We start from the raw sequence: 57,671 nt of genomic DNA, 5'->3' as shown, positions 1-57,671 counted from the left end.
TTCGCGCATGTGGCCGATAATCTTGAGGCCGAGTTCCTGGGAAGCTTCGGATTCGCCGTGGTGCTTGCCCGTAAGCATCACCAAGGTTTCTGCAAGGCCGATAAAGCCAATGGAGAGTGTTCCGTGCTTGATGACTTCAGCCACAGTGTCTTCCCAGCCGAGCTTGTCGGAATCAATCCACACGCCCTGTCCCATGAGGAACGGGAAGTTTTTGACCTTGCGGCGGCTCTGCACAGCAAAGCGTTCCATGAGCTGGTCGCTCACGAGTTGCATCATGCGGTCGAGTTCCTTGAAGAACAGGTCCACGGACTTCATCTTGATAGCAATACGCGGGAGGTTAATCGAGGTAAAGCTCAAGTTGCCACGGCCGTAAGAGATTTCGCGGCTCGGGTCGTAATGGTTGCCAATCACGCGGGTACGGCAGCCCATGTACGAAATTTCGGTTTCCGGATGGCCCGGCTTGTAGTACTGCAGGTTGTACGGTGCGTCCTGGAAGCTGAAGTTCGGGAACAGTCGCTTGGCGCTCACGCGACAGGCGAGCTTGAACAAGTCGTAGTTCGGTTCGCCCGGATTGAGGTTGATGCCGTCCTTGACGCGGAAAATCTGGATCGGGAAGATAGCCGTTTCGCCACCGCCGAGGCCTTCTTCGGTCGTGAGGAGCAAGTTCTTCATGACCATGCGGGCTTCCGGTTCCGTGCACATACCATAGTTGATGCTGGAGAACGGAGTCTGGGCACCGGCGCGGCTGTGCATGGAGTTCAAGTTGTGGACAAATGCTTCCATGGCCTGGAACGTAGCCTTGTCGGTTTCCTCGTAGGCCATCTTTTCGGCAAACTTCTGGGCATTTTTCACCGTTTCGGCGTCAAAAGTCTTGGAAAGCTCGTGGACTTCGGTTTCCTGGAACTTTTCGTTCGGCACAAGCGTTGCGACCATGCCCATTTCAGCCATTTCGCCGTGGAGCTTTTTGACCACCGGCTGGATTTCTTCTTCGGCCTTGCCCGTCAAGAGCATGAGAGCCTTGACCATGTTCGAAAGGTAAGCCTTGCGGTACGTGATGCGCACACCGTTTGCCATGGCGTAATCGAAGTTCGGCACGGACTGTCCACCATGCTGGTCGTTCTGGTTACTCTGAATGGCAATGGCAGCGAGAGCTGCATAGCTGCGGATATCCTTCGGTTCGCGCAAGTGACCGTGACCCGTATTAAAGCCGTTCTTGAACAACTTAATGAGGTCAATCTGGCAGCAGGTCATCGTAAGAGAATAGAAATCGAGGTCATGGATGTGAATGTCGCCATCCATGTGAGCGCGGCTGTGTTCCGGCTTGAGCATCATCATCGTGTAGAAGTGCTTAGCGGATTCGGAACCATACTTGAGCATGGTGCCCATGGCGGTATCGCCGTCAATGTTTGCGTTTTCGCGCTTGAGGTCGGATTCCTTGGCTGAGCTGAACGTAATGTCGTGAAGCGTCTGCATGAGGCGGGTGTTGACTTCACGTACGCGGGTACGTTCAGCACGGTACAAGATATAGCTCTTGGCGGTATCAGCGTAACCACCTTCGGTCAAAGCCTTTTCGACGGCGTCCTGGATTTCTTCGATGTCCGGCTTGGTCTTGTTTTCGGCTTCAAGATGGCCAACAGCATCGGCAGCAACCTTGAGAGCAACGTTTGTCAAAAGGTCATCGTTTCCAAGCAAATTCATCTGAGCTTGGGCAGCCTTGATCTGTTCATCCAATTCGCCAGAGGCTCTAAAAGCCTTGATTACGGCGTCTGCAATCTTCTCGATGTTGAACGGCATCTCGCGGCCGTCGCGCTTCTTGACAGTAAAAATCATCTAAAAAAAACCTTCAATTCCCGTTTCCTCAAATATAGTCAAAACTCACTGTTTTTACTATATCTTGTGTCCGAAGTCGAACCACACCCACAAGATGTAGGTCAGCCTCACTACAAGTATAATAAATCCTAGTCCATTTTGGAAGACTTTTTGCACGTAAGATGTAATTTTTTTATAATATTTCATCAACTTATCAACAAGAAAAAATAATGAACAATCAAATCACAATTCTTCTATCGCATCCGAACATTTCTAACTCAGTGTTCAACAAGCAGTTAGTGGATATCAACAGAAAAAATCCCAATTTTGTGTTCCACCACCTTGACAAAAACCGGGTTAATGGCTACTTCGACCTGGAAGCCGAAAAAAAATTGTTGAGGGAGTCCAAGGCCATCGTTTGGCAGTTCCCTATATATTGGTATAACTCACCCGCCAGTTTGCGCGACTGGCAAGACCAGGTCATGAGCCCGATCGTGTACAGCGCGGACAACTTCTTGAAAGGCATGCCCGTGCGCGTGGTATTTACCGCAGGCGCCGCCGCAGAGCACTACACCCACGAAGGTCTCAACCGCTACACCGCCGAAGAAATGCTCATCCCGTTCGAGATGACCGCAAATGCCGCCGGAATGAAGTGGTTTAAGCCGCTCGGGTTCTACGGTTGCAACCCGGATATGACAAAAGCCGCCCTCGAAAAGGCGGCCAAGGAATATGAAGATAGTTTATTAGAACTACTTTAGTTCATAAACGACATGGACGGAGGCACTCACCTCGACGGAGTCGGCAATTGCGGTTTCGTCGGGAGCAGGTGCGGCATCCATCACGCCATTTGCCGCAAGCATGACAGCCTTGGCGCGGTAGACACGGTTGTACTGGTTGTAGACGACTCCGCCACCTTCGCTGTTGACCTGAAGAACGCGACCAAGCTTGGCGCCAACGCCTTCGGCGTAATCTTTAGCCTTGGCGGTCGCCTTTTTGCCCGCTGCCTTGATGACCGTAGACTGCACGGCATCGACATCCTTGAGCTGGGCGGACGTGCGCTGGATTTCGACATCCGGTTCCGAAGAAAGCGCCTGCACGAGAGCGGCGGCATCAATTTTGCGGTTCACCGTAATCACAAAGCTCTGCGTAGCCACATAACCGACGAGTTCGCGCTTGCTATTGCGATAAGACCATTCCTTGTGGATTTCAACGCTGTTCTGTTCCACGTTGGACTGCGGGATTTCAAGCGATTTCACGTTTTCAAAAATCACGGAACGGCGTTCAGCCAAGCGCTTGGAAACCGATTCCTTGTCCTTGCCGCGGATTTCAAGGCTAAAGCCCATTTCAAACTTGTCAGCAGCGAACTTCTTGGTTTCGGACGCCGAAACTTCGATCTTCGGGACCTCGATTACCGTGGCGCCATTGGATGCTGTTACAGGAACAGCCGTCGGTTGTGCGTTAAACACTCGAATAATCAGGCACACGCACACAACAAGTACGATGAGATAGATGATATTGAGCAATTTTTGCATCATCGTTTTTTACCCCTTTTTTAATGTTATGGATTTAAAATACTTTTTTTAACGTTAAAAAACAAAACTACAAAAGGCAACTCCATCTGGAATTGCCCTATTTAACTACAATAATATTTCAGAAAGTATGGAAAATTAATCCATTAGGCAACGAACGGAGACATATCCTCCATTATTTATAGCCTCCGCTTTTACAGATGCAGAAACAAATTTTACATAATACATATACTGATTAGAATACTCATCAACAGAAGCCATCATAGCAATCTTTCCAAAAAGCATAGTTCCTGATGAACCATGTCCACCCGCAAAAAGAATGTTAAAACCTGACTTTCCAGTTCCACCAGCCGATTCAGACAACAAATCCACGACTGCAACATTGTCTAACAAAACTTGCCACTCATCAAGACTAGGAATATGCCAACCTGTCGGGCAAATACCTTTATACGGGCGAACAGAATCAGGAAATGCCGGATAGAACATAGCACCATCAATAGAATCAGCAAAACCGCGTTGGTTATACAAATAACCATAAGTTTTGCAATTTTCGGTTTCATTATTAGGACATTTATAAGCAATGCCTCCAGCTTCACTTATTAATTCATAAGCAAGATTTTCAGCAAACCAAGTCTGCGATCCAATGGTAACCGTCTTGTACTTTTTTCCATCACGTTCATCCGTTACCGTATTAGTTGCAGCATCATAATTTGCCGGACTCGAACCTTTTACAGCAGAACTACTAGAAACAGCCGAAGAACTACTTGCCGTAGTCACTTTTGCAGAGCTAGACGATTCTTTGCCTACTGTTGCTGAAGAACTAGATACAGCCGAGGATTTACCACCTTCAGAACTTGAAAGCGGGGCAACCGCAGAAGAATTTGGAGTATTTTCGGGAGCAGGCCCCGATGAAGAATCACCACCACATGCAGCAAAAAGAATTGCAGCCACCAAAAGCAAGCATTTGCACTTCATACAAAATCCTTTTATTTTGTTACATTCCGAATATAAAAAAAATACAATTAATGGCAAATAAATTTTCACCATATAAAAAACGAGGGTTTTACCCCTCTTTTTAGCAAGGAAACGCAAAATTAACGGCGTTTTATGCAAACAAGATTTGCCACGAAGTTCACGACAATCGCAACGACAATCGTCGTAGTCATGCTGATGAAGGGCATCCACGGCCAGCTAAAGATGCCGTCGAAGACGGCTTTCACGCCAAACGCAGGGATTCCCTGGATCAAGACGAGGCTTGCCATGCCGCAAAGCACGGAGACAATCACGACCCAGGCACGTAACGCTTTTTCTGCGGTTCCAAAAATCTTGTCTGCAAAGAACGCGAGGAGGAACATGCCAAGGAGCGGCCCTGTGAAAAGTCCCGTAAAGAAGAGAGCGTTCTTGAGGAGGCTCCCCTGCTGTGTTGCCGCAAAGAGCGCAAAGAACACGCCGAGTACACCCCAGACAGCCGTCCAGATTTTCGCGCGCTTGAGCCCGCCCATTCCCGTCGATTCATCCCAGCCGAGGAAGTCGCGTTCGGACGTATTGCTGAGAGAATTGATAGCGCCCGAGAGGCTGCTCATCGCCGCCGCACAAATGGCAGCGACAATCAAGCCCGTCACGCCAGACGGGAGCGCGTTTACGATAAAGTACGGGAACACGTCATTCTGCCCAAGACCTTCCGGGAGCGTTGCGACTTGAGCTTTCTTGTAAAACACAAAGAGTGCGGCCCCAACCCAGTAAAAGAGGATCGAAACGGCGCAGCCAAGCACCATCGAAAGCACACTCGAACGGTTCGCCGCTTTCACATCCTTGCAGCTGAGGTAACGCTGTACAAACTGCTGGTCGCAACCTCGAATCGCAATTTCAAGAATCGCATACGCAAAGCCTGCCGAAATAAGCGTACGCGCATCGGAAATGTCCATCGAAGGATTCCACCAACGCGTCTTGCCCGCTTCGCTTGCAAGTGCCGCCATTTCTCCAAAACCGCCCACTTGACTTGCGATAATCAAGAGCACGAGAACGCCACCGCCAAAGAACACGCAGAACTGCATCACATCTGTCCAGATGACCGCCTTGATGCCGCCAAACCACGTGTAAAAAATTGCAATCGCCGCCGAGACGATAATAGCCAATTTCAAGTCGATGTGCAAAATCTGCGCAAGCACAAGCGAAGGCGCGTAAAGCAAAATGCCCGTACGGAGGAGCAAATGCAAGCAGTAAAAGACAGCGGCCAAACGGCGCACCGAGCGGCTCCCGAAACGCACTTCGAAAAGTTCATAAGCGCTCGAAATGCCCGACGTGCGGAACCTCGGGATAAACACAAAGCCCACGACCACAATGCTAAGCAAGGCTCCGATCTGGAACATCAAAAAAGTCATGTCGTCGCCGAAAACATCGGCAGGTGCACCAAGGAACGTCGTCGCACTCACGGAAGTCGCAATGAGGCTAATGCCAACAGCTACCCACGGCATCGAGCCGCCGCCGAACATGTATTCCTTGAGGTTCTTGTTCCCGCGAGAAACCCACAAGCCAATGGCAAGTGAGAGGAGCAAGTAAGCAAATAAGACAAACCAATCGAGAGCAGTGAACATTTTTTATTAATTCGGAATGAGGATTTAGGAATGAGGAATTTTTGCAAATTATGAATTCGGATTTCAGAATAAGGAGTTGTTATAATCGCAGCGAAGCCGCCAATCTAAAAATCCTAATCCTTACTTCCTAACTCATAATTATTCTAAGCGCTCACCGCCTCGGTTTCTACGGTTTCAAAGCGCACAACCTGGTTGCGACCGCCATCCTTCGCCTTGTAAAGCGCCTGGTCCGCATTGTTCACGGCCTTCTTCATGTCCGAGAATTCCGGTTTCACAAGGAAGGCGCCAATACTTACCGTCACGCGGAGCGGGTCCGTCAAATGCACGTTGAATTCGAGCTTGCCCACCGCCTTGCGGATGCGTTCAGCCGTTTCAATCATGCCTTCTGGCGTCGTATCGACTAGAGCCACTACAAATTCTTCACCGCCGTAGCGCGCCACGACGTCAATTTCCTTGCGGATTTCACCGCTGATCGCCGTTGCAATTCCCTTAATGACTTCATCGCCAACTGGGTGACCGTAAGTATCGTTCACGCTCTTGAAATGGTCGATGTCCATCATCAACACGCCGATGTTGTACTTCTTGCGGTCGGCGCGCACCTTTTCCGTGCGGAGCGCTTCTTGCAGAGAGCGGTGGTTCATGAGTCCAGTAAGGCCGTCGCGCGTAGCAAGGTCCTTGTCCTTTTCGACCTGGCGAGCACGGGCGTAAGCAAAACCGGCAACGCCGGCAAACGCCTTGAGCAGCTTCTTTTCGTGATCCTGATAGCGGTTCGTATAGCGGCTTTCAAGGCAAATGGCAAGTTCAGCAGTCTTCGCATCAGGTTCCGAAGCGACAGGCATAACAAACAACTGGCGCAGTTCCATGTTGCGCTTTTCGGAATCGTTCAAGCGCGGCACGTAATCGGCATAGCCCGAAGTAAACGAGCGGAACACAGGGCGGTTCCTCATAAGGGCAAGCACAAAGATGCCCTTGTCGGACAACGTAAATTTCTTATCGACAAACTGTTCAGAATCCATACCGACGCAATAAACAACTCGCCCGGAACATTCCTTCGGGTTGTCGAGCGCAAGAATCGTCAAGCGGTCAAACGGCATGTTCTCCTTGACATATTCGAACATCTGCTTATAGATATCCTTCACCGTCATCGTCTGGAAGAACTTGCGCTGGTAACGGTAAAGCACACTGAACTGCTGCTGTTCAATATAGTTCTGTGCCGAAACAAAGCTCTTAAAGCTCAACATGTACATCACATGGGACATGAACGTGAGCGCCTGGGCTTCGGGTTCCTTAAATGCATTCGGGCGCAGGGAATCCACGAGAATCGCCCCCAGACGACGTTCATCTCGATCAAGCAGCGGAACACCGATCAACGAGCGGATCCTTCTATTTTCGATGTAATACGGAAGGCGCTTACTGACAAGCAGGTCACCTTCCAGAATACGGGAAACGCCCGGGCGCAAAAGCTGACTTAGAATGCCGGTATTCTCGGTAATCTTTGCACTGGAATCAATAAAATTCTGGACATCGCTCTGGAACGCCCTTAAGCGAAATTCGTTTGGGCTTCCGCCATTCGTAAAAATCGTGAACGTGTTCGCATCAGGCATAAGCAGCCTAAGGCAACGCAAAATATCACCGAATGTTTTATCGACATCCGAATTCGCACGGGACCAGATCTGGTTCACACGGAGCGAAGAATTGGGTTCATTCGTCTCCAGCTTTACGTCATTCGTAAATTCATTGCGGATATCCGGAGAAACAACCGGCGTAAGAGCCGTTGAACGCTTGTCCCGCTTAATAACAGGAATCACAGATGTATTCGGACTGTTCGGGCGGTTCATGACCGCAAGTGAAAACGCAACTACCGCAAACGGAATAAGGAAAAGGAACATGCCCCCCTGAAAAGCAAGTCCCAACAATGCACCAGCAACTACAAACAATATTTCAGATACGGACATTTAAACCCTCTACAAGCGGAACGATCGATATAGCATGACAAACGCGAGACTCGCATAAATGAAGTGACTGTTCCACGCCGCCCAGAACGGCGACAAAGCCCCATTTTCACCCATTTTAAGCCCGATTCTCTCCAAAATATAATAGCTAAAAACAAGCAACAGGCCAACACCAAATTTCTGCGACAGCCCTCCAGAACGGCTATACCGGTGACAAAGGGCAGCCCCGATCAAAAGGACAATCAAGTTCATCCAGTGAGCGGAATACTTAAACTGGAGGGCCGTTTCCATGGCGCGGGTATCTTCACCGGATCGACGCAGCACATTGATTCGAGCCTTGACCATTTTGGAATCCATCTCGTCGGCAAGCTGGCGTTCGTTGATCAAGTCATTCGGGTGAGTAGACACCGTCCCCTTCATGTTTTTCTGACGGATAGGAACAACTTCGACAGAGCCATCCTTCTTGAAAATGCGCTGGAAGCCGCTTTCAAATTTCCAATACCCCGTTCCTGCGACGGTATCCTGGTCAATCCAGCGGATAATACGGACATCGTAACGTTCAACCAGGCGCCCTCGATCGCGGACTAGGAGGACAACATCACGACCAATTTTACTTTTGCCTGAATAATGCTTAAAAAACCAGCTATTCTTTTCGCTATCGATAAACGTGAAGTCCTGCTTTTCCTTGATGCGTGGATTCTTGCGTTTCTGAGCATTAGTTTCCATGATCTCAAAGCGCTTGTGGTTTGCATCCGGCAACCAGTGTTCGCTCATTTCGTACGAACCAATCGACATGAGGACGCCCAGGAAAAATATCGGAAGAAGCGTCTTGAACGGGCTTTGTCCGGAACTCTGCATGGCACTCATTTCGAGATGACGCGCCATATTGCCCACCGAGGCAAGAACCGCAATAAACAAGGCTACCGGAGTAATCAAGTACAAGATATACGGAAGATAGCTCAAGTAATAATCGCTGACCGACTTCATGTCACGGGCAAGCCACGTCTTGATGTTACCGACAAAGTCAATCACGACAAAGATGAGAATAGCCCCGCACACCACGATGAGGAACATCTTCAGGAAATTCCAGACAAGGTATCTAGAAAATTTCATCCGAACCTCTTCTTGAGTTTACCGAACAACCAACTAGCCGCCCTGATACACTGGGTAATGCCCGTATAGCGACCAACAATCCTAAAGAAGCGCAAAACCTTGGAATTGCCCGTGAACCGGTCACGGACCATAGCCCGCGTGAGGAAAATACCGAACACACCAATAATGATATTGGAAATCCACATGGCAAGTTCCGGAGAAACCACAAGACGATCAGCAAGGTTTTCGCCACCGATGAGGCAAATCCAGTAAATGACAAAGAACGCAAGGCTATAGAGGATACCAGTGCCAATGCCGCCCTTGCGCGCCATGATTCCAAGAGGAGCGCCAATCAAGACGAATATGAAGCACGCAAACGCGGTACTGAACTTTTTATGGATTTCAACCATGTACTGCGCTTCACGCTTGAGTTCGCCATCCATCCGGTTCCAGGCACGTTCCGTCGCGCGGAGCGAAGACGTTTCCTGAATGCGGACTTTACGAAGTCCCTGCATGAACTGCACAGAATCCAGCATCGGGACACTTTTTGCATCGACAGGAACAATGCTATCGCCACTTACGAAATCGCGAATGCGAAGAAGCGTCGGCAGGCGGCGGGTCTTAGCCTGAACTGCTGCGGTGTCATACTTTTCACGAGCATCCTTCACCACATCCCACATCATTTCGACCGGCATTTCACGGTCGCTCCTGTAACTTCTGCTACGGCGTTCCAGGCGGTCATCCACGTTCTGCATCGCCAAATCCTGCGAGAAGAAGCGGATGCGGAAATACTTATCCGCATCATCTGGATCGACGAGATGAGTCTCGCCACTGCGAAGACGAAGCATTAGCGTAGCGCCATTGTCCACATAGTCCATGGAGGCGCTATCGGCATAGACAATACGCGGAGCGCCCTTCTTTTCCATTTCAAAAATCTGGATTCCATACAGCGTTCCCGAAACAGGATCAATGCGGTTCACCCAGAGCTGCACTCCCGGGAACTGCGTAATAAGGCGCCCGGCATCGATAAACACGTGCGGTTTCTTGCGAGAAACGGCATTCATGAGTTCCACGGACCTGTGGTTTGCTTCAGGAAGCACCCAGTTATTGAACACGACCATCAATACAGAAAGCAAAAGCGCAACAAGCAGGACCGGACGCATGAGCGACAACGGAGATACGCCCGCCGCCTTGACCGCAGTGATTTCCTGATCGCCAGACATACGGCCAAAAGTCATGAGACTTGCAACAAGGACCGCCATCGGAATCGAAAGCGAAAGCATCCACGCCAAGTTCAGCGCAAAAATTTCAAGAACCGTAGATGTCGGCAAGCCCTTGGACAACACATTGTCCAAGATTTTGACCAAAAAGTCAACTACAAACAAAAAAGTAATGCCAAAGAGCGAAGCCAAAAAAGGACCTATCAGCTCTTTCAAGACATAGCGAACTAAAATCATTTTTCTCTAGAGTCGTTTTTTTCTACTTTACAGCGTGAAAGTTAGAATTAACCAAAGAAAAAAAATGAAAAAAGTTTTCAAGAGTACCCTGTTCGTTCCTCTTTTCCTTTATATGGCAACTATGATGGGTTGTTCAACAACCTCCACATCTAAAATGACCCACACGGACTGGTGCCAAAAGCGCTATAACGAGGCCGAGGAACTCTACAAAGCCAAAAAGTATGGACGTTCCATCGAAAAGCTCGAAGGAATCCTTTCTACCTGTGCAGGGTCGGGCTACATGGAACAGGCTCAGTTCCTGCTTGCCGAAAGCCACTTCAACCTGGAGCAGTGGATTGAAGCCCGTGGCGAATACGGAAGCTTTATCGTGAACTTCCCGGGTTCTCCGTTTGCAGAAACAGCGGAATACCGCAAAGCGGTATCGTCCTTCAACATGGATTACAAGATTGACCGTGACGAATCGAACACGACAACCGCCATGAAGGACTTCGAACGCTATCTCGCAAACCACCCGAGCACACCGCTGCGCGACTCCGTCAACTACTATTACAACCTCCTCGTAGACCGCGTCGCCGAAAAGGAATTCCAGACAGGGCGCCTCTACTTGCGCATGGAAAAGCCGCAGGCCGCCGTAATCTACTTCAAGGAATTTCTGGAAACATATCCTAACGCCAAGCGCCGTCAAGAAACACTTTTCCTCATTTCGGACGCCTACACCGACCTGGACCAGTTCGAATCGGCAAGGCAGTATCTCGCCATTGCTAAAGAAGAATCTAGCGACAGCGCGGACGTTCAGAAGCGCGTGAAAAAGGCCGAAGAAAAGATTGCCAAAGCAGAAGAATCTTACGAAAAGCGCCTGAAAAAGGAATCCGAAAAGAAGCGCCTCCAGAAAGAAGAAAAGAACCTGGCTAACTAGGCAACCGGACAATGTTCAAATCCAGAAATATAATTTCGCTCTCCATGGCGTTGCTATTCTCGGCAACGGCCTTTGCCGCAAGTGAAGACAAGCTGGATCACGACAATTCCATTCTGTCCGTATTTGTGCAGCCGTCTATTTCTTTCATAAGCTTTAGCGAGCGCGAATATTTCCAGAACGCCATCGACACAATCTACAAAGGTTTCAAGGAAACCGCCGTCAACAGCGCTGAATCGCTGAATGTCGCCAAGCAGGATTTCCAGAAAGTCAACTTCTGTTTCCCGATTACCGCTGGAATCCAGTGGCAGCCTGCAGAAGACCATTTCATCAGCGCCGGCATCGGTTTTATTTACGACAATGAATCCGTCGTCCTGACCGACCGCAAAAGCCACACGCACAGTTACGAGTACACGCTGCAAGGCATTCCGTTTTTCCTCGAATACCGCTTTGCGCTCCCCAAAAATTTCATCACGCTCAGCGACGGCGGACTTTTCAGCGTTTCCGTACGCTGGTACTGGATGCTTCCGGGGACCGAAATCTATACAACCTGGGGTTACCTCGCCGCAGAAAGATCGCTTTTCGGAGCCGGTTTTGGCGTAAGCGTGGGCTATCTCTTTGCAAGCTGGAAAGACTTCAAGCTGTATGGGGATATCGGGTTCAGTTCCATTTCCGTAAAGTCGAACAAAAAATTCTCCCAGATCGTTCCGAACGGTCCTGACGAAAAAGCAAGTTGGAACCTGGGTGGGATACAATTGCAAATCAGAGGAACATTTGGACTCTGGAATAAGCCAAAGCCCAAGGACGATGATGACGATGATGACGACGGCGAAGGCAAGAAGCCCAAAGTCAAATTTATCGACGATACGAAAAAAGATTCTGTGAAGGTCGATGTTCAGGATAGTGCAAAGATCGATACGAGCATCGTTACAGATTCGCTGAAAGCAGAGGAAGATTCTGCGAAAGTCGCTATCGACACAGCAAAAGTCGCAGACTCATTAGGTATTGCCTTGGATTCTGCAAAAACCGCTCCAGAACCGGCAAAAGAACCGACGACACCAACAACACCGGCAGAACAAAGCTCGCCGGCAGAAGAAATCAAGACAAAAGGTGACTGATGAGTTTTTGGCCAGGGGAAAAATTGCGTTATGCAGAAACGCATTTTAAGTTCAAGCTACCCTGGTCGCTCCTTTACAAGCCGTGGCCCGAAATCATTTTCGATGCGCCATTCCAGTTTGTGCCAGGCGTCGAACCCACGCTGTGGATTGTCGTGCGTGACGCAGACCATTTCCCGACAACGATTAAAAGTGCGGAAATCGTTTTAAAAGCGCGGGTACAAGAAGCGCAGTCAACACAAGATGCGCCGCAACCGGACATCGTCATTTACAAGGACTTGAACATCGAAGTCCGCGAGCAGATGAAATTCATTCCGCTTGCGCTTGGAAAAATCCCGGCAAGTGCATATGAAGCGCACTGCAAGCTGACCGTGGAACGAGACGGCAAGACGCAGACATTTGAGCGTTGGAATTTGCCGAGACTTAAACATGTTCCGCTCCGTTTCAAGGTTTTGAACGAGATGCCGCCTATCGCCCCCGGCTACGCCGCAGGCGAAATGCACTGCCACACGCATTACTCCGCAGACCATGTGGAATACGGCGCCACGCCAGAAGTGTTGCAGCTTGCCGCCAAGGCTGTCGGACTCGACTTTGTGAACTGCACCGACCACGCTTACGATTTTGCATTCACGCAAGAGGACTACACCAAGGAAGCCGACTCGCCAGTGCCTAGATTCCAGAAGTTGCGCGAAGAGATTGCGGCGCTCCCGGTGAAAGACGAAAACGGAGGCGACATGCCGCTCATGCTTGCCGGCGAAGAAGTATCTGCCGGGAACAGCAAAGGCGAGAATGTGCACATGACTGTCCTCGCCCCCGAAGGTTACCTCCCGGGGCTCGGCGACTGCGGCCGCTACTGGCTCGAGAACAGACCGACACGCAGCATCAAGCAAATTTTGAACATGACCGAAGCGCACTGCTTTGCCGCGCACCCGTTCCAGCAAATGGGACTCCTGGAAAAGTTCGTATTCCGTCGCGGTTACTGGAAGCCCGAAGATTTGCAACAGAAAAACAAGCATTCCATTCGCGGGCTGCAATTCTGGAACGGCATCCGCGACGAAGGTTTCAAGCTCGGCCGGGAATTTTGGATAAATGAATTAGGCAAAGGCAATTATCTACTCCCCATCGGCGGAAACGATGCCCACGGCGACTTGAACAGCATGACCGCCGTGAACCTGCCGCTCATCTCGCTCAAGCATACGAGAGCGCATACATTTGGGAATGTCCGCACAGTGATAAAAGTAGGAAGTAGGAAGTTTGAAGTAGGAAGCGAAGCAAAACAAGAGTCCTCGTCAATGCGTCATCCTCGACCAACGGGAGGGGATCCATACAGTTCAGAAAAGTACCTACAAGAACCCGCGCTCTCCCTCGCCGCCATTAACGCAGCTTTCGCCGCAGACAACTGTTACATCACGGACGGTCCAGCCCTCTGGTGGGAACGCAACGATAACGGAATCACGTTCCATGCCCACAGCAACAGAGAGACCGGCGGAGGTTTCCGCTACATCCGCATTTACGGCCGTCGCATACAGCCAAACGGCAAGCTCGCTCCAGAAGAAGAAGTCATGATCGGCAGTCTCGTTGCGGCTCCCGACCACGCCGACATTCCAGTCGCAACACTTGGCTTTGCCTATGTCCGCGCCGAATGCGAAACGGCAACCCACAAATTTGCGCTTACGTCGGCAGCCAAGTTACTCTGACAGCGTTTCAAAAAAATCCTTAAACATTTGCTTTTGAATCAATCGTATGTTATTTTTTGAATAAGCGGGGTACCTAATTGAGCTAATTTTTGCTCTTTGGGGAATATTTGAGGCAGGATTCCTTTTTTGGCACGCTGTTTGCTTTTAAACTAAAAAAATAAGAAGTCCGATTTTACTAATGATGCAGAAGGAAGGTCGCCATGCCACACTTTATATCGCCCATGATTCGCCGACGACCGGATGCAGATAAACTCAACACAGCATCCCACGCAGTTCAAGAGCCGCGCACAAACGCCCCCGCAAATCAAGAGTCCGCGCCATCCCCGATTGCACAAGGCACAGAGCAACCCGCAATTGAACAAAGCACCAGTCAGCCAGAAGAACAGCCTCAGATTCCGCCAGACATCCGCGTGAGCGAAGGCGGCTTCAGGCAAATCCGCGACGAGAGTCTCGTGCTCTTGTCGCAGGGAATCTCGCACCGCATCGAGCGCTCCGAAGAAGGCCCGTTCCAGATTTTTGTGGAACCTGAAAAGCGCCGCGCAGCGCAATTCCAGATTCGCCTTTACCATCGCGAAAATCCACCTCGTGACGAGAACCCGCCGCTCCCGCTAAAGTTCACGCTTCACCCGCTCTGGGTGCTTGCCGTTCCCATAGCCTGTACGCTGCTGGACTTCTCCGACATTGCAACCCAGATGCACAATGCAGGCATTGCCGATGCCGCAAAAATCTTGCGCGGAGAATGGTGGCGCACGATTACCGCCATGACGCTCCACGCCGACAGCCGCCACCTCGCATCAAATCTCGTCTCGGGATTCCTGGCGCTGAGCCTTTTGCACTACCGCATTCCGCTTGCAAAGCTTGTACCGTTCCTAGCAGTCGCAAGCGCCGTCGCCAACTTTTTTGTCGCACTCACAGTGCAGACAAGTTTCCGTTCGCTCGGCTTTTCCGGCTTCGTGTTTGCAACCATCGGTTGCCTCGCCGTCATCGAGTTCCGTCTCATGCCGCGCGAAACGCACGGCATGCTCCGTCGCTTTGCGCCGCTCTGCGGCGCCGCCTCGCTCGCCGTGTTCCTCGGTCTCGGCGAAAACGCCGACATCCTCGGCCACCTGTACGGCTTTATCGCCGGTATCCTTTGCGGATTCATCCCAAAAAAGAAGACGCTCCGCTGGGGAGCGCCAACTGTCGCAGCAGACATTTTCTGGATTGCCGCCTACTACGCCTTGTTTATTACCGGCTGGGCATTAGCCCTTTAAACCGTCAGACTACTTCTTCTTTTTGGCCTTGTCTTTCACAAGAGCCATCTCTTCAAAGAACTTCGTGAAGACTCTTTTTTCAACTTCTTTTTGCTCTTCCGCAGTGAACTTGCCCTTGCGTTCCTTGTACACAATTGTAAGCTGGTCGCATTTAGCCCTGTCATATTCCTTCGTTTCGCACTTAATGGCATCACGCACCATATCGTTCGTGATCTTATCCACGGAATCTCCGCATGCGGTTAAAGAAAATGGCAAAGCCATCAAGATTACCAAGAAAAGTTTTTTCATGGCTCACCCTCCCATTTTAGGTTGTGTATAACTAGAATATAAATTATAAAGACACAGACAATTGTAAATTAAAAAACAAAAAAGCCCGTCTCCTATGCGGAAACGAGCCTTAAATTTCAAAAAACAGCGATTAGAGAGCGGCGAGGAACTTGCGGGCCTTGTCAGCGAAGGCGCGGTTGTCGCCATAAATCTGGAGAAGACGTTCTGCAGTAGTCTTAGCCTTGTCGCTTGCTCCGAGCTGCTGGTACACGAGCGTGAGCTTCCACATGGCGTCTGCAACCATCGGGACCTCGTCAGCCGGTTCGTCCTTCTGGTAGCGGTCTTCCTTATCACCAGAACGCTTACCGAATTCAGCAATGTACTTTTCGAGGAAGTTTGCAGCAGCGGAGAAGTCACCCTTTTCCATCTTCACAGCGGCAAGACCATGCATGGCAGCGGAACGCACGAGAGCCACAGAGCCGGCATTATCCAAAGACGTCTGGAAGAGAAGTGCTGCGCCATCAAAGTCCTTCTTTTCGAACTTGATGTTGCCAGCGAGGAGCGAAGCCTTTGCAAGGGCAAGGCCTTCGAGCTTGCCAGAAGCAATCTTGCTTTCGAATTCAACAAGGGCGCTATCCTTTTCACCTGCATAGAGGTAAGTAAGGCCCATACCGATGAGTTCGCTCTGTTCGGCAGCGGCAACCTTGCGAGCTTCCTTATACTGGACGATGCCAGCGATAACAGCAAAGAGAACGACGAACGCCACAACGATCTTCGTACCGTGCTGGATAAAGAATGCTTTAAGTTCAGAATTATTGTTATTAGATTCGTTAGCCATATGTTAAGCTTCCATGTTTAAAATTTTCTCGTAAACCAATCATAGAAAAAAAAATAAAGGTTGTCAGTAAATCTTGACAAGAAATCATTGTTTTACTATCTTTGTCTTCGCTCGCCGCTCTAGCTCAGCTGGTAGAGCAGCTGATTCGTAATCAGCAGGTCGGCAGTTCAAATCTGCTGGGCGGCTCGAAAGACTCCTCGGATACAAGTCCGGGGAGTTTTTCTTTATGTCACAAGACTCTTTTTGTAAGATTTTCAGCAAAAACGTACGACTTGCGAAACCCGCCCTAAATAACTAAATTTGTCGCTCTATGAATCCGAATGGCGCAATCATTGTACAAAGTAACCTCGAAATCATGGTCGAGGTCGATAATCCCAATTATACTACCGCACGTGACGCAATCGCTCCTTTTACAGAGCTTGTCAAAAGCCCGGAGCACTTGCACACTTATAAGATTTCTCATTTGAGCTTGTGGAACGCAGCCGCAACAGGCCTGCGCGCTCCCGAAGTCCTCGAACGCCTGGACAGCCAGAGCCGTTACCCTGTGCCGCCGACAGTCGTCACAGAAATCGAAGACTACATGGCTCGTTACGGTTTACTTCGTTTGAAAAAAGAAGACGGCCGTTTGACGATGGAATCTGATGACAAATTAATGTTCCTTGAAATATGCAAGCTCAAGGATGTTGAACCTTTTATTATCGAGCACATTGACGACACGCACGTCGTCGTTGACCCGGAACGCCGTGGTCATTTGAAGATGGTCCTCACCAACGCCGGCTTCCCGGTCGAAGACTTGGCCGGCTATACCGTTGGCGACCCGCTCCCCATTAAACTTCGCGAAACGACTGTTTCCGGCAAGCCGTTCAAGCTCCGCGATTACCAGAAGGATGCCGCACAGGTGTTCTACGCCAGTGGTAGCGAAAAGGGCGGTTCCGGCGTGATCGTTCTCCCCTGCGGTTCCGGTAAGACCGTGATTGGCCTTGCCACGATGGCTTTGGTACAAACTAAAACATTGATTTTAACACCGAACATTTCGTCTTCACGCCAGTGGATCCGCGAAATCTGCGACAAGACGAACCTTACGCTCGACCAAGTCAAGGAATACTCCGGCGAAGTGAAGGAAATCGGTCCGGTGACGGTTGCCACTTACCAGATTTTGACGCAGCGCAAGCGTGCCAAGAAGGGCGACGAAAACAAGGAAGGCAAGGAACCAGAAATGACCGAAGAAGAGGTCAAGAAGGAACTTGCAAACTTCCCGCTTTTCAGCCAGGAAAAGTGGGGTCTCATGATTTACGACGAAGTCCACTTGCTCCCGGCTCCGGTGTTCCGCCTGAGTACAGAAATGCAGGCCACTCGCCGCCTGGGCCTTACTGCAACGCTCGTCCGTGAAGACCACAAGGAAACTGAAGTGTTCAGCTTGATCGGACCGAAAAAGTTCGACATTCCTTGGCGCATCTTGGAAGCCCAAGGCTGGATCGCAACAGCTGACTGTAACGAAATCCGCATCCCGATGGATCCGGAACTCAAGATGAAGTACGCTCTTGCTCCGGTGCGCGACAAGATTACGCTCGCGAGCACGAACCCCGAAAAGACGGACATCGTCGAACGCCTGCTCAAGTACTTCAGCAAGCCGGACGACCGCGTGCTCATCATCGGCCAGTACATCGACCAGCTCGAAGCACTCTCCGAAGACTTGCAGATTCCGCTGATTACCGGCAAGACGCCGAACAAGGAACGCGAAAAGCTTTACGGAGCCTTCCGTTCGGGCGCACAGAAGAACCTCATGGTCTCGAAGGTCGGTAACTTCGCTATCGACTTGCCGGACGCCAACGTGCTCATCCAGATTTCGGGTACGTTCGGTAGCCGTCAGGAAGAAGCCCAGCGTCTCGGCCGCGTATTGCGCCCGAAGAGCGACGGCGGCGCCGCCCACTTCTACAGCATCGTGACGCAGGATTCCAAGGAACAGGAATTTGCGATGAACCGCCAGCTGTTCCTTACGGAACAGGGCTACGCCTACAAGATCATCAAGCGTGGTGACTGGGATATTCTGAGCCGCACGCCCGAAGAGCTCGCGGCAAGACCGTAGTCTCGTTATAAGCGTCGTCTAGCGGCGTTCTCGACCCACTCGCAGTATTACTTATACGGCTTCGGGGGCTGCGGCCTTGCTATACTCGCTTCTAACATCGACTATAATGCGACATTCTCACAAATTTAAAAAGGCTCCGCCACTGCGGAGCCTTTTTTCACATACTCAAGCTTTTTACTTCACAGCAATTCTTGCGGTACGAGCAAAGCTATTGCTTTCAACGCGCACAAGGTAATTGCCCCTGTTCAAATGAGCGAGGCTAAAGATTCTGGAACCATTGACGGATTCCGCAAACGATTCCACCAGATGGCCCGTCAAGTCGAACACTTGCACTCGCACCATCGAAGAAGTCGGGAGCGCGACCGTCAGCGCATTGTTCGCATAGCCGAACTTCACGTTGTTCATAGCCACAGCCACAATCTTAATACTCTTTTCACTCGAAGAACTCTTGTCAGACTTCGCAGAACTCGAAGAGGATTCGACCTTCTTGCCGGAGCTAGAAGACTGAGCCTTGGCAGAGCTAGACGAAGACTTCGAATCGCTAGACTTTGCCGAGCTAGAGGACGGCTTGACAGAGCTTGAAGACGCCGCAACGCTGGAGCTAGACACTTCAACAGAGCTGCTAGACTTTGCGGAACTCGAAGAAGATTTTGCGGAACTTGAAGAAGCAACGCTGGAGCTCGAAGATCCCGCGCTGGACGACGAAGCCACGGCAGAACTGCTAGAATTCGATTCACGCACAACGTTAATCTTACCCGTTACCGTCGATACCTCCCCATGAAGATCCGTCACGGCAAACGAATAAACGTATTCATAGGCAGCCGATTCAGATGACACCGTACCAGAAATCGTAATCAAATTGTTTTTTTTATCTAGATCCACCTTCAAATCAGACGGGAAACCACTACCTTTAACAGAAAGCATGTGGTCATACTTGTAAACAATCGGGGTAATCGCATTACCGGCAACAACCGTTTGGTTATCGCTACCTTCGACAAGTTCAAACTTCATTTCCAAAGGAGTTACATTAATCGTAGCCTCGGCAGAAGCATTATTATCATCACCTAATATAGAGAGCTTGACCGTATAGGGGCCCTTAGCGCCTTCATTAACTTTACCAATCACATAAATCGACTTAGTCGCATTATCCGGGATAATCTTATAGCCACCCGGGAAACCGGTAAGTTCTCCAATATCTACGGCATTTTCAAACTTGAACACAATCGGTTCGATCGAATCACCGGCAACCACAGTCTGCGTCTCGTTTTCGATAACAGATAGAGTAGTTTCTACAGACTTATGAGTCACTTCAACGGTTGCAAAAGCGGTATCATTGTTTTGCTCGCCTTTTGCAATAACTTTTATCGTGTAATTACCATCCTTCGTATTTTCAGCTACAGTACCCTCAACGACAAACGATCCATCTTCTTCGCTAGCACCACCAAAGTGTCCTGGCGGAATATCCTTTATTTCAATATCCTGGGCATATTCAAACTTAAACACAACCGGTTTAATTGCATTACCAGCCTTGACCTTCTGTTTTTCATTTTCGACAACTTTTATACTTGTAACATTCGTAAGACTTTTCACAGTAATCGTTCCAGACAATGTATGTTCTTTTGAATTATAGTCTTTAACGGTTACCGTATATTCATAATCACCAGACTCGACAGATTCCTCCACATTGCCAGCAACTATTATATGATGATTTTTTTTATCAATTTCACTTATAAGTCCGGACGGAAGCCCACTCACTTTATATTCTTCAATGGCGTCATAATCGAATAAAATCGGCGTTATGGAATAACCAATCTTGACAGTTTGGTCCATTCTACCATAACCATTATTCCATTCAAACTTAAACGGTTTTTCTAGTACTTCAAAAGACAAATCCGTCTGGGCGTACTTGCCTTCATCGTCTTGGACCAAGATATATGCTTTTACCGTTTGGGCGGCAATATTACCGTTAATTTTCCCAGAGATTTCACAAACAGAGCCGGTCCATTTTTCAGACAAGCCAAGGTCAGAAATATTACCTGACTGATGTTTACTTTCATCTATATTGTCATATTTGATCTTGATAAGTTGAATCTCATCGCCGGCATACACAGTCTGAGTAAGGCTGCCCGCCAGCAGCTCTTGCGTAATCTTTTGCGAAGCCTCATACTCTTCTGCAAAAGCGTTTGTTGCCAAGAACAAGGCAAAAACCAACGTCATCAGCTTTTTCATGTAGCCCTCCTTTTTATTTTTGACCCGAAATGGGAACCAAGGTCGCCTATCAAGTGACAAATATAAAAATATTAAAAGAGCCGCATTCCCTGCGGCTCCATTTCGATTACTTTCCGAGCAATCTGTGGTTCACATGCGCTTCGACGACGTTCACCACATAGTCGCCCAGCTTTTCGCAGTCGTTTATCACGTCCATGTAATGCACACCAATCTGGTAGCTGTAGCGCTGCGCATTGATATCGTCGATATTCAAGTTCTTGAGCATCTTGCGGTAATCGTTGATTTCATATTCCAGCGTCATTGTAGCCGACGCCTTCGTATGCGGCTTGTCTTCGATAACACTTACCATCTGCACTAGCGCCTTGTCGCAAAGTTTCATCATAGAATCAATGCGGCTGTACTGTTCTTCGGTAAAATCTTCATCGAGATGGAACTTGCGGTTGATCGCTCGTGCCATGTTAAAGCATGCATCACCAATACTTTCGATTTCAGAAATTTCCCTTTGCATACTCTGCAACATCGTCTTACTTTCGTAACTCAAATGGCCACTGCTCACCCTGTTCAAGTACTTTCCGATTTCGATTTCAAACTTGTCGCTTATTTCTTCATACTTTTCAATACGTTCAAAGAGCTTCGTAAATTTTTCCTCGTCCTTTTCCTTAAGGAGTTCAGGAACAAAGCGGAACATCTTGAGAGTCTGATCAGCAAACAAACTAATTTCCTTACGGGCTTCAAAGAGCGAAAGTTCTGCCGTGCTCATGAGGCCGCCACTGATAAACTTGATGCGGAACTCTTCGCCGTCGTCCTTTTCCTTGATAATCTTGCAGATGAGTTTTTCCATCGGCTTGATGAACCAAATCAACAGGAGCACGTTGCAAAGGTTGAACGCCGTATGGAATCCAGAAAGAGCGTACGTCACACGCACACTCGCATGGGCAATTTCTTCTTGAGTCTGCGGCACAAAATTCGGGTCAAAACCCACAAAATGGCAAACCATGTTCACAAACGGATTGAAGATGATGAGCACCCACACCACACCGAACACGTTAAAGAGCATGTGCGCCAGAGCAGCGCGCCTTGCCTGCGTACTTGCCGAAAGAGCCGCCAAGTTCGAAGTCACAGTCGTACCGATGTTTTCGCCCATGACAAGCGCAATGCCCTGATAAATCGGGAGCACACCGCTCGAGCAGAGGATAAGCGTAATCGCCATAATCGCCGCCGAAGACTGCACGCACATCGTAAGGATGCCACCCAAAAGCAAGAACAATAACGTACTGAAAATGCCCCAGCCGCCCGTCGATGCAAAGAAGTTGATAATCGTCTGGTTGTGCGAAAGATCCATCGCCACCGCATTTTCACGGAGCGTCGTAAGGCCAAGGAACATAAACGCAAAACCGAACACAAATTCGCCAAAGCTCTTCACGCTAGTTTTGCGGACATACGAAAGAATAATTCCAAGTCCAAAGAACGGCCACACAAAGCTGCTCATGTTGAACTGGAATCCAAAAATCGACATGATCCACGCCGTTGCAGTCGTACCGATGTTTGCACCCATAATCACAGGAATCGCCTGCTTGAGTGTCAACAACCCAGCGTTCACAAAGCTAACCGTCATCACGGTCGTCGCCGTCGAAGACTGCACAGCCGCGGTCACAAAAGTACCTGTCAAAAGTCCGCCCGCACGGTGCTTCGTCATCGTCCCCAAAACAGCGCGGAGGTGTCCACCAGTAAGTTTCTGCAAGCCTTCACTCATCGTCTTCATGCCAAACATAAGGAGTGCAAGGCAACCAATCATTTTTAAAATAGCAAGTATCATAATTTAAATCCGATTCTTATTTCTGTACCAAAACCGACTGTTGATTTTAAGCGAATTGATGCGTGGTGGACTTCTGCGATATGCTTGACAATGGAAAGTCCGAGGCCTGTTCCGCCGGTTTCCTTAGAACGGCTTTTATCCACGCGATAGAATCGTTCAAAAATGCGGGATTGGCTCTCTTCAGGGATTCCAATTCCCGTATCCTTCACGACTATTGCATTTTCTTCAACAAGCACGACAACTTTTCCGCCCTGTTCTGTATAGCGGATGGCGTTATCGACCAAGTTGAAAATCATCTCATAGAGCAATTTCGAATTACCTAAAATTTCGGCATTGCGAACACCATCTAGCGAAAGCTGAATCGATTTCTTGTTCGCATTCAGCATGAGTCCGTCAATGCAGCCGTGCGCCAGATTCCAAAGGTTGATTTTTTCGCTGAGGTCATACGGTTCGGCCTCGCGATTGTTCAGCTTCGAAAGCGTAATGATGTCGTTTGCAATGGACTGCAGACGGCGTGCTTCCTTGTGAATCTTACCCGCAAAGACCTTGACATCCTCAGGTTTTGCCATCCCGCTTTCAATCAGTTCCGCATAGCCCGAAATCGAAGTCAGCGGAGTCTTCAATTCATGCGACGCATTCGCCGTAAATTCATCCTTCAAATGCGAGATTTTTTGCTTTTCGTTCGAGAGTTGTTCAATCGTCAAACGCAATTCAAGGTCCTGCTTGCGAATCGTGTTGACGAGCGGTTCAATTTCCTTGTAGACATTCTCGATATTCATCCATTCAGGCGTTCCAAGCTGGTCCACAAGCTTTTTCAGCGGGCTAATAAACGCACGGCTAAGCCCAATCGCAATCAAAATCGCTGCAGCAACAATGGCGGCAAAAAGCGCAATCAGATACGGCATCGTCTTTGAATAAGCCTGCTGCAAATTCGCCTGGCGCATCCCAAGGCGCAAAACATTGCCATCCTTCAAGCGTTTCGCAAAATAGAACGCTTTCGCCTGCAATGTAGAGGAATATCGCAAATCCTCGCCGAACCCTTTCGCCATCGCATCGAACACTTCTTCGCGATTGTAATGGTTTTCCATTTCGGCAGCTTTGGCATCGCTATCGTAAATGATTTTACCGGTCGAATCAATCAGCGTGATTCGCAGATCACCGCTGGCAAATCGCGCCAGTTTTTGCGGCGTAACCGCAAGCGATTCATCGACATAAGCCGTTTCAATCAAGCGGAGATTTTCGCGCAAGTTGACCTTGAGCTGTTCCGCCATTTCGTCTTCGAAGACACGCACCGTAAAAAATACAGCCAACAGGGCCGCAATAACGCCCATGTAAATCAAGCTGTATCGTAAACGGTCTTTCATTGCGCTTTATACCCGACGTTACGAATGGTTTGAATGATTGACCCCTGCTCACCCAGCTTTTGTCGAAGCGTTTTTATGTGCATATCGACCGTTCGAGTGTCCATCTTGAAATCGATGCCCCAGATTTTTTCCAGAATCTGTTGCCTTGAAAAGACAAGCCCCGGATGCGAGAGGAGAAGTTTTAAAAGTTCGTATTCCTTGTACGTCAATTCGACATTGTCGCCGCCAGCCATCACTGTGCGCTTCGCCTCATCGAGCGTAACACCACCGAGCGAAATGACTTTCAGTTCTCCACTTTCGGGATTCATGTTGCCCGAACGGCGGAGCAGCGCCTTCACGCGAGAAACGAATTCCAGAATGCCGAAAGGTTTTGCGATATAGTCGTCGGCGCCCAAGTCGAGTCCTTTGACCTTGTCCAGTTCGGACCCCTTGGCCGTAAGCATGATGACCGGGACGTTTTTCGTATTTTCCTGGGCACGGAGACGCTTCAAAATGCTGAGGCCATCTTCGCCAGGGAGCATAATATCCAGAATGAACAAATCCGGCACGGAGACCTTGACCCCTTCATCCATCGTCTTGGCACAGTCAAACGTATTGACTTCAAAGCCACTGCTTCTAAGCGCATAGGCTTCCATTTCGCGGATTTCAAGATCGTCTTCTACAATGTAAATCATGTTTAAAATATATGATTTTACCGAATATCAAGATAAAAAGTCCTTTGGACTTATGCAATGCATAAAACAAAGACTTCGCAAAGGTTTTATTTGCACTTTACACAGATTTTACAAAAGAGCTCTCCCCATCCTGGCGCAAGCGCCAACCTTACGGCTCAACCATGACCATACAAGTATGGTCGCGGCGCTCGCCTTCACAGGTTGTGGCCGACGCTTTATTCTCTCGACGAGTTTTCATCATCTAATTATTTAACATTATTATCTCGCATTTATAGATAATAAAAATCCCTCACTGAAAACTCAGAGAGGGTAAATTTGCAATATGTTTCCCCGGCCTCCGTGCCTAGCTCGCCGCGAAAAACACCGGCGGAATGATGAACGAAATCCCAAAACGCAAATCCCTAAAAATCAAACGATGTTCGTGTTAAAAACAAGGAACAATCAGTAAACAGTAAGAAGTTAGAAGTGGGCTGCACAATGACTTTGCAAGGAGTAACGCGTTAAAATAAAAATAGTAAACAACAAAAGCAACTACAATATTTTATCCATATATTTTCCAAATTTCAACAACGTCGTTTCTACGAAATCATTAAAAAAAGGTATATTTTACAACATGAAAAAAATCTTTGTCTTATTATATCTATTAACGATATACTCTTTTGCAGACTGTTCAATCTACGCCCCTAGAAAAGTTCTCTGTCGAAATGACAAAGGCATTGTTTCTATTTATCTAATGGTTACAGATAGTTTATGGAAATCCAAAACCTATTATCCCGAAGTCCCAGGCGAGCAAACCGAGGCAACTACCTATCAAATCTATAGATCTTTCAATATAGAAGGTCTCTGTTTAGTTGCTAACGCAATTAAAGCTGTTGTAGATTCCATTGAAATCGATTCAGATATAGCCCCCGCTATTAAATTAGATTGTGAAAACAAGCAAGCATCATTTCTTGCCAAAATAGAACAGGGAATCAATGACGAAGTACCAGCATTTGAACTTGCATTAGGAAAAATGGAAAAAGTCAGTATAATGTACTGCATGAATCCAACCTATGTTAGAACATTCAAATACAACAAAATAACACAACTAGAAACTGAACGACAGGATTATCCCAAACTAAAGCATGGTACATATTGCCAAGATTTTTTAATGGATAAAAAAATTTACTGGAAACCCGAAAAAAGCATGTTTAATAAATTATTCTAATTTTTCCCAAAAAAGAAAATAGACTTAGATTTCACCGCAGCGAAGAAAAAAGACAACTAGAATACAAAAAGGGACTCTTTCGAGTCCCATTTTGTAATTCATTGTCACATGCGCATTTCAACACACATTTTCAGCGCATTCCAACACGGACGCTTAAACGGACAGTCTTCTGTTGGCGTGGGCTTCGACCACATTCACGATGTAGTCGCCGAGCTTTTCGCAGTCGTTCACGACATCCATGTAGTGAACGCCCATCTGGTAGCTGTACTTCTGCGTTTCGATATCCGCCACGTTCTTTTCCTTGAGGAGCTTGCGGTAATCGTTGATTTCGTTTTCGAAGTTCAGTGTGCGGTTCACATCCACTTGCGGCATGTCATTCAAGACACCGATCATGTGCGTCATAGCGTTATCGCAAAGCTGCATGATATGCTTGATATGTTCCAGTTGTTCCTGAGTGAAATCTTCCTTGGTCCTGAACTTGCGATTGATAGCACGGGCCATGTTATAGCAGGCGTCGCCCATACTTTCGATTTCAGAAATTTCCTTGAGCATGCACTGCAAAGCCGTCTTACTTTCCGGACTCAAGCGGCCTTCGCCGACCTTGTTCAGGTAATCGCCAATTTCAATTTCCATGTTGTCGCTGATGCCTTCGTACTTTTCAATGCGGGCAAAGAGCTTCACAAAATCGTTCTCGTTCTTCAAAGCCAGAAGGTCTGGAATAAAGTGGAACATCTTCTGCGTACGCACAGCAAACAAGCTGATTTCCTTGCGGGCTTCGAGGAGCGAAAGTTCAGGCGTCCCCATCAAGCCAGAGCTGATGAAGTGCAAGCGGGAATCCTCTTCTTCTTCGGAATTCTTCGGCTTGATAATGCGGCAAACGAACTTTTCAATGTACTTGATAAACCAAATCTGGAGGAAGGTATTCGAGACGTTGAATGCAGAATGGAATGTGGCAAGCACCACGGAAATCTTCGCGAGGTTGGCGGCATAGCCTTCGTCGCCCGGGCGGACGCCAAGGTCAAAACCGACCACATGGCAAACAGCGCCGAGGAACCACTTGAGCACAATCACCACCCAAATCACGCCGATAACGTTAATCGTGAAGTGAGCGAGAGCGGCGCGGCGAGCCTGCGTATTGGCCGAGAGCGCCACAATGTTTGCCGTAATCGTCGTACCGATGTTTTCGCCAAGCACAAGCATAATGCCCTGGTCAATGTGCAAAACGCCGGTCGAGCAGAGGATCATCGTGATAGCCATAATCGCAGCCGAAGACTGCACACAGAGCGTAAGCACCGTACCCATCACAAGGAAGAACAGCGAATTGAAGAAGTTCGGGTCGCTAAAGTGAGCAAAGAACGAACTGATAGAAGCGCTTGCGCTCGGATCCTGCACAACGGCAAAGCCCGTTTCCTTGAGCGTCGTAAGGCCCAAGAAGAGGAAGCCGACACCGAACAAGAATTCACCCACAACGCGCTTCTTGTTCATGTAAACTAGGATAATGCCGATGAAGAACGCCGGATACACAAAGTTTGCGATGTTGAACGAGAACCCAAGGCTCATGATCCATGCGGTAACCGTCGTACCGATGTGAGCGCCGAGGATAATCGAAATCGCCTGCATGAGAGTCAAAAGCCCCGCATTAACAAAAGAGACCGTCATCAACGTGGTGGCGGTCGAACTCTGTACAGAGGCAGTAACAAACATACCGGTGAGCATACCCGTAAAACGGTTCGTGGTCATCGTGCCGAGAACATGTCTCAGCTGCGGACCAGCCATTTTCTGCAAGGCTTCACTCATCGACTTCATGCCGAACATGAGGAGCGCCAAGCAACCCAACATTTTAAGAGCCATCCAGGCCATATAGTGTTTTCCTATGTTGCGCCACTACCGGATCATCGTCGCTGCCTTTCAGCTAGTTCGGACTCATGGCGGTGAATTGTTTTTGTAAAACCAATGTAAAATATATAAAGTCGGTGTAAAATATAGAAAAAAGCTAGGTAAAATAGCTCGCAAAAAACAAGAGAACCCCGGTCGCGTTGAACCGAGGACAACATTCTAGTAGACGGTAGACAGTAGGAAGTATCCTGTCAAATGTAACAGGATTCTTCACATCGCTCCGTTCGTTCAGAATGACGTTTGAAACAATTAAATAGAGCGGACCATCGCAACGGCCTGGCTTGCAATACCTTCGCCGCGACCCGTGAAGCCGAGCTTTTCGGTCGTCGTGCCCTTGATGCCAATCTGCTTCACGTCAAGGCCAAGCACACGCGCTATATTTGCCTTCATAGTCTCCTTGTGCGGGTTCACCTTCGGGCGTTCGCACATCACGATGCTATCGATATTGATGATTTCGTAGCCCGCCTTCTTGACTTCTTCGCCGACCTTGCGCAAGAGTTCCAAGCTGTCAGCGCCCTTGAATGCCGGGTCCGTATCCGGGAAGTATGTGCCGATGTCGCCGAGGCCAGCAGCCCCGAGCAACGCGTCGCTAATCGCATGCAAAAGCACGTCTGCATCGCTGTGGCCGAGCAAACCCTTTTCGTACGGGATGTCCACGCCACCGATAATGCACTTGCGGCCTTCCACCAGCTTGTGAACGTCAAAACCAATACCAGAACGATAAATCTTATCCATAAATAGTCCTTTTTTGCGCTTGGAAAAATAAAAAAAATCGGCTTTACAATTCAACTCCCAAAAATCTGAGCTAACTCATTTTTCATTCAAATTCAATGGGAAATTTTCAGAGCACCTTTTATCTTCCGGTTCTGTTACATCCCATTTCAATTTACCATCAACTATAGAAGGAGTTATCGTCCATGTAGATTGATTCGGACATTCAAAATGGAGTTTATAAGATATCTTCAATCCTGCATTCAAATCTATAAATTCAAAATATTTAAAATATGATGCAAAACCAATCTGTTCAAAACTTCCTATTTGATGTTCCTTATCAAAAAACAACCCTTGTTTTTCCAAATAGTCGCTAACACCAGCATTCAAAACCGTTACGACCCGTGTTTTTAATTCATTACTTATGGTTTCAGATATATTGAAAAAATCTCCCCCAAAAAACACGTAGGTCAAATTAAAAGCAAGTCCTAGAATGGCTACTATTTTCATCCATAAGCCACCCCTATACTTCTTGCCATTTACTTTATTAGCATAACGACCGTTCGCTATTGTCCATGCATCTATAAAAACAAGCACCGCAACAACAAGAATCATTATTCCAGCAATCAAGTCCAAGCCATACGTACGTTTCCCTAAGAACATTACAAAGGAAACCGCAACAGGGATGGTAAAGCAAGAAATAACGGTCATTGACAAATAGAGCAATCCTCTTAGAGTTTTGCCGCTAATGAAACAGTGGACTCCCAATTCCCCCATAATTTGACAAAGCCAAAAAATCAGAGTTCCTTTAAATGTCTCTTTGTTCTTTTCATCACATTTCGGAGTTGTCATATTAAAAAGTTCCTCTTCAAGAACAAAATACAAAAAAACATCCCGACTTTTTCAGCCGGGACGTTTTTTAAATCGTTAGATCATTCGACTCCGCGCCTTGCGCTTCGCTCAGGATGACAAGTTTGACTAGCCAATCAGTGCAAGTGCCGGGCGAGCGCTAATCACGAGGAGTGCGATAGCGGACACGGCAACAGCAAAGCGGAGCAAGTAAACATAGACGTAGTTTGCCTTGCAGCAGATATGGTCGCCACCACAGCACTTGTCGTCCTTTGCCGGGGCAAAGAGCACGTAGGCAATGCGGAGGTAGTAAACCGCAGCCACCAGGGAGAGGCCAAAGCCGATAGCGGCAAGCCAGCCGAGATCAGCATTGAAGGCTTCGGTGAACAGCGTGAACTTTGCAAGGAAACCAGCAACCGGCGGAAGGCCAGCAAGAGAGGCCAGGCACACAGCAACGCCAAGAGCCACGAACGGACGGCGGCGACCTGCACCCTGGAGGTCTTCGAGATTTTCCTTGCAATCTTCCCTGCCCGACATGTAGGCAATGCCCGTCAAGGCGCCCGCAGAGGCAATCGCATAAGTGATGAGGAAGTAGAACATCGGACCCATCTGGATTTCGCCCTTGCCGAGGTAATTCGGGACCAAGAGACCAATCACGATAAAGCCAGCGTTCATCACAGCAGAGAATGCCAAGATGCGACGCACAGACTTCTGAGCAAGGCCGCTAAATGCACCAATCACCATGGAAAGGAGAGCCACAACCAAGATCACGTAGAAAAGCGGCTTGGACGGATTTGCAACCGTCACCTTTTCAGCGAGGTTCCAAACAGCTTCGGCACCGGAGCGCGTCACGAGAACGCTTACCCAGACCGTACCGAGAGCGGCAAGAGCACCGACCTTCACGACAGCGGCCATAAAGCCCGTCACAGCGACAGAAGCGCCCGTATAGACGTCAGCCACCCAGAAGTGGAGCGGAGCAGCGCCAGCCTTGAAGAGGAGACCTGCAATCACAAAGAGCATACCGACGCTGTAGATGGCCATACGGCCTTCGAGCACGTGACCGCAGAAATGCGTCGAACCCGTTGCACCGTAAATCAGCGAAACACCGTAGAGGAAGATTGCGCTGAAAACAGCACCCGAGACGAAGTACTTGAACACGCCTTCGTTAGCGTTCACGTCCTTACGGCGGATGCCCACGAGAGCGTAAATCGGGAAGCTCGTGAGTTCCATCGCAATGAACAAGGCGACAAAGTCGATAGCCTGCGTCATGAGCATGGCACCGCTAGTGGCAAGCATCATGAGGCCATAAGCTTCACCGCCCTTGAACTGTTCACGGCCAAGAGTCCACTGGAGGCCCGAAATGCCGAGGAAACCGCAAAGGAGGATAGCCATGCAAAGCACACGGCGAACCGGGTCCATCGCGTAAAGGTTCAAGAGAGCTTCGGTCTTAGCGTAGTACAAAGCAACAACGCCAAGAGCAATGAAGAAAGCTGCCACCCAAGGAAGAACCTTGTGCTTGTTTTCGTCGCGCAAGAACGGTTCAGCAGCGAGAGCCACCATGCCGCCCAGGACCACGAAGATCACCGGCAAGAGATAGACAAGATTACTTAGCATCGGAAGCCTCCTTCACAGACTTTTCAGATTTTGCATCACCGGAAGCGTTTTCGCCCTTCATCTGAGCGATGATCGAAGCGCGTTCGTCATCCTTGAAGCCGGCAGCGGCAAGCGTCGAATCCAGCTGGTGGATTTCTTCGGTCGTCATCGGAGCTTCGCCGTTGTTGAGAGCGGCACTGTTCAGCACCTGGGCTGCAGCCGGGTCTTCGTTCACGTCAGCTTCGTTGAGGGAATCCGTCACGTATGCCGGATGGAAACCGAACACGAGGAGGAGCAAGAGCATCACGGCGATGCTAACGCCTTCGAGCGGCATCGTGCAACGGCCTTCTTCGTATTCACGAGCCTGCTTACCGAAGATGACCTTCTGGATAAAGCGGAGCATGTATGCAGCGGAGAGGATCAAGGTAAATCCTGCCACGAGAGCCGGGAGCGGACCCATGTCCCACAAAGTGAGGAGCACGGAGAATTCACCGACGAAGCCTGCCGTACCAGGAACCGCAAGAGCCATCACGCCAGCAAAGCCAAAGAGCGTACTGAACACCGGATTCTTGGAAGAAAGACCGCCAAGTTTGTCAAGTTCGCGTGTACCCGCCATGCGTTCTGCAATACCCATGAGGTAGAACTGGGCACCAGCCGAAATGCCGTGAGCGACGAGCAACACGAGCACAGCCGGGAGCATAGCTTCAGAAAGGCTGAACACGCCAGCCACAGCGAGGCCCAAATGGCCCATGGAGCTGAAAGCGAGGAGCTTCTTGCCGTCCGTTGCGCGGAGAGCCATGAGAGCACCGTAAACAGCCGTGAAGAGGCCAAGCCACATCATGCAAGAGACTGCGCTCATCGAGAGCGGGAAAATCGGGAGAATCCAGACGATAAAGCCAAACACCCCAGCCTTACTCATTGCACCCGTGAGGATTGCAGAGAGCGGAGCCGGAGCTTCGGCGTAAGTGATCGCCTGCCAGCCGTGGAACGGGAAAATCGGAGTCTTCACGAGGAATGCGAGGAGGAAGCACACGAGAAGCACATTCTGGGTGCCTTCCGGGAGGCCCTGGACAGCAATAGCAAGCGAGATGAGCGTCGAGTTATCGGCAACCGTCAAGATGTACCAGAGAGCGACCATCATCGGAGCAGAACCGACCAGCGTGTAGATTGCAAACGTCATCGCAGCCTTCATTCTGTCCTTGCCACCGAAACCAGCGATGAGAACCGCAGCCGGGATCACCATGGCTTCGAAGAAGAAGAAGAAGAGCACAGCATCAGCCGCAAGGAAGGTGCCGTTCATGGCGCCCATCAAGGAGAAGATGCCGATAGCGAAGTTGCGATAGCTCCTGCAAGTGATTCCACGAGCAGAAATCAAGGACACGAGAGAAAGACCGCTGGAGAGGAACACCATCCAAGAGGCCAGTCCGTGACTCGTCAGGTAGTAGTAGACAGGTCCCTTGCAGCCAGGAATCTGGAACCATTCAATAGCTTCCGTCGAAACGCTACCGCCTGCAATCAAGGCGACAGACATGGCCGTAAAGCCGATGCCCATCAGAATAGCAAGGCGGGAAGAAGACTTGGAGTCTTCCTTGGACGTCATCACCATGAGGATGGCGGCAACGAACGGGGCGAGGACAAGGAGATGTAACAGCATTAGAGAGAACCTCCAGTCAAAAGAACAATAGCCACAAGCGCGACCAAGCCCACAATGCTAAGGGCGATCTGGACGCGAACCTTGCGCACCTGGAACGAGGCGGCACCGTCACCGAGAATCGTTGCGATTGCACCAATCGTCCACTGGGCAGCCGCGAGAATCTTGTCGACAACGACATCGCAAATCCATGCAAGTACGTTAACCGGGATGATGCCCACGTACTTGTGGATGGAATCGAACAGGAATGTCCACGTAGCCTTGCCACCTTCAGGAGCGGAGCTACCCTTGGCAGCCGGGATACGGGCATTGGCGTAAATCTTGTAAGCGATGAACATACCGAGGAGGGCTGCCACCGTACCGAGAGCGGCAAAGACCACCGGGTTCACGTGAGCCAAGACAGCCGGGGTGTTGTAAGCCTGAGCGGCGCCAACGACCGGAGCAAGCGTTTCGGCAAAGAACTTGATGCCAATGGAATCGGCCCAGAGGTAACCGGCAAACACGGCACCGAAAGCGAGAATCACCATCGGGATGAGCATGACCGCCGGAGCTTCGTGGATGTGTTCTTCACTTTCCTTGGAACCGCGGTAGCTACCGAAGAACGTAAGGATAATGAGGCGACCCATGTAGACAGCCGTAATCACAGCCGTAGCAAGGCCAACACCGTAAACGACACCGTTCAGCGGAATGTTAGGCACTTCGGCACCAAAGACGGTGAAGCCCGGAATGAACATCGAGCAGTTCATGAACAGGCGTTCAAGAATCAGGTCCTTGGACCAGAAACCGGCAAAACCCGGGAAACCGACAATCGCGAGGAACGCAAAGATCATCACGCAGGCGGTCACCGGAGTCTTCTTCAAAAGGCCACCCATCTTGCGCATGTCCTGTTCGCCCGAGAGAGCGTGAATCACGGCACCAGCGCCAAGGAAGAGAGCCGCCTTGAAGAAGGCATGCGTAAACACATGGAAGATAGAAGCGTCAAAGGCGCAAACGCCAGAAGCCATGAACATGTAACCGAGCTGGCTAATGGTCGAGTAAGCAAGAACCTTCTTGATGTCGTTCTGGAAGAGACCAGCAACAGCAGCCCAGAAAGCAGTGAGCATACCGACGATCACGATAATGTCGAGTACGACCGGGAGGAGAGCAAACATACTGCCGAGACGAGCGAGCAAATAGACACCGGAGGTCACCATCGTTGCGGCATGGATCAAGGCAGACACCGGAGTCGGACCCGCCATAGCATCCGGGAGCCAGGTGAGGAGCGGAATCTGAGCAGACTTACCCGTGCAACCGATGAAGAAGAGAATTCCAGCAATAGAGAGAACAGGGATGACCAATTCAACGTGATTACCGCTGATGACCATGCTGATGAAGTTCGTAAGCACATCGTAGTTGAGGATAGCAGAGCCACCGATCGTCACGAGGCAGAGCATACCGAGCAAGAAGCCGATATCGCCCACGCGGTTCACGATGAAAGCCTTATTTGCGGCCTTGCAGTTCTTGATATCCTTGTTCCAGAAACCGATGAGGAGGTAAGAGCAGAGGCCCACGCCTTCCCAACCGAGGAACGTGAGGAGCAAGTTGTCCGAGAGCACGAGCACGATCATGCTGAACAAGAAGAGGTTGATGTAGGCGAAGTAACGGGCAAAACCGCGGTCGCCGTGCATGTAACCAATCGAGTAGAGAGCGATGAGAGAGCCGATGCCCGTCACGAACAGGAGCATGATGCGGGAAAGACCATCGAACAGGAATCCGATATCCACGCGGAACATCGGGATGTCAATCCAGTTGCAGAGCGTTTCACGGACGCCGCCTTCCGGCATGTTGAGCGAAAGGAGAGCGACACCTGCAAAGGAGAGCGCCGGGAAGAGGACTGCGAGAGTTCCAACGAAACCTTCAGCAGGCCCCTTCTTGCTGCCCGAAGAAATGACGGCGATAGCACCGAGGATAATGCATCCCAACAGCGGGAAGAGAGGTATCAAACCAAGAGAAATCATTGCTTATTACCCCTTCATGTTAGAATACGTGTCGGCGTCAACGCTTTCACGGTTGCGGAAAATGAGGATGACCATGGCAAGGCCGACGCAAGCTTCAGCTGCGGCAACTGCGATGGAGAACAGCGGAACCACCTGGCCCACAATGCTTGCATCCGCAGGCAGAGTCTTTGCAAAGCCCACGAAGGAGAGGTTCACGGCGTTCAGGGCGAGTTCAACGCCCATCAGCACAAAGAACACATTGCGGCGAGAGACCGCGACCATGAGGCCGATGGCGAAAATGACCAGGGCCAAGATCTGAACATATATAGCTTGGAGTTCCATTAGTGTTTATCCTCCGTTTTTTCGGATTCCACAGAACCAAGGCGCTTCTTGGCGAGAAGCACTGCGGCACCCATGGCAGAAAGCAGAAGCACACCGAGGACTTCGAAAAGCACGAAGTAACCCGGGCCTGTCTGAGCTACATCAAAGAGAGTCTTGGAAGTGATTGCCACAGATCCGCGAATCGTCGCTGCATCGAATGCAATCGGAGAGCGGACAAGGGCAAAGCCTACGAGACCGGCAAGCACGATGACGGCAGGAATCACGAAGAGCGAGACCTTGTCAAACATCGGCGTGTGGGAGTCACGGGCGCCATTCAAGACCATGATCACGAACGTAAGGAGCATCATAATTGCACCTGCGTAGACCATGATCTGCACGACGCCGAGGAACGGGCTTCCGAGAAGGCCGTAGATACCGGCAAGAGACACCATCGAGGCGACCAGCGAGAGGGCGCCATAAAGCGGGTGTCTAGAGAGGAGTACGCAAACGGCGCTGCCGACTGCGATTACTGCGAGGACAATGAAATAAATCAATGCAAGCATTATTTGACCTCCATGCCCCAGACCTTGCGGGCCTCGGCATTCTTTGTACCGCCCGGAGCCATCTGGCTCTGTTCGTCATTCGGGTAATCCTTCGGATCCCAGTTGGTGAGATCGTAAAGGTGAGCCACGAAGTCTTCGCGGGAACGGTGTTCGAAAATGATTTGCTTCGTATCCATGCGGAGGGCATCGACCGGGCAAGCTTCTGCGCAAAGGCCGCAGAACACGCAAGTCAAGTGGTCGATGTCAAAGCGCATCACGCGCTTTTCGATACGCGGGTCATCGCTCTGCGTTGCTTCAATGAAGATGCAGTGGGCAGGGCAAGCCGCAGCGCACATGCCGCAGGCCACACAGCGAGGCGTACCATCCGGGCGAAGCATCAAGCGGTGCTTGGCACGGTAGGTATTGCGAACTTCGGGCTGACCTTCCGGGTAAGAAATCGTCGGGAGTTCTTCGTAACGGAACAAGCCGCGAGCCGCATGCTTAAGGGTTGTCCACAGACCGCGAATAGCCTCGAAAATGTAAAGGCGTTCGATGACGGTCATCGGTTTTTGCTTAATAACGCGCATTAGTTACCCCCTAAAAGTTTTGCAATGACCGCAGTCACCACGAGGTTGATGAGGGCGATATTCAAGATAATCTTCCAGCCGAGGTGCATCACATGGTCATAGCGGAAGCGCGGGAGCGTCCAGCGGACCCAAATCCAGACCCAGCAGAAGATGAGGCTCTTTGCCACAAGAACGAGCAAGTGGATGAGTGCCGTACCGACGGCAGTAGCAAAGCTACCGACAGCGAGGCCGTTCACCACGAAGTTTTCAGGATTGTAGAAGAACCAGGCGGCGATACCGAGAGCGATGAATGCTGCGGTAGCAACCCAAGCCACAATCTTGTAGAGCTTGTATTCCTTGAGAATCTCAAAGCGGTGCGTAAGATTCGTAGCCTTGAGCTTGCGGGAATAGCGGTAAATCATGTGGAGGAAAGCGAGAGCGATGAAAGCGAGCACGCCACAGAGAATGGCAAGGGAGCCACCCATGTGTTCCTGCATCGTTTCGGTCGTCACGAACGGAACTGCATAACCACCGAGGAACAGCGTTGCAATGAGGAAGCTGTTGATGCAGATGTGCGAGTATTCGCCCATGTAGAAGAGACCGAACTGCATAGCGCCATATTCCGTGTGGTAACCGGCGACGAGTTCAGGTTCACCTTCAGCGACGTCGAACGGAGCACGGCCCGTTTCAGCAATGCTAGCAATGAGGAAGCAGAAGAATGCGACCGGCTGGGCAACAATGCCCCACACGTGATTTTCCTGCCACTGCACAATGTCCGTGAGGTTGAAAGAACCGGCGAGGAGCAAAATGCCCATGAGCGAAAGTCCGAGGCAGACTTCGTAGCTGATGGTCATAGAGCTCGTACGGAGAGCGCCCAGGAAGCTGTACTTGGACTTGGAAGCCCAACCAGCGAGCATGGCACCGTAAGCCGAGATGGAGGAGAAGCCGAAGAGCAAGAGTACGCCCACATCGGAATCGATGATGGAACCTGCAATGCGGACCGTTTCGCCACCCCAGTCAAAGATCATCGGTCCAAACCACGGGATCACGCACGGGGAGAGGAACACGATAGCGAACGGGATTGCCGGAGCTACATAGTAAAGGAGCTTGTTCACGCCAGCCGGTGCAAACATTTCCTTGAAGAAGAGCTTCGTACCGTCGCACATGTTCTGCACGTAACCGAGCAAGCGGATCTTGCCGAAGTACGGGATCTTGATGTAGGAGCGGTTCGGGCCCTGACGGTCTTGCATGAAGCCAGCGCCACGACGTTCCATCGGGATTAAAAGAAGGATGTAAAGGACTGGCACGAAGCAGAATGCGAACTTCGCAATCGTGATTGCCCATTCAATCCAGGTTTTGGATTCAATAATATCCATTATGCGTTACCTCCCAGGAGCTTTCCTGTGCTCTTGATGGCATCATAGGTAATGTCGGCGAAAGCCGGCACGTATTCACGAGCCTTCTTGAAAGCTTCGCAAGCCGAATTGAACTTGTTACCAGCCAAAGCGGAAATCACTTCGTAAGCCGGGGCAAGCTTTTCGTCCGGGCAAGTCGGAGCGGCAGAGAGCTTCTGCAAGATGTTGAGGCTGTTGACCATCGTGCCCTGGACTTCGCTCCAGTGGCGGATACCGAAAGCGACCTTGGCCTTCTTGGCGGTAGCGTCATCGAAAGCGGAAAGGGCGATGCGGTTCGAAATTTTGTCGAGAGCCTTGGCTGCAGCAGCGTCTTCGCCGTAGAGGTCGGCGTTCACGGTGATGAGATTGCTGAATTCGCCTGCACGCTTGAGGAGTTCTGCCACATCGGCAAAGCCCATGAGCTGCATACCGGCGCGGTTTGCCACCGGGTCACCGCTCTTAGCGATACCGTCCGGAGCACCCACCTTGAGGAGGGAACCACCGAAGAGTTCGGCGCGGTCACCGAGCGTTTCCTTGAGCATCTTGAGAGCAGCGAGGTCTTCGTTCGTGCAGGAGCCACCGGCCACCAAAGCAACCTTGCCGCCGCCAATCTGGAGAGCGGAAGCGTCAATTGCCGGCAAACGGTTCTTGTCGAACTGCTGGAAAGCGAGACGGCTCGTATTGGAGAGCCAGCTGCGGTTCACTTCCGGGTTGCAACGCGGCATCACGCGGTAGATGCGGCCATCGGCATGATCAAGCCAGATGTTTGCACCGAGGGAGTCGTCCATCGAAATCGTCGGCGTATGGGCAAGGAGCCAAACGCGCTTCTGGAAGCGGAAGTACTTTGCCGTCATGGCGCCCGTCGGGCATACGTCCGTAACACAGAGGTCGTATTCGTGGTCGAGCTTTTCGCCCGGGAAGGTAGTAATGTAAGTATGGTCGGCACGGCCAGCAAGCTGGAGCTGTTCGTCCTTGGCGATGCTACGCATAAAGCGTACGCAACGGTCGCACTGCACGCAACGTTCTTCGTCAAGCAAAATGCGCGGACCGATGTCCACATGCTTACCGCCACGGAGCTGACCCTTCGCATCAATGAACTGATGTTCCGGATTGCCGTGGTAATTCTTGCCGTATTCCGGACGGAGGCGGCCTTCGTTCTGGCCTGCTTCCATGTAGTTTTCCTGCAAGGTGCATTCACCGGCCTTGTCGCAAATCGGGCAATCGAGCGGGTGGTTCACCAGCATGAATTCCTGTGTGGCCTTGCGGGCGTTTTTCACGCGGGCGCTGGATGCCGGCGTATAAATCTTCATACCCGGAGTCACAGGAGTATAGCACGAAATCACGAGCATGCGACCACGCGGGCCTTCCTGCTCTACCAGGCACTGACGGCAGTTACCCGACACCGGCAAATACGGATGATAACATACGTGAGGAGTTTCAATCCCGACAGCCTTCAGGGCTTCGAGGAGGTTGGTATCGCCAGGAACCATCACGGCCTTGTCATCCACGAAGATTTCCACCTTCGGGCTTGCTTCGGTCGGGAGTTTCGGCATATTGTAGTAGTTACTCATATTATTACCAGAAAATTCCAGGACGACTTGTTTCTTGAATACGCGGTTTTGCGTGTTCGGGGTTCTTAGCGATATATTCGTCAAAGTCCGCACGGAACTTTGCAGTGTAGCTCGAGACCGGGCCACCCAAAGAAATGGAGAGCGGGCAAATCGTCACGCCGCCAAATCCGCTAGAAAGGCTCTGCATCAGTTCCACATCGCCATCGTGACCGTTGTGAGCCACCATCTGGTTCAAGATGCGGTGCAAGAGGCCTGTACCTTCACGGCACGGAGTGCACTGACCGCAAGATTCGTGGCTGTAGAAGTTGCCGAGGCAATTCAGGAGGTCAACCATGTTGTGCGTATCGTTAATCACGATCATAGCGCCAGAACCGAACATCGTCTTCATCGAGGCGAGACATTCGTAGTCCATCGTGGCGACTGCAGCTTCTTCTGCAGTAAGCGGAGCGCAAGAGGAACCGCCCGGGAGCACAGCCTTGAGCTTGCCACCCACAACGCCACCGGCGTAATCGTTAATCATAGTCATCATCGGAGTGCCGAGAGGAGCTTCATACACGCCCGGATTCTTCACGTCACCGGAAATGCAGAACACCTTCGTACCACCGGCGCGCGGCGTACCCATCTTGGCGTAGTCGCTCGGGTCGTGGCTCAAAATCCACGGAAGCGACATGATGGTTTCGACGTTGTTCACGCAGGTCGGGGATTTCCAGGCACCGCAAACAGCCGGGAACGGCGGCTTAAGGCGCGGTTGGCCCTTCTGGCCTTCAAGAGAGTTAATAAGAGCAGTTTCTTCACCGCAAATGTAGGCGCCAGCACCGCGATGCACAAAGATATCAAAGCTGAACTTCGTGCCGCAAATGTTTTCACCGAGGTAACCTGCAGCATAAGCCTGGTTCAAAGCCTTGTTCAAGGCTTCGATGCACGGGAGGAATTCGCCACGGCAGTAGATGTAGGCCGCGCGAGAGCCAAGTGCCCAAGCAGCGATGATAAGGCCTTCGATCAAGCGATGCGGATCTTCGAGCATGAGGAAGTGGTCCTTAAAGGTACCGCCTTCGCCTTCGTCAGCGTTTACGACAATGTAAACCGGCTTGCCCGTACCACGCGGCACAAAGCTCCACTTCATGCCTGTCGGGAAGCCAGCACCACCGCGTCCGCGGAGGTTAGAACGTTGCACGTAATCGATGAGCTCAAACTGGCTCATGTTGAACAAGCGTTCAGAAATGTTGGAGTAGCCACCCAGCTTCTTATAGACTTCGATGTCCTGGGCGCCCTTGCCAAAGTTCTGCGTACAAACTTTTACACATTCAGCCATAATTAAACCGCCTTTTGTTCCGGTGCGGGCTTCTGCTTAGTCACAGCAACAGCCGAGGGTTTAGCAACACGTTCACCGGAGGTCGCAATCATACGGTATTCGTCGCCGACCTTTCCGTTCGGGTCCACAAAAGCCTTGTCCTTCACGCCCGGCTCGCCCACGGCGACCCAGTCGTTGCCGTTCTTCTTTTCAACGACAATCTTCGTGAATTCCGGAGCGCCCTTCCAAGTGAGGGTAGCGCCCGTTTCGTCAGCTTCGGACTTGACATTCAAAACCGGAGAAGGAGGAGCGTAGTCAGCCACCTGCGGCTTTGCAATAGCACCCGGAGCGCCCGGATGACCGCAGTGGCCCTTGACCGTACCGCCGAGCACATCGTGCTTCGGGATGTTGTTTTCATGGGCATAGCACCACTTGAGAATGCGGTCGATGCTGTCGGTCGTAAGCTTTGTACCCGGCTTCATCGTGAGCACTTCGCCATCGGCATCCGTTGCGAAGTCGTCGTTCACGAGCATCATCGGGCCGTTACCGCAAGAACCAAGGCATTCCACCTGGAGGACCGTGAAGAGGCCGTCCGGAGTCGTTTCGCCGGTCTTGATGTTCAAAGCCTTTTCCACATAAGCGATAAGGCTCGGAGCGCCCTTGATCGTGCAGCTGATGTTACGGCAGAACTGCAAGAGGAACTTGCCCTTCGGAGCATGGTTGTACATTGTGTAGAACGTAGCAACGCCAAGAGCATGAGCCGGAGCGCAACCGCAGACGTTAGCGGCCCAGCGGATACCTTCGCGCGGCACCCAGCCAAACACGCCCTGCACAAGCCAAAGCACTTCGAGAAGTGCCGCCTGACCGACCGGATAACGGCTGAGCAAATCAGCGCAGCGTTCCTTGATTTCAGGAGTGTTGAGCTTGGCGAGCACTTCAGCCGTAGGCGGCTGCGGCACGGGCTTGTTCACATAGCCAAACTTCTGGCCCGGATCCGGCAATGCATCAATCGGCTGTGCCGGACGGTCGAACTTCAAATGATTGTTCGAGGCAAATTGGACAGCGCCAGTAATATGTTCTCTCATCGGTCAAGTTCTCCAGCAATAATGTTGAGACCCGAAAGCACGGCCATGGAGTCAGCCAAGAGACCGCCTTCGACGAGTTCATGGAATGCAGCAAACTGCGTAAGGCAAGGCGGACGCACCTTGATGCGGTACGGATGGCCAGAGCCGTCAGAAATAATCGTGAAGCCAAGTTCACCGTTAGCGCATTCGGAACCGCAGTAGTATTCACCTTCCGGAACGCGGATGCCTTCGTAAACGCTCTTGAAGCGACCGATAAGACCTTCCATGTCCTGGTAAGCGAGCTTGTGAGCCGGCACGCGGATACGCGGATCGACGATATCGACCGGACCCGGAGCGAGGCGCTTCAAAGCCTGGCGCACAATCTTCACGGATTCTTCAATTTCAGCCAAACGAACCTGCAGACGGTCGTTGCAGTCGCCCTGAGTGCCGACCACGACTTCCCAGTCGTAGGTTTCGTAATCGTAGTACGGTTCGTCCTTGCGGAGGTCAGAGGCAACACCGGAAGCGCGGAGGCAGGGGCCCGTCCAGCCGTAGCTGATGGCCTTTTCAGCAGAAATCTTGCCGATACCCACCGTACGGTCGAGGAAGATGCGGTTTCTGTCCAAGCAGGCATGCAAGTCCTTCAAAGCCTTTTCGGTAGAATTGAGGGCTGCGAGAACGTCCTGTTCAAAGCCAACGTAACTATCGCGGTAAAGACCGCCAATGCGGGCAAAGCTGTTCGTAAGGCGCGCACCCGTGAGCTTTTCCCAGATGCACATGATTTCTTCACGCGGGTTGAAGGCGTACATGAACGGAGTCGTACCGCCCAAGTCCTGGAACGCAGCAGCGACGCACACAAAGTGGTCGTTGATACGGCTAAGTTCGTTCACGATCACGCGAAGGACCTTGGAACGTTCCGGGATTTCAACACCGAACATGTTTTCAACTGCACGGCAGAACGCAATGTTGTTCATGATAGCAGAGCAGTAGTTCAAGCGGTCCGTGTACGGGACAACTTGCTGCCAAGTGCCGCGTTCGACCATCTTTTCGAACCCGCGGTGCAGGTAGCCGATTTCTTCGACAGAGGCAACGATGGTTTCGCCATCCATTGCAGCCAAGAAGCGCAAGCATCCGTGTGTCGCCGGGTGGCTAGGACCTACGTTCAGAGGCATCAAATTCAGCTTTTCGCCATTCGGATCTAGTACGATCATGCCTTGATACTCCCTTCCAAAAATTCATTGTCGTTCGTTTCCACTTCCTTAGAGCGCTGTACGACCTTGTAACCAAGTTCTTCGAGGCGCATTTCCAACTGCGGAAGCAGGTAATCGTTTGTCGAGAGCCACTGGCGCTTCTGGGCCGGGTAATCCTTGCGGAGCGGATGGCCAACAAATTCAACGTGGTTCAACAGGCGGCGGAGGTCCGGATGACCTTCGAAAATCACGCCAAACTGGTCATAGACTTCGCGTTCGTACCAGTTTGCATTGGCATAGAGGTCGCTAATCGTCGGGACCTTGAGGTTTTCTTCGGACACCAGCACCTTAAGACGGATGCGAGTTCCCGGATTCTTCATGCTCTTGAAAGCATAGGAGACCGCAAAGCGCGGGCCTTCGTGATTCGGGTAAGTCAAGTAGTCGATACCGGCAATGTCCACAAGCATATCGAACTTGATGCCGGCTTCTTCCTTGAGGAACTGGACTACGTTATGCAGATAGGGAGCAGCAACGACTGCCGTGATACCCCACTTGTCGAGCGGTTCGCGCTTGACGTCAAACTTTCCTTCAAGGGCGGCGAAGATTTCTTCAACAGTCATTCTTCTACTCCTTCCAGAACTGGGCTTTCTTTACAAGATTTTCTTGCTTTTCTTTCATGAAGTCCTTGATGTCCACGATTTTTTCGTGGGCACAGGCGGCAATGTCGCGCTTTGCTTCGGCAGTCTTTGCCTTGATCATTTCAAGCTGGTCCTTGATGCTTTCGGCGCGCTGCTTCATGAAGGATTCATCCTTGACCTTCTTCTGCAAGTCAAACATGGCATCGAAGAAAGCTTCCGGACGCGGAGGGCAACCACCGATATACACATCCACCGGGATAATGTGGTCGATACCGGGCACCGTGCAGTAGCAGTCATAGAAACCGCCAGAGCTTGCGCATGCACCCATGGCAATGACCCAGCGAGGTTCAGCCATCTGTTCGTAGATGCGCTTTAAAATCGGAGCCTGCTTATAAGTGATTGTACCTGCAACAAGCAGCACATCGGACTGACGCGGCGTAAAACGCACGTATTCAGAACCGATACGTGAAAGGTCATAACGACCCACTTCCGTACTCATGAATTCGATTGCACAACAAGCCGTACCGTAAGGGAACGGCCACAGTGAATTAGAACGCCCCCAGTTGACCAAAAAGTCAAGCGAGGACGTAATGATATTCGGCTTTTCTGCCTCATTACCCATAGGAGTTACCTCATAAAATTCGCGCCTAAAGATAGAAATTTAATAGTAGGAAGTAAGCTGCGGGAAGCAAGATATAAGCGATTGAAAGAGACTTGTCGGTGGAAAGATGTGATTATCAAAGCGTCATTCTGAACGAAACAAAGTGGAGTGAAGAATCCAGTGACAGCGAATCAAACCACGTAAGAAAATTGTAACCATCGAGCCGTTCTGCCAAATATCACATTTCAGGTATTTTCTCAAAAAATGTTCTCACCCTAGTTCTCATAAATATTATATTAGTCTCGTGGAAAACTATATCGACATTTACCAATTTACGCACTTCCGCAAGTACTTGGAAGAATACCAGGCGGCCAGAGTCCAGTCCGACCCGGAATTCACCCGTACCGGAATCTGTAATATGCTCGGCCTTCCCAAGACGCGCAGCTACTTTGCCGATGTTCTCAGAGGGAAAAAGGTCAGCCCCCGCATGACAGCCAAGTTTATCGAAGTCCTCGGCCTCAACAAGAAGGCAGCAAAGTACTTCGAGACCATGGTGAAGCTCGACCAGGCAAAAACCGAAACCGCCCGCAGCGCCGCCATGGAAGAACTGTTGCACCTGCACCCCAATCCGCAACATATCCTCGATTCGAACACCTACGAATACTATAACCATTGGTACCATAGCGCAATGTTTGCTATTCTTGATGCTATGGACGTTACAGATGACTTGACACCGGTGCAAAAGAGAATCTTCCCGAAAATTCCACTAGGGAAGCTCAAGGACTCGCTTGCGCTTCTAGAAAAACTAGGACTCGCCCGCAAGAACGAAGCTGGTTTTTGGAAGCCGACCAAGGAATCCATTTCCAGTGGTCCATACAACAACGCAGAACTCATCAAGCAGTACCAGCTACAGTGTTTTGAACTTTCGAAGCAGGCGCTCATCACGCGCCCCAAGATGCCGACCGTCATGAGCACACTCACGTTCAGCATCTCGAACAACGCCTACAAGAAGCTTGAATCCGAGCTCCAGGATTTCAAAGCCAAGGCAAGACGCATCATCAGCGAAGATAACGAAAAAGCAAGCGGTGTTTACCAGATGAACTTGCACCTGTTCTCTAACCTCGATCCGGAGGTTAAAGCATGATGAACTTTAAGATTATTAATATAGCAGGGATTTTTGCCCTCGCATCGATTTTCTCGGCTTGCTCCGACGAAAACCACGCCGGCGTACTCACGGAAACTGAATCCGGCACGACCATTGCAGGCATCATCATCAACGAAAACGGAACACCCGCTACAAGCGCAAGGGTGGACCTGATTTCGGCAACGCACATTGCCGCCCGCATGGCCCCCATCAAGACCGACACGACAGACGAAGACGGCAAGTACACAATAGACAGCATCCCCGCTGGCGACTACGCCTTGCAGATCAGCAACACGGAACACACGCAGTCCGCCTACATCACGCTCACTGTCGAAGACAACAAGACAAGCACCAAGAATCTCCCGCAAACGAGCCTCGAAGAGAATGCAAGCCTTGAACTCGATCTCAGCACGTACAACCTTGACAAGGGCGACACGCTCTGCATCACGGGTACGCTCAACTGGAGTGCCGTTAGCGAAAAGGATATCAAGGCCGGTTCTATCACGCTTTATGGAATCCCGCCTACAGAATTCACGAACATCATGCTCATCAAGGGTGCAAGCCACGACACAGTGTCGCGGAACGTCAAGTGGGACTTTATACCAGGAGAAAAGCTAGAGGTTTCCTCAACACAGGTCACAATCACCGTACCTGAAGAAGCCTTAAACTCCGCCAAAAAGCTCAATGGCAAAAAAACTCTCGATTCTGTAATCGTACCTGTTTCGCTCAGCACGGACATCAAAAATCCCATTCTCCTGAACAAGGATGGCGACACGCTTGCACTCTACAAGGTTTCAGGCAACAATGACGGTTACCTGACCGTCATCCCGAATTTCGATGTCGGCACATACAAGTTCACAGTCGCATCCAGCGATTCAAGCCTCCCCCCAATGCAAGTCGCCAAGGCTTACACCGAGACAAAAGAGAACTTGCGCGTCACCACGAACGATTTCAACGACAACATTGCCGGTTACAGCACTAGCCTCGGCATTAGTTTCTGGATTCAAGAAGACGGAAGCACCATCAAGAACGTCGATTCCATTTTCCTGAAATCCAACGAGAACGATGTCGTCTACCGCATGAGAACCGGAGACAATCCCGAAGATCTCTGCGTCAACTTCTGCAAAAGATACTCTTCTGACACGACTTACAAGAATAATAAAGCCAATTATTATGTTATCAAGGATTCGTTCTGTCACAAGGCTCTGGACGGCAAGCGCCACCATTTTGCGGTGTTTTTCAAATTGAACCACGTCGTGATCGCAATAGACGGAAAGATCGTTGAAGACAGCGAAATGCAAAACGCCTTCATCTTGTTCCCGGGATTCACCGTCGGAAACCACAAGCTTGAAGACCTGACCGTATTCTCGCTCGGCCCGAACTCCATTGAGCAAGCAAACGACGAAGGCTGGGAACGCCTCCATGCCTGGCTCAACGCTTACTACATCATGCAGAAGTAATAGCAGACGAGAGACGAAAGAACGCCACGATGTGGCTACAGACGAAAGATGTCATGCCCGCCTCCGAGCGGGCATTATTTTCATTGTCATCCTGAGCGAAGTCGAAGGATCTAAAGCTCTCATTATTTAACGAAATACGATTTTTTCTAGCAACTAGTAACTAATAACTAATAACTATTTTTATATATTCTCGCTTATGAAAGTTCTCGTTCACGATAGAGGTGTTTGCCTGGAATGCGCCGGCTGCGTCGGTGTTTGCCCCAAGATGGCGCTAGACATGTACGGTCTAGATTTGCAAATTGATCAGGAAAAATGCATCAAGTGCGGTCTCTGCGCAAAAGCATGCCCCGCAGGCGCCCTCAAAATACAGGAGTTGAACGATGTTCTGTAATAGCGAATATGATGTCGTCGTCATTGGCGCAGGCCCCGGCGGAAGCGTTGCCGCCAGGAATCTTTCCCGTGCAGGCCACAAGGTTCTCCTTCTCGAAAAGCGCGAGAAGATCGGCTATCCCGTGCGTTGCGGCGAAGCAAGTACCAAGCTTGCGGACTTGCAGACTTACGGCCCGATTGACGAGGACTGCATCGAAACGATTATCAACGGACTTTATATTTACGGCCCGAACGGTGTGAATATCGACCTTTCGCAGAAAGGCACGGGCATCATGCTCAACCGCGAAAAGTTCGACCCGTGGCTCGCCCACCTCGCCGCAAACGACGGCGTTGAACTCGTCACTCGCGCCCGTGCAGAATTTGTCGGAGAAGTCGAAAGCGGGACCCGCCTCGTACGCGTGAAGCTCGGCGATGGCGCCGGAGATTCGACTGAAGAAGTCCGCGCCAAGATGGTCATTGCCGCAGACGGAGTCGAAAGCCGCATCGGGCGCCAAGTCGGACTCGATTGCCTCCAAAAGCCCGGATTCACCTGCACAGGCGTTGACATCCAGGTGCAAGGCATCCTCACCAAGCCGGACTATCTCACGTTCTGGCAAGGCCACGACTTTATCAACGACGGTTACATCTGGAGTTTCCCGAAGGTCAAATCCAACGTCACGAACTTCGGCGCCGGATTTTTGATTTCGAACAATCACGGATCAAACGTCCTTGACATCACGATGGAATGGCTGTACAAGCTCTTCCCAGGTGCAAAAATCAATCACGTTGTCGGAGGCGCGATCCCCGTTTCGAGCGTTCTCAAGGATTACACGCTAGACCGCTTTGCCCTCGTTGGCGACGCCGCCCATCACACGAACCCGCTTACAGGTGGCGGCATCGCGGCCGCCATGCGCGCCGGACGGTTCTGTGCCCAGACCGTCCACGAGGGCTTCGAATGCGGCAACTTGAGCAAACAATTCCTCAAGACGTACGAAAGGCGCTGCTACGATTACTTCGGTCGCATGCACGACTTTGAATACAAGTTCCGCAGGTTCCTCCTGAACGTCAACAAGGAAGAACAGACAGAACTCTACAAGGTCCTCCAGAACTTCGCAAAGCACGGCTGCAAAAAGCGCGCCTTCTTGCAAACGCCCGTTTCCTCCGCGAAAATGCTCTACAAGTTCCTCACGTTCAAGTAGTCTGCGCATTCACCGCAAGCATCTAAGCAAAAAGCCCGAGATAAGCTCGAGCTTTGTTGCTATTCTAAAAAGCGATTTTAAACCTGTTCGTTATTATCCTTATTTTCCACCTCAGCAGAGGCTTCTGCAACAGCTTCGTTTTGTTCAGCCGATTTTTTCTTTTTACTCGGTCTATGATCCCAAATAAAGCCAATCAAGCCAAATAAGACAATACCAACAAGAATCGGATTGTTTATGATAAAATTCCAAACATAAGCTCCAACTCCCGGTTCTGTTGCTTGATAGGCAATCAAATCAAACGTATCAGAAGGATCATCGCTAAATGCCAAGCGAACAGAAAGAATCTTTTCCTTAGCAATATCAACTATAATCGTCGCGCAAGACGAATCATCTGCACAAACAGGAACACGACCTTGAAGATCGCCCCATTCCGCCTTTTTGGTCACGTCAACGCGGTTTGTCGTTTTAATGACTTCTTTCAGAATTTCCAAATCAGTCATTTTCTTTATATTCAAGAAAACTTCACCTTCATCGAGCTTTAAGAGTATCCCCTGTTCCGTAAGAACAAAGCCATCTCCGGTATAGGTGTCCTTTTCCATAGCTTCTTTAATTTTCTTTTCGGCAACAGCACCCGTAACAGCACCAACGCCAGCACCGATAAGAGTTCCAAGACCTTTCTTACCGGCATTTGCTGTAGACACCAACAACAGTACCGAAAGCAACAGAAGCAAGACGTTCGTCGATTTGAAAAAACGCATAATTTTCTCCTTTAAAAATGGACCTATAATGTAACAAAAAAAATCCCGCAGCACACGCCACGGGATTCTCGAAATTTAACTAGAAGAGACTCGAAGCCTCTCGTCTACTAAAGATCAACAACTTCAGTCCAGCCGAACGGATCTTCTGCTTCACCGAACTGGATTGCAGTGTACTTGTTGAAAAGTTCAGTGCAAACCGGACCTGGATTCACGCCGTCACCGTAAGTGAATTCCTTGCCAGCGACCGGATCCACAATCTTCTTGATCGGGGTAATCACGGCAGCCGTACCGCATTCAGCCGTTTCGCTGAATTCAGCAAGTTCTTCGAACGGAACCTGGCGACGTTCCACAGTGTAGCCGAGGTATTCAGCCAACTGCTGCAAGCTCTTATTCGTAATAGACGGCAAGATGGATTCGGACTTCGGGGTCACGTAGGTCTTGCCCTTGATGCCGAAGAAGTTTGCCGGACCGCATTCGTCGATATACTTCTTTTCCTTTGCATCGAGGTAAATCGTGCTGGAGTAACCGAGCTTCTTGGCTTCAGCAAGAGACTGGAGGCTAGCAGCGTAGTTGCCACCGACCTTCACCGTACCCGTACCCTGCGGAGCAGCGCGGTCGTAGTTGCGGCTGATCATCATGTCCACCGGCTTGAACCCGTCCTTGAAGTACGGACCCACCGGGCAAACAAACATCATAAGCAAGTATTCGTCAGCCGGCTTCACACCCACTTCAGCGCTCATACCAATGAGGAGCGGACGGATATAGAGCGTAGCACCGTAGCCATACGGCGGAACAAAGCGGGCGTTCAACTTCACAACAGTGTGGACCATTTCGCGGAAAAGTTCAACCGGCGGAACAGCCATCAAAACACGGTTAGCCGTATTCTGCATACGCTTAGCGTTTTCATCGACGCGGAAAATACGGACCTTGCCGTCCTTGCCCGTGTAAGCCTTGAGGCCTTCAAAACCTTCCTGGCCGTAATGCAAGCAAGTAGCGGCCATGTGGATGCTGATGTCCTTGGAAGAAGATACTTCAATCTTGCCCCATTCACCATTGCGGTAGTAGCAGCGAACATTGTAATCGGTATCAGTGTAACCGAAGGGGAGAGTCTTCCAATCGACATTTTTCAAATCAACTTGCATAGTATTAACCTTTTTTGCAAATGTGCATATTTAAAGGTATCATTCGGTACCGCTTGAAAAATACAATTATAAACGCCCTTTTGGCATCCCTTGTACAAAAAAAAGTGAAAAAATGACCGCTAGTTTTTAGTCATCGGTCAATAGCACCCCGTCATCCTGAGGAGCTAGCGACGAAGGATCCAGTCAAGTCTCGGTATAAGACGGGGGAAGCCTCCCCCTCGAGCGGGTGACACGCACTGACATTTCTATTTTTTATATTTGAAAAGGTATGAAAAAAAGTCAAAAGATTGACAAAGAATTGACCGCAATCAGCTTGTTTTCGGGAGCAGGAGGCTTAGATGTCGGCTTTGAATTAGCCGGATTCAACTCCGTTTTTGCAAACGAATTTGACCATGACGCAGCAGAAGCATGGCGACTTAACCGACCTTCAAAATCTCACATAATGGTGGAAGGTGATATAAAAGACCACATTACTGATTTAGACAAATTCAACGATATTGATGTTCTTTTTGGCGGCCCCCCTTGTCAAGGTTTTTCTGTCGCAGGCAAAATGGATCCTAACGACGAGCGATCCCAAATGGTATGGCTATTTATGGAAGCCGTTGGAAAAACGCACCCTAAAGTATTCGTTATGGAAAACGTAGCCGCACTTGGCTTGCTAGACAAATGGGAAAACGTTCGTAAAGGTATTGTAAAGAAAGGGGAAGATCTCGGTTACGAGGTATCATTTAGAGTTCACCATACTTCAGAATACGGTGTTCCAGAAAAACGAGATCGTGTCATCTTTATCGGCGTCCGGAAAGATGTCGGGGCCGTAGATCAGTTCTATAAAAAATTAACCGCATACAAAGCGAAACCACAAACAGCTCGTGAAGTTATCTTATCCGCAGGGAGATTTGGAGAAAAAGATAATCCTCAAACATGTACTGCAAATGTATCCCTTGCAAAAAATCCTGTTATGCGGCGTTCTCCTTACGCAGGAATGTTAGTCAATGGTGCGGGTCGTCCAATTGACTTGGACGACATCGCCCCAACACTTCCAGCATCTATGGGCGGGAACAAGACACCTATTGTTGATGAAATTGCATTACACAACGCAAATATACCCAACTGGTTCAAACAATACCATACAGATTTAATCAACGGAAAGGCGGAACCCACAAAAATCAAAATTCCTGCAACAATCCGCAGATTAACAGTAAAAGAATGCGCTGCAATACAAACATTCCCTGCCGGCTATAAATTCAGTGGCCGAAAGACCAAGCAATACAAACAGATAGGAAACGCGGTCCCATGCCGTTTTGCAGAAGCCGTAGCAAAATCCGTGTATGATGCGTATTGGGGATAACACTAATGGCCATTGACATAGACAAATCAGCAGCGACAAAATTACTTCACGAATCATATAAAGCATGTTCAAACATGCCTATAGTAAATTGTCCCATCAAGGATACTATTGATTTCGTAATGAACGGCAAGAACTGTTTGACATACCGTTATATTATGTTTACCGCTTTGCTTGCTAAAGCTGTTGATTCCAAAATTGACATTTTGTCTTTACAAGCAGGCGACACATCGATTGGCGCATATGACGCTAGATCACTTGCATCAAAAGTTGTTTATCCTTTTCAGAAAAACATTTTGGGAAATGTACTAGACGGAGCCAATAGTGATCCTTTGGTAAATAAACCAGGGCGTTTTTTACGTTTGGATAAATCTAACGCCGCCGCTGGTGGAGATCCAACAAGAGCTCTTGAACGACTATGTGACAATTTACCCAAAGTTCAAGATAGCCTTGAAGCTCGCAAATGTGTAGATTATATCGTTTCAATGTTACTTGATGCAAAAGCAGCTCGCGATTTACAGCAGTCTTTAATTCAAGAAAATTCTAGAAACATGAGCATTTTCCGCGTTCGTGAATTCATGAGCGAATTACTGGATAAGGGATTTGGCGGAGCCGCTCTTGTCATTGTAACGACGGCTCTTTATCATTTGCAATATTCGGATGACGAATACAAAATTTCAGCCCATCCCGTAAACCAATCAGGATCATCCAAAAGACAATTTAGCGATCTTGATGTATTCCGAAATGATTTGCCTTTTATAGCAACAGAATTGAAAGACAAACCGTTTTCATCCTCCGATGTTGACCATGCCGCAGAAACCGCTTACAAGGCACATGCAAAGAGTTTAATGTTTGTTGCCGGACGACAATCAACATTCGCATCACAACCTCCAACATACTTTGACAACGCCCGTAAAAAATACGCCAATAAAGGAATGTATGTTGGTGTTACATCCATAGATGACCTCCTAGATATAATTCTTTCTGCACATATCGACTTAAACGCAACTCACATAATTGAAATTATCGCTAAAACAGCGGAATCAATCGGAGCGTTAGAAGCACAAATGTGGGTGTACAAGCGAATGATTGATAAAAACTAGCTCCCAAAATCCACACATTTCGATTTTTTCCAGTCACTTTTTGTCTAGATAATGATATATTATTAAAGACAGTTTACACATAGGCGTAACAAGAAGGGGAAAAGCGAAATGAAAAATAGGATTTTCGCGTTTAACGACGCTGTCGCTTTTGAAAGGGAGCTAGCCCAGTTTAGCAACTGGTGCAAGGAAAACGGTTCACCAACCGTATTTTTCCAGATTCATTCCGAAGTGCAGGATCCAAAAAAACTAAAATCAGTCTGGAGTATCCTGGAACGCGTTTTCCCCAATGCGCCATGGTTTGGAGGCTCCACTAGCGGAAACATAGCAGACAGCGAAAAAGCCAGTGAAATTTCAGTATCCGCCATCATAATCGAAAGACCGACTACAAAATTCCAAATTTATCAGTACGACTTTTCCAAAAGATCTATCAGCGACATCGCCCAGGAAATTTCAGAAGAGACTCTGCGAACCCCCTGGGTAAAAGCCATCGAAATCTACCACTGCATACCGCCGTTTTCGACGACGCTTCTCTGCGAAGGTCTTGACGCCTTGGCTCCGGACATCCAGATTTTTGGAGGCATCGTCTGCTCCCCCGACATCACAAGCCCCAATTCCTGTATATTTTCCTCAGTAGGTGGATATAGCAAGACGGGCCTTTTAGTCGTGTTCTACGGCGGCAAGGATTTTCATGTTGAATCACGCAAGATCAGCGGTTGGAAGCCCATCGGCCGCAACTTCCACGTCACCCGTTCCCAAGGAAACGTCCTCTACGAGTTGAGCGGCCTCCCCGCTTACGAAGTGTACAACAAATACCTGAACATCCAAAACGACAAGAACTTCTTCTACAATGCGCTTGAGTTCCCGATGCTCTACGAACATAACGGAATTTCCATCGTGCGTTCCGCAGGAGCGAGCAATCCGGACGGGTCGCTCACCATGTCTTCGGATATTGACGAAGGCTCGATTGTCCGCCTGTCGTATGGCGAGCCGCAGTTGATCATTGAGAAAATCAAGGCAGAAAGCGAAAACGCAGAACATTTCGCCCCTGAAGTCCTACACATATTTTCCTGCGCCGCAAGAAAGGCTTTCTGGTCGCAACACGATCCAACTTTTGAACTTGCGTCGTTTAAGGGAATCGCCTCTAACACGGGATTTTTCTCCCATGGAGAATTTTTGCGCGAAAAAGGGCATTTGAACCAGCATAACATCACGCTCGTCATAGCATCGATGCGCGAAGGCCCGATCACAAAACGAGAACACGCCAAAAGCGAAATCATTCCCACAAAAAGAACCACACGTTTGCCACTTGCCGCCCGCATGGCCACGTTCATTCGCGAGACCTCGTTTGAACTGGAACAGATAAACAGCAGATTACGCATAATGAACGAGCACCTGCAAGATGTCGCTACGACAGACAGCTTGACAGGTCTTGAAAACAGGCTCGCATTCGATTCGCTTTTATCAACGATTAGCCAGGAAAGCTCCCAAAAGAACTTATGGACCATGTTCTTGATGGACGTGAACGGCCTCAAATACGCAAACGACACTTTTGGCCACCAAGCAGGCGACGAACTGATCAAAGCTGCGGCCAACGCCATCAAAAAAGCATACGGCGCGAGCGGAAACTGTTTTAGAATCGGAGGCGATGAATTTGCAGTAATCACACATGCTCCGCTGGACTTGCATTTCCACCTGTATTCCGCTTTACAGAATAACATCAAGGAATACAACAAAAAGGCGCTGTACCATTTGTCGATAGCGGTGGGCAAAAGTCGCCTGCATAACGATTCTGGAACGCGCAAGTCCATTAGTGACTGGAAAATGGAAGCCGACTTGAACATGTACCGCGACAAAGTGCGTTACCACAAGCCGGTAAAAAACAGCGACAATCAGAGCCTCAGGGATCTAGTTTCTTGCCTGATTTCAATCGTGGAAGCAAAGGATCCCTTTACAGCCAACCACTCCGAACGAGTGAAAGCTTTCTCGGAACTGATTGCCCGCTCCTTAGGGCTTTCGGAAAGTTCCATATCGTTGATTACGCATGCGGCGCAATTGCACGATATTGGCAAAATGGGAATCAGCGACTACATCCTTGAAAAGCCTGAAAAGCTCACCGACGAAGAGTTCGAAATCATCAAGCAACATCCGGTCATTGGCGCAAAGATTCTAATGCAATCAAACTATACACAAGAACTGGTGCAGATTGTGCTGCATCACCATGAACGTTACGACGGTCGCGGCTACCCGGAAGGTCTCAAGGGCGAAAGCATCCCGATAGGTGCCCGCATAGTAGCCATTGCAGACTCGATAGATGCCATGACGAGCAAGCGAATTTACCGTGACGCCATGTCGCTCGATTACTGCCGCAATGAAATCGAAAAGAATCTGGGCATAATGTACGACCCCGCCATCGGCAAGGTCACACTCGAACACTGGAACGAAATCGTCGATACACTGATGAACATGCGTACCGGCCGCCCCAAAGTGATCTAAATAGCAAAAAGCTCTCGGTTAATCCCGAGAGCAGTTAAAAGGCGACCCCGGCACAGCGGCCGGGGTGACAAATAGCATTATCGTTTGTCGCGATCAATCCAAGCGCGTTCCGTCTTGCCGGTGTAAATCTGGCGCGGACGGTTAATCTTGCTCTGCGGATCGTCGTGCATTTCCTTCCAGTGTGCAATCCAGCCCGGCAAGCGGCCTATCGCGAACATCACCGTAAGCATGTTCGTCGGGATGCCCATAGCGCGGTAGAGAATGCCGGAGTAGAAGTCCACATTCGGGTACAGCTTACGTTCGACAAAGTAATCGTCCTTGAGGGCGGCTTCTTCGAGCTTGATAGCCACATCCAAAAGCGGGTCGTGAACGTGTTCGCGTTCAAAGACCTGGTACATGAGCTTCTTAAGCACCTTGGCGCGCGGGTCGTAGCTCTTGTAAACGCGGTGACCAAAACCAGAAAGACGGAACGGATCGTTCTTGTCCTTGGCCTTTGCCATCACCTGTTCAATCGTCATGCCACTCTGCTGGATGCGGAGAAGCGTTTCGAGCACAGCCTGGTTTGCACCACCGTGGAGCGGACCCCACAAGGCGCAAATGCCGGCGCAGATACTTGCATAAAGGTTAGCCTGAGAGCTACCCACCATTCGAACGGTCGAAGTGGAGCAGTTCTGTTCGTGGTCCGCATGGACAATGAGGAGCGTGTTGAGCGCCTTTTCCATGATCGGATCCGGGTGGTACGGGCGAGCCTTACTGCTGAACATCATATTGAGGAAGTTACTGCAGTAGCTGCGTTCCGCTTCCGGGTACACGAACGGTTCACCGATGCTTGCCTTGTAAGCAAAAGCGGCAATCGTACGGATCTTGGAAATAAGACCAGCGGTCGTGAGTTCAAATGCACTTGCAATGTTTTCGTCGTCGTAAAAACGAGGCGTGAAAAGGCCAACTGCATTCACCACGGACGAGAGAATACCCATCGGGTGAGCTCCCGGCGGCATTTCACGGAAGAAATGCAGCAAGTTCTCGTGCAATAAGGCGTTTTCGGTCAAGAGAGTGCGGAAATGGCTCAACTGTTCCTGATTCGGGAGTTCACCGTAAATCAGGAGCCATGCGGTTTCCGGGAACGTCGCCTTTTCAGCGAGATCTTCGATGGAATAACCGCGATAGCGCAAAATTCCCTTTTCGCCATTGACGTATGTGATGGCACTCTTAGTACTACCGGTATTGAGGTAACCGTAGTCCAGCGTGACCAATCCAGTATCCTTGCGGAGTTTGCTTACATCAAGACCATGTTCGTTTTCAGTACCAGTTACAACGGGAAGTTCATACTTCTTTCCGTCGTAATTCAGTATTGCTGTATCGGACATAAATCCTCCGTTTTGCGCGGCATCGCCGCAGTTAGGCTTTCATCGCTACAACGCAATTATAGATATTTTCGAAGAGCTTGCCGAGCTTTTCGGTCGGGACCGCGCTGAATGCAATGCGGATAAGGCCGGAAAGCATGATCGTGCCCGTGCTGTAATCCTTGATGAGCTTCTGGCGAAGTTCTTCGGCGTCAACGCCCTTCGGCTTGATGCACATAAAGTAACCGCTGTTGCACGGCATCTGTTCAAAGGCATCCTTGTATTCCGGATGAGCAGCGAGAACTTCCTTGATGATGTCGTAGCGCTTCTTGAGCGTTGCATACTTTTCAGCCTTCTGCTGAGCGTATTCGGCGCTCTGGTAAGCAGCGAGCAAAATCTTCTGGCTGATGGACGGAGCGTTAGAGATGTTGCCACGAACCGTACCGGCAGCCTTGTCTTCGAGAGCCTTGAGCTGGGCTTCAGTTGCACCCTTGAAACCGAAGGACATAAAGCCAACGCGGAAGCCCCAAACGTAGTCTTCCTTGGTCGGGCCATCAAGCTTCACGGCGAGGAGGTTTTCGTGAGCGTCCACGAGCTTCACGAAGAGGGATTCCTTCGTCACGCCTTCTTCATAGACGAGTCCAAAGTAAGCGTCATCGAGGAGAGCGACAACCTTGTTACCGGCAGCGGCACATTCCGTGAGGATCTTTGCGATTTCGACAGCTTCCTTTTCGGTAGCAGTGTAACCCGTCGGGTTGTTCGGGAAGTTGAGGAGAACGACCTTCTTATCGGACTTGCTTGCAGCGAGGGCAGCCTTCAAGGCTTCCGTGTCAAAGCCACCGTTCTTGAAGGTGTTGAAAGTCTTGATCTTTGCGCCACGGGCGTTTTCGAACACGAGTTCGTAGTTGTCCCAGTAGAGGTCCGGGATGATGACTTCGTCGCCAGCGTCGAGGAACATGTAACCGGCGCAGCTGATAGCGTGCGTCAAAGCGGCCGTCACGACCGGATTGCTGAAGTTCTTGGAAGCAAGCGTCGGGTTCTTCTTCACGACCTGGGCCTTCCATTCCTTGCGGAGGTCCGGATTACCGAAGCTCGGAGCATAGAGGAAGGACTGCTTCGGGAGATTGAGGGACTTGAGAACGCAGTCCAAAACGAGCGGAGAACCGTCGTCTTCGAGAGCTGTACCGATAGTCGCATTGATGTCGGAGCCCTTGGCTTCGGCACCCTGGCCAAGAATACCCTTGCGCGGGAAGAAAATGGCCTTGCCCTGTTCAGAGAGCATGTCAAGAACGCAGCAACCGTTAGCGGAGAGTTCTGCATTCAAAGCTTGAGCGAGAGGATTGTAGTTCATTCTCAATATCCTGTTTTGAAATTTCCGCGGGGCAATTTAGAAAAATTGCAAGCCCCCCGCAAGATTAAAAGGACATCAAAAAAGAATTAATAATGGCTCTTCGCCAAAAATTCTTTTTGAAAAATATGAATGTACGTCATGCGGGCGGGGCCCCAGCTCGGAGTTGACGCCTACGGCGTCAGCGGCTTCACTCGGTTATGCCGGTCTGCAAGCAGCCC

47 protein-coding genes and 1 tRNA gene (1 of these 48 running past the window's edge) are annotated in these 57,671 nt (G+C 50.0%); 15 read left to right on the top strand and 33 right to left on the bottom strand.

The genetic code is table 11. From position 1 onward, the window contains the following. On the bottom strand, positions 1-1,830 hold the 5' portion of the coding sequence (locus ACJMM9_RS00345) for an anaerobic ribonucleoside triphosphate reductase (RefSeq protein ID WP_405322794.1). Its footprint begins 501 nt before the window's first position; 1,830 of the gene's 2,331 nt are visible here — the first part of the coding sequence; the start codon lies at positions 1,828-1,830; its stop codon lies beyond the left edge, outside the window. Positions 1,831-2,039: 209 nt separating this feature from the next. Here ACJMM9_RS00345 and ACJMM9_RS00340 point away from each other — a divergent pair, with 209 nt between their 5' ends. Further along, positions 2,040-2,567 (top strand): NAD(P)H-dependent oxidoreductase, encoded by a 528-nt coding sequence (locus ACJMM9_RS00340; RefSeq protein ID WP_405322792.1) that lies wholly within the window; start codon positions 2,040-2,042, stop codon positions 2,565-2,567. Here ACJMM9_RS00340 and ACJMM9_RS00335 read toward each other — a convergent pair. The 6 genes from ACJMM9_RS00335 to ACJMM9_RS00310 all read right to left on the bottom strand — a co-directional run bounded on the left by ACJMM9_RS00335 (position 2,559) and on the right by ACJMM9_RS00310 (position 10,433). Continuing rightward, positions 2,559-3,344, bottom strand: coding sequence for an SIMPL domain-containing protein (locus ACJMM9_RS00335; RefSeq protein ID WP_405322790.1), 786 nt, complete (start codon positions 3,342-3,344; stop codon positions 2,559-2,561). The genes ACJMM9_RS00340 and ACJMM9_RS00335 overlap by 9 nt on opposite strands. A 132-nt stretch (positions 3,345-3,476) precedes the next feature. After that, positions 3,477-4,451, bottom strand: coding sequence for an FISUMP domain-containing protein (locus tag ACJMM9_RS00330; protein WP_405322788.1), 975 nt, complete (start codon positions 4,449-4,451; stop codon positions 3,477-3,479). Continuing rightward, a complete protein-coding gene (locus tag ACJMM9_RS00325) occupies positions 4,433-5,932 on the bottom strand; it encodes a sodium:solute symporter (RefSeq protein WP_405322786.1) in 1,500 nt (499 codons plus the stop codon). The genes ACJMM9_RS00330 and ACJMM9_RS00325 overlap by 19 nt, the downstream gene beginning before the upstream one ends. A 143-nt stretch (positions 5,933-6,075) precedes the next feature. Next, the gene (locus tag ACJMM9_RS00320; RefSeq protein WP_405322784.1) at positions 6,076-7,887 is read right to left on the bottom strand and encodes a GGDEF domain-containing protein; all 1,812 of its coding nucleotides are present in this window, start codon (positions 7,885-7,887) and stop codon (positions 6,076-6,078) included. Positions 7,888-7,896: 9 nt separating this feature from the next. Beyond that, a complete protein-coding gene (locus tag ACJMM9_RS00315) occupies positions 7,897-8,997 on the bottom strand; it encodes an LptF/LptG family permease (protein ID WP_405322782.1) in 1,101 nt (366 codons plus the stop codon). Next, positions 8,994-10,433: an LptF/LptG family permease gene (locus tag ACJMM9_RS00310; RefSeq protein ID WP_303733249.1), complete on the bottom strand. Its 1,440-nt coding sequence runs from the start codon at positions 10,431-10,433 to the stop codon at positions 8,994-8,996. The genes ACJMM9_RS00315 and ACJMM9_RS00310 overlap by 4 nt, the downstream gene beginning before the upstream one ends. Positions 10,434-10,497: 64 nt before the next feature. Here ACJMM9_RS00310 and ACJMM9_RS00305 point away from each other — a divergent pair, with 64 nt between their 5' ends. The 4 genes from ACJMM9_RS00305 to ACJMM9_RS00290 all read left to right on the top strand — a co-directional run bounded on the left by ACJMM9_RS00305 (position 10,498) and on the right by ACJMM9_RS00290 (position 15,411). Then, positions 10,498-11,349, top strand: a complete 852-nt coding sequence (locus ACJMM9_RS00305; RefSeq protein WP_405322779.1) for an outer membrane protein assembly factor BamD — start codon at positions 10,498-10,500, stop codon at positions 11,347-11,349. Positions 11,350-11,360: 11 nt separating this feature from the next. Continuing rightward, positions 11,361-12,464 carry a hypothetical protein gene (locus ACJMM9_RS00300; protein WP_405322777.1) on the top strand — a complete coding sequence of 368 codons (1,104 nt, stop codon included), beginning with the start codon at positions 11,361-11,363 and terminating at the stop codon, positions 12,462-12,464. Continuing rightward, entirely contained in the window at positions 12,464-14,158 is a 1,695-nt protein-coding gene (locus ACJMM9_RS00295) for a PHP domain-containing protein (protein WP_405322775.1), read from the top strand. Before ACJMM9_RS00300 ends, ACJMM9_RS00295 begins: the two co-directional genes overlap by 1 nt. Positions 14,159-14,358: 200 nt before the next feature. After that, on the top strand, positions 14,359-15,411 hold the full coding sequence (locus ACJMM9_RS00290; RefSeq protein WP_405322773.1) for a rhomboid family intramembrane serine protease: 1,053 nt from the start codon (positions 14,359-14,361) through the stop codon (positions 15,409-15,411). Positions 15,412-15,420: 9 nt separating this feature from the next. On the opposite strand, the gene ACJMM9_RS00285 is transcribed toward ACJMM9_RS00290, so the two are convergent. Then, positions 15,421-15,699, bottom strand: coding sequence for a hypothetical protein (locus tag ACJMM9_RS00285; protein WP_405322770.1), 279 nt, complete (start codon positions 15,697-15,699; stop codon positions 15,421-15,423). 130 nt (positions 15,700-15,829) lie between these two features. Further along, entirely contained in the window at positions 15,830-16,516 is a 687-nt protein-coding gene (locus ACJMM9_RS00280; protein WP_088639079.1) for a tol-pal system YbgF family protein, read from the bottom strand. A gap of 113 nt (positions 16,517-16,629) precedes the next feature. Between ACJMM9_RS00280 and ACJMM9_RS00275 the strand changes: the two genes are divergently transcribed. Further along, positions 16,630-16,702 (top strand) — tRNA-Thr (locus ACJMM9_RS00275). 124 nt (positions 16,703-16,826) lie between these two features. After that, a complete protein-coding gene (locus ACJMM9_RS00270; protein WP_405322767.1) occupies positions 16,827-18,602 on the top strand; it encodes a DNA repair helicase XPB in 1,776 nt (591 codons plus the stop codon). Positions 18,603-18,776: 174 nt separating this feature from the next. On the opposite strand, the gene ACJMM9_RS00265 is transcribed toward ACJMM9_RS00270, so the two are convergent. The 4 genes from ACJMM9_RS00265 to ACJMM9_RS00250 all read right to left on the bottom strand — a co-directional run bounded on the left by ACJMM9_RS00265 (position 18,777) and on the right by ACJMM9_RS00250 (position 24,685). Further along, positions 18,777-20,831: a T9SS type A sorting domain-containing protein gene (locus tag ACJMM9_RS00265; protein ID WP_405322765.1), complete on the bottom strand. Its 2,055-nt coding sequence runs from the start codon at positions 20,829-20,831 to the stop codon at positions 18,777-18,779. A gap of 106 nt (positions 20,832-20,937) precedes the next feature. After that, a complete protein-coding gene (locus ACJMM9_RS00260; RefSeq protein ID WP_405322870.1) occupies positions 20,938-22,650 on the bottom strand; it encodes a Na/Pi cotransporter family protein in 1,713 nt (570 codons plus the stop codon). Next, positions 22,644-24,011, bottom strand: a complete 1,368-nt coding sequence (locus ACJMM9_RS00255) for an ATP-binding protein (protein WP_405322763.1) — start codon at positions 24,009-24,011, stop codon at positions 22,644-22,646. Before ACJMM9_RS00255 ends, ACJMM9_RS00260 begins: the two co-directional genes overlap by 7 nt. After that, the gene (locus ACJMM9_RS00250) at positions 24,008-24,685 is read right to left on the bottom strand and encodes a winged helix-turn-helix domain-containing protein (protein WP_405322762.1); all 678 of its coding nucleotides are present in this window, start codon (positions 24,683-24,685) and stop codon (positions 24,008-24,010) included. Before ACJMM9_RS00250 ends, ACJMM9_RS00255 begins: the two co-directional genes overlap by 4 nt. Before the next feature lie 733 nt (positions 24,686-25,418). Here ACJMM9_RS00250 and ACJMM9_RS00245 point away from each other — a divergent pair. Continuing rightward, entirely contained in the window at positions 25,419-25,892 is a 474-nt protein-coding gene (locus ACJMM9_RS00245) for a hypothetical protein (RefSeq protein ID WP_405322759.1), read from the top strand. A gap of 153 nt (positions 25,893-26,045) precedes the next feature. On the opposite strand, the gene ACJMM9_RS00240 is transcribed toward ACJMM9_RS00245, so the two are convergent. From ACJMM9_RS00240 to ACJMM9_RS00165, 16 genes are all read right to left on the bottom strand, one after another. Beyond that, a complete protein-coding gene (locus tag ACJMM9_RS00240) occupies positions 26,046-27,731 on the bottom strand; it encodes a Na/Pi cotransporter family protein (RefSeq protein ID WP_405322757.1) in 1,686 nt (561 codons plus the stop codon). A gap of 306 nt (positions 27,732-28,037) precedes the next feature. After that, entirely contained in the window at positions 28,038-28,523 is a 486-nt protein-coding gene (gene ispF / locus ACJMM9_RS00235; RefSeq protein WP_405322755.1) for a 2-C-methyl-D-erythritol 2,4-cyclodiphosphate synthase, read from the bottom strand. 75 nt (positions 28,524-28,598) lie between these two features. Beyond that, complete coding sequence (locus ACJMM9_RS00230) at positions 28,599-29,384, bottom strand: hypothetical protein (RefSeq protein ID WP_405322753.1); 786 nt, start codon at positions 29,382-29,384, stop codon at positions 28,599-28,601. A gap of 93 nt (positions 29,385-29,477) precedes the next feature. Further along, complete coding sequence (locus tag ACJMM9_RS00225) at positions 29,478-30,962, bottom strand: NADH-quinone oxidoreductase subunit N (RefSeq protein ID WP_405322751.1); 1,485 nt, start codon at positions 30,960-30,962, stop codon at positions 29,478-29,480. Continuing rightward, entirely contained in the window at positions 30,952-32,595 is a 1,644-nt protein-coding gene (locus tag ACJMM9_RS00220) for a NuoM family protein (RefSeq protein WP_405322749.1), read from the bottom strand. Before ACJMM9_RS00220 ends, ACJMM9_RS00225 begins: the two co-directional genes overlap by 11 nt. Then, on the bottom strand, positions 32,595-34,589 hold the full coding sequence (gene nuoL / locus ACJMM9_RS00215; RefSeq protein WP_405322746.1) for an NADH-quinone oxidoreductase subunit L: 1,995 nt from the start codon (positions 34,587-34,589) through the stop codon (positions 32,595-32,597). The genes ACJMM9_RS00220 and nuoL overlap by 1 nt, the downstream gene beginning before the upstream one ends. A gap of 6 nt (positions 34,590-34,595) precedes the next feature. Next, on the bottom strand, positions 34,596-34,910 hold the full coding sequence (gene nuoK / locus ACJMM9_RS00210; protein WP_073423383.1) for an NADH-quinone oxidoreductase subunit NuoK: 315 nt from the start codon (positions 34,908-34,910) through the stop codon (positions 34,596-34,598). Continuing rightward, complete coding sequence (locus tag ACJMM9_RS00205; RefSeq protein WP_405322744.1) at positions 34,910-35,452, bottom strand: NADH-quinone oxidoreductase subunit J; 543 nt, start codon at positions 35,450-35,452, stop codon at positions 34,910-34,912. The genes nuoK and ACJMM9_RS00205 overlap by 1 nt, the downstream gene beginning before the upstream one ends. After that, positions 35,452-36,018, bottom strand: a complete 567-nt coding sequence (locus tag ACJMM9_RS00200; RefSeq protein WP_072827540.1) for an NADH-quinone oxidoreductase subunit I — start codon at positions 36,016-36,018, stop codon at positions 35,452-35,454. Before ACJMM9_RS00200 ends, ACJMM9_RS00205 begins: the two co-directional genes overlap by 1 nt. Continuing rightward, positions 36,018-37,373, bottom strand: coding sequence for an NADH-quinone oxidoreductase subunit H (locus tag ACJMM9_RS00195; protein ID WP_405322741.1), 1,356 nt, complete (start codon positions 37,371-37,373; stop codon positions 36,018-36,020). Before ACJMM9_RS00195 ends, ACJMM9_RS00200 begins: the two co-directional genes overlap by 1 nt. Next, a complete protein-coding gene (locus ACJMM9_RS00190) occupies positions 37,373-38,962 on the bottom strand; it encodes a 2Fe-2S iron-sulfur cluster-binding protein (protein WP_405322739.1) in 1,590 nt (529 codons plus the stop codon). The genes ACJMM9_RS00195 and ACJMM9_RS00190 overlap by 1 nt, the downstream gene beginning before the upstream one ends. A 4-nt stretch (positions 38,963-38,966) precedes the next feature. Continuing rightward, positions 38,967-40,274 carry an NADH-quinone oxidoreductase subunit NuoF gene (gene nuoF, locus ACJMM9_RS00185; RefSeq protein WP_405322737.1) on the bottom strand — a complete coding sequence of 436 codons (1,308 nt, stop codon included), beginning with the start codon at positions 40,272-40,274 and terminating at the stop codon, positions 38,967-38,969. Between the two features lie 2 nt (positions 40,275-40,276). Then, complete coding sequence (locus ACJMM9_RS00180; RefSeq protein ID WP_405322735.1) at positions 40,277-41,338, bottom strand: NAD(P)H-dependent oxidoreductase subunit E; 1,062 nt, start codon at positions 41,336-41,338, stop codon at positions 40,277-40,279. Further along, on the bottom strand, positions 41,335-42,528 hold the full coding sequence (locus ACJMM9_RS00175) for an NADH-quinone oxidoreductase subunit D (RefSeq protein WP_405322733.1): 1,194 nt from the start codon (positions 42,526-42,528) through the stop codon (positions 41,335-41,337). The genes ACJMM9_RS00180 and ACJMM9_RS00175 overlap by 4 nt, the downstream gene beginning before the upstream one ends. After that, entirely contained in the window at positions 42,525-43,127 is a 603-nt protein-coding gene (locus ACJMM9_RS00170; RefSeq protein ID WP_405322731.1) for an NADH-quinone oxidoreductase subunit C, read from the bottom strand. Before ACJMM9_RS00170 ends, ACJMM9_RS00175 begins: the two co-directional genes overlap by 4 nt. A gap of 4 nt (positions 43,128-43,131) precedes the next feature. After that, the gene (locus ACJMM9_RS00165) at positions 43,132-43,767 is read right to left on the bottom strand and encodes an NADH-quinone oxidoreductase subunit B (protein ID WP_088639065.1); all 636 of its coding nucleotides are present in this window, start codon (positions 43,765-43,767) and stop codon (positions 43,132-43,134) included. A 283-nt stretch (positions 43,768-44,050) separates the two neighbouring features. On the opposite strand from ACJMM9_RS00165, the gene ACJMM9_RS00160 reads away from it, so the two are divergent. The 4 genes from ACJMM9_RS00160 to ACJMM9_RS00145 all read left to right on the top strand — a co-directional run bounded on the left by ACJMM9_RS00160 (position 44,051) and on the right by ACJMM9_RS00145 (position 47,918). Continuing rightward, the gene (locus tag ACJMM9_RS00160) at positions 44,051-44,890 is read left to right on the top strand and encodes a TIGR02147 family protein (RefSeq protein ID WP_405322729.1); all 840 of its coding nucleotides are present in this window, start codon (positions 44,051-44,053) and stop codon (positions 44,888-44,890) included. After that, a complete protein-coding gene (locus tag ACJMM9_RS00155) occupies positions 44,887-46,350 on the top strand; it encodes a carboxypeptidase-like regulatory domain-containing protein (RefSeq protein ID WP_405322727.1) in 1,464 nt (487 codons plus the stop codon). The genes ACJMM9_RS00160 and ACJMM9_RS00155 overlap by 4 nt, the downstream gene beginning before the upstream one ends. 196 nt (positions 46,351-46,546) lie before the next feature. Then, positions 46,547-46,741, top strand: a complete 195-nt coding sequence (locus tag ACJMM9_RS00150) for a 4Fe-4S binding protein (protein WP_088639062.1) — start codon at positions 46,547-46,549, stop codon at positions 46,739-46,741. Continuing rightward, positions 46,731-47,918: an NAD(P)/FAD-dependent oxidoreductase gene (locus ACJMM9_RS00145; RefSeq protein WP_405322725.1), complete on the top strand. Its 1,188-nt coding sequence runs from the start codon at positions 46,731-46,733 to the stop codon at positions 47,916-47,918. Before ACJMM9_RS00150 ends, ACJMM9_RS00145 begins: the two co-directional genes overlap by 11 nt. A gap of 77 nt (positions 47,919-47,995) precedes the next feature. Here ACJMM9_RS00145 and ACJMM9_RS00140 read toward each other — a convergent pair whose 3' ends face one another. Then, complete coding sequence (locus ACJMM9_RS00140) at positions 47,996-48,676, bottom strand: hypothetical protein (RefSeq protein WP_405322723.1); 681 nt, start codon at positions 48,674-48,676, stop codon at positions 47,996-47,998. A 107-nt stretch (positions 48,677-48,783) separates the two neighbouring features. Next, positions 48,784-49,848: a branched-chain amino acid aminotransferase gene (locus ACJMM9_RS00135; RefSeq protein ID WP_405322868.1), complete on the bottom strand. Its 1,065-nt coding sequence runs from the start codon at positions 49,846-49,848 to the stop codon at positions 48,784-48,786. A gap of 238 nt (positions 49,849-50,086) precedes the next feature. Here ACJMM9_RS00135 and ACJMM9_RS00130 point away from each other — a divergent pair, with 238 nt between their 5' ends. The 3 genes from ACJMM9_RS00130 (at position 50,087) to ACJMM9_RS00120 (ending at position 54,759) form a co-directional block, all read left to right on the top strand. Continuing rightward, positions 50,087-51,166, top strand: coding sequence for a DNA cytosine methyltransferase (locus ACJMM9_RS00130; protein WP_405322721.1), 1,080 nt, complete (start codon positions 50,087-50,089; stop codon positions 51,164-51,166). Positions 51,167-51,171: 5 nt separating this feature from the next. Next, complete coding sequence (locus ACJMM9_RS00125) at positions 51,172-52,266, top strand: restriction endonuclease, SacI family (protein ID WP_405322719.1); 1,095 nt, start codon at positions 51,172-51,174, stop codon at positions 52,264-52,266. A 108-nt stretch (positions 52,267-52,374) separates the two neighbouring features. After that, the gene (locus tag ACJMM9_RS00120; protein WP_405322718.1) at positions 52,375-54,759 is read left to right on the top strand and encodes an HD domain-containing phosphohydrolase; all 2,385 of its coding nucleotides are present in this window, start codon (positions 52,375-52,377) and stop codon (positions 54,757-54,759) included. A 77-nt stretch (positions 54,760-54,836) separates the two neighbouring features. Here the strand turns inward: ACJMM9_RS00120 and ACJMM9_RS00115 are convergent, their stop codons facing one another. Then, positions 54,837-56,126, bottom strand: a complete 1,290-nt coding sequence (locus tag ACJMM9_RS00115) for a citrate synthase (RefSeq protein WP_085492011.1) — start codon at positions 56,124-56,126, stop codon at positions 54,837-54,839. A 31-nt stretch (positions 56,127-56,157) separates the two neighbouring features. After that, a complete protein-coding gene (locus tag ACJMM9_RS00110) occupies positions 56,158-57,453 on the bottom strand; it encodes an aminotransferase class I/II-fold pyridoxal phosphate-dependent enzyme (protein ID WP_405322716.1) in 1,296 nt (431 codons plus the stop codon). Positions 57,454-57,671: the final 218 nt, after the last annotated feature.

Source organism: Fibrobacter sp. (assembly GCF_045112255.1).
Taxonomy (GTDB): Bacteria; Fibrobacterota; Fibrobacteria; order Fibrobacterales; family Fibrobacteraceae; genus Fibrobacter.
Note: the sequence above shows the minus strand (reverse complement) of the source record. Positions and strands in the feature narration are given on the sequence as shown.

Excerpts from the sequence above, each read along its gene's own strand:
- ACJMM9_RS00340 (WP_405322792.1), top strand. The coding sequence starts at position 2,040 with ATGAACAATCAAATCACAATTCTTCTATCGCATCCGAACATTTCTAAC.
- ACJMM9_RS00335 (WP_405322790.1), bottom strand. The coding sequence starts at position 3,344 with ATGATGCAAAAATTGCTCAATATCATCTATCTCATCGTACTTGTTGTG.
- ACJMM9_RS00325 (WP_405322786.1), bottom strand. The coding sequence starts at position 5,932 with ATGTTCACTGCTCTCGATTGGTTTGTCTTATTTGCTTACTTGCTCCTC.
- ACJMM9_RS00320 (WP_405322784.1), bottom strand. The coding sequence starts at position 7,887 with ATGTCCGTATCTGAAATATTGTTTGTAGTTGCTGGTGCATTGTTGGGA.
- ACJMM9_RS00315 (WP_405322782.1), bottom strand. The coding sequence starts at position 8,997 with ATGAAATTTTCTAGATACCTTGTCTGGAATTTCCTGAAGATGTTCCTC.
- ACJMM9_RS00310 (WP_303733249.1), bottom strand. The coding sequence starts at position 10,433 with ATGATTTTAGTTCGCTATGTCTTGAAAGAGCTGATAGGTCCTTTTTTG.
- ACJMM9_RS00305 (WP_405322779.1), top strand. The coding sequence starts at position 10,498 with ATGAAAAAAGTTTTCAAGAGTACCCTGTTCGTTCCTCTTTTCCTTTAT.
- ACJMM9_RS00300 (WP_405322777.1), top strand. The coding sequence starts at position 11,361 with ATGTTCAAATCCAGAAATATAATTTCGCTCTCCATGGCGTTGCTATTC.
- ACJMM9_RS00295 (WP_405322775.1), top strand. The coding sequence starts at position 12,464 with ATGAGTTTTTGGCCAGGGGAAAAATTGCGTTATGCAGAAACGCATTTT.
- ACJMM9_RS00290 (WP_405322773.1), top strand. The coding sequence starts at position 14,359 with ATGCCACACTTTATATCGCCCATGATTCGCCGACGACCGGATGCAGAT.
- ACJMM9_RS00285 (WP_405322770.1), bottom strand. The coding sequence starts at position 15,699 with ATGAAAAAACTTTTCTTGGTAATCTTGATGGCTTTGCCATTTTCTTTA.
- ACJMM9_RS00280 (WP_088639079.1), bottom strand. The coding sequence starts at position 16,516 with ATGGCTAACGAATCTAATAACAATAATTCTGAACTTAAAGCATTCTTT.
- ACJMM9_RS00270 (WP_405322767.1), top strand. The coding sequence starts at position 16,827 with ATGAATCCGAATGGCGCAATCATTGTACAAAGTAACCTCGAAATCATG.
- ACJMM9_RS00265 (WP_405322765.1), bottom strand. The coding sequence starts at position 20,831 with ATGAAAAAGCTGATGACGTTGGTTTTTGCCTTGTTCTTGGCAACAAAC.
- ACJMM9_RS00255 (WP_405322763.1), bottom strand. The coding sequence starts at position 24,011 with ATGAAAGACCGTTTACGATACAGCTTGATTTACATGGGCGTTATTGCG.
- ACJMM9_RS00250 (WP_405322762.1), bottom strand. The coding sequence starts at position 24,685 with ATGATTTACATTGTAGAAGACGATCTTGAAATCCGCGAAATGGAAGCC.
- ACJMM9_RS00245 (WP_405322759.1), top strand. The coding sequence starts at position 25,419 with ATGGTTACAGATAGTTTATGGAAATCCAAAACCTATTATCCCGAAGTC.
- ACJMM9_RS00240 (WP_405322757.1), bottom strand. The coding sequence starts at position 27,731 with ATGTTGGGTTGCTTGGCGCTCCTCATGTTCGGCATGAAGTCGATGAGT.
- ispF (WP_405322755.1), bottom strand. The coding sequence starts at position 28,523 with ATGGATAAGATTTATCGTTCTGGTATTGGTTTTGACGTTCACAAGCTG.
- ACJMM9_RS00225 (WP_405322751.1), bottom strand. The coding sequence starts at position 30,962 with ATGCTAAGTAATCTTGTCTATCTCTTGCCGGTGATCTTCGTGGTCCTG.
- ACJMM9_RS00220 (WP_405322749.1), bottom strand. The coding sequence starts at position 32,595 with ATGCTGTTACATCTCCTTGTCCTCGCCCCGTTCGTTGCCGCCATCCTC.
- nuoL (WP_405322746.1), bottom strand. The coding sequence starts at position 34,589 with ATGATTTCTCTTGGTTTGATACCTCTCTTCCCGCTGTTGGGATGCATT.
- nuoK (WP_073423383.1), bottom strand. The coding sequence starts at position 34,910 with ATGGAACTCCAAGCTATATATGTTCAGATCTTGGCCCTGGTCATTTTC.
- ACJMM9_RS00205 (WP_405322744.1), bottom strand. The coding sequence starts at position 35,452 with ATGCTTGCATTGATTTATTTCATTGTCCTCGCAGTAATCGCAGTCGGC.
- ACJMM9_RS00200 (WP_072827540.1), bottom strand. The coding sequence starts at position 36,018 with ATGCGCGTTATTAAGCAAAAACCGATGACCGTCATCGAACGCCTTTAC.
- ACJMM9_RS00195 (WP_405322741.1), bottom strand. The coding sequence starts at position 37,373 with ATGGATATTATTGAATCCAAAACCTGGATTGAATGGGCAATCACGATT.
- ACJMM9_RS00190 (WP_405322739.1), bottom strand. The coding sequence starts at position 38,962 with ATGAGTAACTACTACAATATGCCGAAACTCCCGACCGAAGCAAGCCCG.
- nuoF (WP_405322737.1), bottom strand. The coding sequence starts at position 40,274 with ATGGCTGAATGTGTAAAAGTTTGTACGCAGAACTTTGGCAAGGGCGCC.
- ACJMM9_RS00180 (WP_405322735.1), bottom strand. The coding sequence starts at position 41,338 with ATGAGAGAACATATTACTGGCGCTGTCCAATTTGCCTCGAACAATCAT.
- ACJMM9_RS00175 (WP_405322733.1), bottom strand. The coding sequence starts at position 42,528 with ATGATCGTACTAGATCCGAATGGCGAAAAGCTGAATTTGATGCCTCTG.
- ACJMM9_RS00170 (WP_405322731.1), bottom strand. The coding sequence starts at position 43,127 with ATGACTGTTGAAGAAATCTTCGCCGCCCTTGAAGGAAAGTTTGACGTC.
- ACJMM9_RS00165 (WP_088639065.1), bottom strand. The coding sequence starts at position 43,767 with ATGGGTAATGAGGCAGAAAAGCCGAATATCATTACGTCCTCGCTTGAC.
- ACJMM9_RS00155 (WP_405322727.1), top strand. The coding sequence starts at position 44,887 with ATGATGAACTTTAAGATTATTAATATAGCAGGGATTTTTGCCCTCGCA.
- ACJMM9_RS00150 (WP_088639062.1), top strand. The coding sequence starts at position 46,547 with ATGAAAGTTCTCGTTCACGATAGAGGTGTTTGCCTGGAATGCGCCGGC.
- ACJMM9_RS00145 (WP_405322725.1), top strand. The coding sequence starts at position 46,731 with ATGTTCTGTAATAGCGAATATGATGTCGTCGTCATTGGCGCAGGCCCC.
- ACJMM9_RS00140 (WP_405322723.1), bottom strand. The coding sequence starts at position 48,676 with ATGCGTTTTTTCAAATCGACGAACGTCTTGCTTCTGTTGCTTTCGGTA.
- ACJMM9_RS00130 (WP_405322721.1), top strand. The coding sequence starts at position 50,087 with ATGAAAAAAAGTCAAAAGATTGACAAAGAATTGACCGCAATCAGCTTG.
- ACJMM9_RS00125 (WP_405322719.1), top strand. The coding sequence starts at position 51,172 with ATGGCCATTGACATAGACAAATCAGCAGCGACAAAATTACTTCACGAA.
- ACJMM9_RS00120 (WP_405322718.1), top strand. The coding sequence starts at position 52,375 with ATGAAAAATAGGATTTTCGCGTTTAACGACGCTGTCGCTTTTGAAAGG.
- ACJMM9_RS00115 (WP_085492011.1), bottom strand. The coding sequence starts at position 56,126 with ATGTCCGATACAGCAATACTGAATTACGACGGAAAGAAGTATGAACTT.
- ACJMM9_RS00110 (WP_405322716.1), bottom strand. The coding sequence starts at position 57,453 with ATGAACTACAATCCTCTCGCTCAAGCTTTGAATGCAGAACTCTCCGCT.